The following is a 57022-nucleotide window of genomic DNA, read 5'->3' on the forward strand; positions in this document are numbered from 1 at the left end:
GTCGAAAGCGCGACCCGTTACGGACCGTACTGCCGAGGTTTTGTTTGTCTCAGGCCGGCCGGTCTCCCGTCCGTCGCCCTGGCGACTCGTAGAACATTACAGGGCGGTTGCCGGGGCGCCAAATCGGCCCCCCGCAAGGTTGACCCCGCCCAGACTCGGTACCGAGAATCGCGCCGGAACCCCACCCGGATCGGAGCCCCACACATGCACGCTGACCTGCTGTTCCACGGTGGCCCGACGATCGGCGACCCGGCCGCGACCACGCTTGCCGTATCCGGCGGCCGGATCCTGGCGGTGGGTCGGGACGAGGTCCGCGACCTGGCCGGCCCGCGGACCGAGGTGATCGACCTGCGCGGCCGGCCCCTTCTCCCCGGCTTCCAGGACGCGCACATCCACGCCGTCATGGGCGGTGTCGAGCTTGGCCAGTGCGACCTCACCGGCACCACCGACCTGGACGAGTACCTGCGCCGGATCGCCGGGTACGCCGCCGCCCACCCGGACGCCGAGTGGATCGTCGGCGGCGGCTGGGCCATGGAGGTCTTCCCGGGCGGCGTACCCGACCGGGCCGTCCTCGACCGCGTCGTCCCGGATCGCCCGGTCTATCTGATCAACCGGGACCACCACGCCGCCTGGGTGAACAGCCGTGCCCTCGAACTGGCCGGCATCACCGCGGACACCCCCGACCCGGAGAGCGGCCGGATCGACCGCGCCGCCGACGGCACGCCAGTCGGTGCCCTGCAGGAGGGCGCCATGGATCTCGTGAAGGTCCCGCACACCACCGCCGACGAACGCCTGGCGGGCCTGCTGCGGGCGCAGGAGTTGCTGCACTCGTACGGCATCACGGCCTGGCAGGACGCCATGGTCTGCGCGACCAACGGCTACGACGACATCTCCGACGCCTACCTCCGGGCCGCCCGGGAAAACCTGCTTACCGCGACCGTCGCGGGGGCGCTATGGTGGGACCGCGATCGCGGCGCCGAGCAGATTCCCGATCTGGTCGACAAGCGCCGGGCGCACACCGTGGGGAGACTGCGCTGCAGCACGGTGAAACTGATGCTGGACGGCATCGCCGAAAACTTCACGGCTGCCATGACGCAACCCTATCGGGATGCCTGTGGCCATGTGACGTCCAACCGCGGGCTGTCCTTCATCGATCCGCTCGAACTTCCTGCGTACGTGACCGAACTTGACCTTCTTGGTTTCCAGACGCACTTCCACGCGCTCGGTGATCGGGCGGTGCGCGACGCACTGACGGCGATCGAGGCGGCGCGGAGGGCGAACGGTCACCGGGACACCCGACCGCACCTGGCGCACCTGCAGGTGGTGCACCCTGACGACGTGCCGCGGTTCGCCCGGCTCGGCGCGACGGCGAACATGCAGCCGTACTGGGCCGTGCACGAACCGCAGATGGACGAGTTGACCATCCCGTTCCTGGATCCGGCGCTGGCCGGCTGGCAGTACCCGTTCGGTGATCTGCATCGGGCGGGTGCGCGGTTGGCGGGCGGCAGCGACTGGCCGGTGAGCACACCGGAGCCGCTCCAGGGAATCCACGTGGCGGTCAACCGGGTCCATCATGGCGACCACGCCGCCGGCTTCCTGCCGGCGCAGGCGCTGGATGCGGGTACGGCGATCGCCGCGTACACGGCCGGCTCGGCGTATGTGAACCACCTGGACGACACCGGCTGGTTGCGCCCGGGCTACCGCGCCGATCTGGTCGTGCTGGACCGCGACATCCTCGCGGCCCCGCCCGCCGAGATCGGCGACGCGTCGGTGGCCCTGACCTTCGTGGACGGCAAGCGCGTGCACACCGCCCCGGACGCCTGACGGGCGCAGCCGCTTCACTCGACCTGCTGAGGGCGGCGGGTGGTCAGGGGCGGGACCAGTCGGTGCCGTGCTGGCGCTGGTAGGCGGCCACCGCGTCCTCGATCGTGGGGAAGAAGTGGTCGGGGTTGATGGTGCGGGTCAGGCTGTAGCGGTCGATTTTTTCCAGGACCGGGCTTTTCAGTTCGGCGAAGACCAGAGAAATGCCCTTTTCGTTCAGTTCCAGGTCTAGTTCCTCGAGGACGTCCGCGGCGGTGGTGTCCACGTCGGTGATGGGCTCGGCGGCTATCACTATCCAGGTGGGGGGTGGGTCGGCGGCCGCCAGTTCGCGGATCTGGTCGCGGAAGGCTCGGGCGTTCGCGAAGATCAGCGGGGCGTCGAAGCGGAACAGGATCAGGCCGGGCAGGCGTTCGGCGTCGGGGTACTGGCTGATGTCGTGGTAGCCGCTCACGCCGGACGCCCGGCCCAGCACCGCCATGTACGGCCACCACAGGCGGCGGAAGACGTTCAGCACCGACAGCGCCACCGCCACGCCGATGCCGGGTAGCACGCCGAGCAGCGCCACACCCAGGAAGGCCGCCAGCGCCAGGATGAACTCGATCCGGCGGCGCCGCCACAGGCGGGCCATGCCGGGGATGTCGGCCAGCGACAGCGCGGCCGCGATCACGACCGCGGCCAGAGTGGGCTGGGGCAGGTTGCGCAGCAGGTCGGGCGCGAGGATCAGCAGCAGGCCGATGGCCGCGGCGCCGACGACTCCGGTGAGCTGGGTGCGGGCGCCGGCCTGTTCGGCCACCGCGGTCCGCGAGCCGCTGGTGCTGACCGGGAAGCCCTGGAAGAACGAGGCCGCCACGTTCGCCGCGCCGATGCCGACCATCTCCTGGCTGCCGCGGACCTCCTGGCCGGTGCGCGCCGCGAACGCCGACGAGGTCGAGATCGTGTCGGTGAGCGACACCAGCGTGATGCCGAACGCGCCGACCGCCAGGATGCCCAGCTCCGACCAGGACGCCGAGGGCAGCGTGAACGGCGGGAAACCCTGCGGCAGCGGGCCCACCACCTGAACGCCCCGCTCGGACAGGTCGAAGACCGCCACCGCGGCGATCGACAGGACCACCGCGGTCAGCACCCCGGGCACCTTCGGCGCGAACCTGCGCAGCAGCACTATCACCACCAGGCCGAAGAGTCCGACGGCGACCGCGGCCGGCACCGTGGAGCCCGCCGCCACGCCGCTGAAGAACCCGGCCGTCTCCTCGATCAGGCCGTCGCCCTCGATCGAGAAGCCGAAGAGCTTGGGCAGTTGCGAGACCAGGATCGTCAGCGCCAGCCCGTTCAGGTAGCCCAGCTGGGTGGGCCGCGACAGCAGGTCGGCCAGGAAGCCCAGCTTCGCCACCCCGGCCGCGGCCAGCAGCACCCCGGTCATCAGCGCCAGCATCGACGCCAGGCCGACGCTCTCGGACGGATCGGCGCCCATGCCGACCAGGCCGACCAGGACCGCGGCGATCATCGGTCCGAGGGAGGAGTCGGGGCCGAGGACGAGAATCCGGGACGGGCCGAAGACCGCGTACGCGAGCAGGCACAGGATCGTCGTGTAGAGCCCGGTGATCGGCGGCAGCCCGGCCAGTTCCGCGTACGCCATCCCCTGCGGCACCAGCAGCGTGGTCAGCACGATGCCGGCCACCACGTCGCGCGGCAGCCACGCGGCGCGGTAGTCCCGGACCGCCTGCACACCCGGCACCCACTGCCGGTAGTCGATCGCCACGCCGGAAGGTTAACCGCCGGAGGGCAGCGGGGAAATCGTTCGCAGCGGGTGGTGCTAGGCCCGGCTCAGCGGCATGTCGAGGCGATCAGACAATTCATCAAAATCCATCCCGTACGTGTCCAGCACGCGCACCCCGCCGGGGCCGAGCCGGAACGTCGCCACGTCGGTGTAGACCCGGCTCACGCAGGCGCGCCCGGTCAGCGGGTACGTGCACTCCGGCACCAGCTTCGGCTTACCGTCCTTGGCGAACAGCGTCATCATCACGAAGACCTGCTTCGCGCCGATCGCCAGATCCATGGCGCCGCCCACCGCCGGGATCGCGTCCGGTGCGCCGGTGGACCAGTTCGCCAGGTCGCCGCCCGCCGACACCTGGAACGCGCCCATGATGCAGACGTCCAGGTGACCGCCGCGCATCATCGCGAACGAGTCGGCGTGGTGGAAGTACGACGCACCGGCCAGTTCGGTCACCGGCTGCTTGCCCGCGTTGGTCAGATCCGGGTCGACGTCGTCACCGGTCGCCGGCGGGCCCATGTTCAGCATGCCGTTCTCGGTGTGCAGCACGACGTTCTGCTCGGGCGACAGATAGTCGGCGACCATCGTGGGCTGGCCGATGCCGAGATTCACGTACGCGCCCGGCGGAATGTCGCGGGCCACGATCCGGGCCATCTCCTCGCGGGACAGGCTCATGAGGGCACCTCCACGATCCGGTCGACGTAGATGGCCGGCGTGACCACCGCTTCCGGGTCGAGGTCGCCGGTCTCGACGACGCGGGACACCTGGACCACCGTGACCGCCGCCGCGGTCGCCATCACCGGGCCGAAGTTGCGGGCCGTCTTGCGGTACACCAGGTTGCCCATCCGGTCGGCCAGGTGCGCCCGGATCAGCGCCACGTCACCGCGGATCGGATACTCCAGCAGGTATTCCCGGCCGCCGATCACCCGGGTCTCCTTGCCCTCGGCCAGCGGCGTGCCCACCGCGGTCGGGCTGTAGAACGCGCCGATCCCGGCTCCGGCGGCGCGCATCCGTTCGGCCAGGTTGCCCTGCGGCACCACCTCGAGCTCGATCTTGCCGGCCCGGTACAGGCCGTCGAACACCCACGAGTCGGACTGCCGCGGGAACGAGCACACCACCTTGCGCACCCGGCCCGCGGCCAGCAGTGCGGCCAGGCCGGTGTCGCCGTTGCCGGCGTTGTTGCTCACGATCGTGAGGTCGCCGGCGCCGTGCTCGATCAGCGCGTCGATCAGTTCGACCGGCATGCCGGCCATCCCGAACCCGCCGACCAGCACGGTGTCGCCGTCCTTGACCACCCGCACCGCCTCGGCGGCGGTGCGGACAGCCGCGGTCACCGGTCGCCGTCCAAGACGCGTTGGGCGATCCGGAAGGCGGTGTTCGCGGCCGGCACGCCGCAGTAGACGGCCGTCTGCAACAGCACTTCCTTGATCTCGTCGTCGGTCAGCCCGTTGGTCCGCGCGGCCCGGACGTGCATGGCGAGTTCCTCATGGTGGCCGAGGGCCACCAGCGCGGTCAGGGTGATCATCGATCTGCTGCGGCGGTCCAGGCCGGGGCGGGTCCAGATTTCCCCCCAGGCGTACGCCGTGATGAGCTCCTGGAAATCCCGGGTGAACGGGGTCGTCCCGGCGACCGCCCGGTCCACGTGCGCGTCGCCGAGCACCTGCCGCCGGACCGCCATCCCGGCCTCGCGCACCTGGTCGACCGTCCGCGGCCCGGCGTCGTCCCGGAAGTGCTCGTCGAGCAGCGCGGCCACCTCGTCCGGGCTCTCGGCCGGCGCCAGGTGGGCCACCCCGTCGAGCACCACCAGCCGGCCCTCGCGCACCCCCTCGGCGATCAGCGCCAGGCCGGCCGGCGGGGCGGGTTGATCGGCCGCGCCGGCCACCGCCAGCACCGGCTGGGTGATCTCGCCGAGCCGGTGCCGCACGTCAAACGTGGCCAGCGCCTCGCAGACCAGCGCGTAGCTCTCCGGGTCGGCGGCCCGCAGCGCGGCCAGCAGGGCGGCGGTCACCGCCGGTTCCCGGTCCGGGAAGCCGGGCGCGAACCAGCGCTGGATCGACCCGGCCACCACGGCCTGGGTGCCGTCGGCGCGGACCGTCTCGGCCCGCTGCCGCCAGCCCCCGCTCTCGCCGATCTTGGCACCGGTGCAGAGCAGCACGGCCGAGGTGACCCGGTCCGGCGCGTCCAGCAGCAGTTGCAGGCCGACCGCGCCGCCCACCGAGTCGCCGGCGTAGCGGAACGGCTCGCCCGGCCGGATCCGGTCGGCGAGTTCCAGCACCCCGCGGGCCAGGCCGGGGATGCCGAACGCGGCCGGCGCCGGGCCGCTGCGGCCGTGCCCCGGCAGATCCCAGCCGACCACGTGGTAGCGGCCGCGCAACTTGCCGGCGCAGCGCCGCCAGAGAGCCTCCGCCGAGGTGCCCAGCGACGGCCCGAGCAGCAGCAGCGGCCGGTCCGGCGCGTCGACCAGCGGCACCGCCGTCAGCACGGCTTGCCCGCCCTGGTCAGGGCCGCGTCGATCAACTCTTCGGTGGCACCCAGATAGGGCCCGTCGTCCCCCAGCCGGTGCCGCTCGGCGTCGATCCCGGGGCGGGCCGCGGCCAGGGTCGCGGCCATGCGTTCCGGATCGACCTGGAGGCCGGCGAGGAGTTCGGCGGTCTGCGAGCCGGCCACCACGGTGCGCCGGGCCAGGGTCTGCAGGGTGGGCCACTCGACGTGCCAGGAGCCGTCCGGGCGCTCGTCCACCGCCTCGGCCGCGGCAGCGTGCAGGGTGGCGGCCAGCGGCGGTGCGGCCAGCGCGGCCCGGCGCACCAGGACGGCCAGCACCGGGTTGTGCTTGTTGGGCATGGTGGACGAGCCGCCGCGGCCGTCGGCGGGCGCCTCGGTCAGTTCGCCGATCTCGGGCCGGCTGCCGAGCAGCACGTCGTTTGCGATCTTGCCCCAGGCGTCGGTGCAGCTCACGAACGCGTCGCCGATCCGGGTGAACGGAGCGCGGGCGGTGTGCCACGGCTCGCGGAACGGCAGGTCGAGGGTGCGGGCCGCGGAGCGCACCAGGGACAGGGCCCGGTCCGGTGCGCCGGTCAGCGCGGTGGGTGCGGCCAGGCTGCCGGCCGCGCCGCCGGCCTGGATCGGCAGCGCCGCCGCGGTCTCGAGGAGGTCCCGGGCGTCCAGCACGCCGTGCAGCCAGCCGGCCGCCTTGAGGCCGAACGTGATCGGGATGGCGTGCTGGGTCAGGGTGCGGCCGGCCATCCGGGTGCCGCGATGACGGTCGGCCAGCGCGCTGAGGACGCGTACCTGGTCAGAAAGATCTTTGTGCAGGCGGTCGGCGGTGGCCCGCAGGTTGAGCACCAGAGCGGTGTCCAGGACGTCCTGGCTGGTCAGGCCGGCGTGCAGGGCCTCGGCGGCGCCCGGATCACGGCCGGCCAGCCGGGCCCGCAGCACCGCGAGCAGCGGGATCACCGGGTTGCCGCCGCCCTCCGCGTCCTCGGCCAGCGCCGGCAGGTCACCCGGGTCGACCAGGTCGTCCAGACCGGGCGCGCTCGGCGCCAGGCCGTGCTCGTGCAGCGCGGCCAGCCAGGCGGCCTCGACCCGCACCATGGCCGCCATCAGGCTCGCGTCGGAGAACAGGTCGCCCGCGCGGACGTCGCCCGGCCACAGCAGCATGGTCACGTCCAGATGCCGCGGTGCCGGGGGAAGCTCAGGAACACGGTCTCGGAGTCCCCCTGCAGGTGCACGTCGAAACGGAGGCCCTGCCGGTCGCGGGTGGCGATCAGGGTCTGCCGGCGGTCCGGTGCCAGGCTGTCGAGCAGCGGGTCGGGACCGGGGCCGGGCAGGTACGCGCGGGTGAACAGGCGGTCGAGCAGGCCCCGGGCGAACACCGTGACCGCGAAGAACGCGGGACGTCCCGGCTCGGTCGGCCCGGGCTCCACGGTGGAGAACCAGTAGTGCCCGTCGGCGTCGGTGGGTGCGCGGCCGAACCCGCTGAACGTCCACCCGTCGCGGTGCAGCGAGCCGGGGCCGCGTACGACATTGCCCTCCGCATCGGCCTGCCAGATCTCCAGCATGGCGTCGGGCACCGGCGCCCCGTCGCCGTCAAAGACCCGGCCGTGCAGCCGGATGGCGCCGGCCCGGCCGGGCGGCACCAGGTCGTTGCCGCCCGGGTAGGGCAGCCCGAGGTGGAAGAAGGGCCCGACGGTTTGTCCTGGCGCAACGCTCATGCCGGGTCGACCCCCTGCTCGATCGGCGTCCGGTGGCTGCCGGTGAGCACGATGTCCCAACGGTAGCCGAGGCTGTACTCCGGGGTGGAGAGGTCGTGGTCGTACTGCGCGATCAGCATCTCCCGGGCCTTCGGGTCGGTGATCGACTGGAAGATCGGGTCCAGCGGGAACAGCGGGTCGGCCGGGAAGTACATCTGGGTGACCAGCCGCTGGGTGAAGTCGGTGCCGAACAGCGAGAAGTGGATGTGCGCCGGCCGCCAGGCGTTGACGTGGTTGCGCCACGGGTAGGCGCCCGGCTGGATGGTCAGGAACCGGTAGCCGCCGTTCTCGTCCGTGATGCACCGGCCCAGCCCGGTGAAGTTCGGGTCGAGCGGCGCCGGGTGCTGGTCGCGCAGGTGCGCGTACCGGCCGGCCGCGTTCGCCTGCCAGATCTCGACCAGCTGGCCGGCCACCGGCCGGCCGTCGCCGTCCACCACCCGCCCGGCCACCACGATCCGCGAGCCCTGCGGCTCGCCGGCGTGCTGGATGGTCAGGTCGGCCTCGGCCGCGCCCACCTCGGAGTGCCCGAAGCACGGCGCCCACAGTTCGACCCCCTCCGGGTCGGCCGGCTGCGGGGCCTTGGTGGGGTGGCGCAGCACGCTGCTCCGGTACGCCGGGTAGTCGAGGCGCGGCTGGTGCTCCTGCGGGCCCTCCTGTTGGGCCGCGAGGATCTCACGGTTGATGTCCGCCTGGGTGGTCACCTTTGCGACGCTATGCGGCCGGGCCCCGAACCGCGATACTTGGCTTCCGTTGGACGGAAGGATGACCATGAGCGCCAGCGTCACCTCACGCGCTCTCGACCTGCTCGGGGCGTTCGACCCGGATCACCGCGTGCTCACCCTCAGCGCGCTCGCCCGCCGGGCCGGCATGCCGCTGGCGACCGCGCACCGGCTGGTCGGTGAGCTTAACCGATGGGGCGCGCTGGCCCGGCTGCCGTCCGGCGAGTACGTGATCGGGCGCCGGCTCTGGGACCTCGGGCTGCTCGCGCCGGTGCAGTCCGGGCTGCGCCAGGCCGCGTCACCGTTCCTGCACGACCTCTACGGCGCCACCCTGGCCACCGTGCACCTGGCGGTCCGGGACGGCACCGAGGCGCTGTACATCGACCGGCTCTCCGGGCACATCTCGGTCCCGGTGATCAGCGAGATCGGATCCCGGCTGCCGATGCACGCCACCGGGGTGGGCAAGGTGCTGCTCGCGTACGCACCGGAGAACGTGCGCACCGAGGTGCTCAGCCACCTGACCCGGGTCACCGCGTACACCATCACCCAGCCGGCCCGGCTGCTCGACCAGTTGCGCCGGGTGCGCATCGACGGCTACGCCACCACCGGCGAGGAGATGAGCCTGGGCGCCTGCTCGGTGGCGGTGCCGGTGCGCGGACCCGGCGGCGAGGTGGTCGCGGCGCTCGGCATCGTGGTGCCCGACCTGCGGCGGGAACGGGCCCGGCTGGTCTCGGCGCTGCAGGTCGCGGCCCAGGGCATCAACCGGACGCTCGGCGACTCGCCTTCCGTACAGTGGAAATAGGGTCTTGTCCACCCGCCCGCCGCCCGGTTCCCTGGAGGTATGCGCACCCAGGTCGCCGTCATCGGCGCGGGCCCTGCCGGCCTTCTGCTGTCCCACCTGCTCCGCCGCGGCGGGGTGGACTCGGTGGTCGTCGAGACCCGCTCGCAGGAGTACGTGGCCTCGCGGATCCGGGCCGGGATCCTGGAGCAGTCCAGCGTCGACCTGCTCACCGCGGCCGGCCTGGGCGACCGGCTGCGTGCCGAGGGCCACGAGCACCGCGGCATCTACCTGCAGATGCCCGGCGAGCGGCACCACCTCGACTTCGTCGACCTGATCGGGCGCACCGTCTGGGTCTACGGGCAGACCGAGGTGCAGAAGGACCTGATCGCGGCCGGCACCGCCGAGGTGCACTACGAGGTCACCGGTACCACCCTGCACGACGTCGAAACGGATCGGCCGTACGTGACCTTCGTGGACTCGGGCGGCGCGGCGCGGCGGATCGACGCGGACGTGATCGCGGGCTGCGACGGCTCGTTCGGGCCGAGCCGCCACGCGGTGCCGTCGGAGACCTTCGAGCGCACGTACCCGTACTCCTGGCTGGGCATCCTGGCCGACGTGGCGCCGTCCACCGACGAGCTGATCTACGCCTGGCACCCGAACGGGTTCGCGCTGCACTCGATGCGCTCGGACACGGTCAGCCGGCTCTACCTCCAGGTGCCGAACGGAACCGACCCGGCGAGCTGGCCGGACGACCGGATCTGGCAGGAACTGGCCACCCGGCTGGGGCACGGCGAGCACGGCTGGAAGCTCACCGGAGGGCCGGTCACCGACAAGAGCGTGCTGCCGATGCGCAGCTACGTGCAGACGCCCATGCGGCACGGCCGGCTGTTCCTGGCCGGGGACGCGGCGCACATCGTGCCGCCGACCGGCGCCAAGGGCCTCAACCTGGCGATCGCCGACGTGACGCTGCTCAGCCAGGCGCTGGTGGCGTGGCTGCGGGCGGGCCGGCCGGCGCTGGCCGAGTCGTACTCGGACGACGCCCTGCGCCGGGTCTGGCGGTGCACCCACTTCTCCTGGTGGATGACCACCATGCTGCACACCGGCAGCGACCCGTTCGACGCTCAGTTACAGCTCTCCCAGCTGCGCTGGGTCACGACCTCGAATGCCGGGGCGACCGGGCTGGCGGAGAACTACGCCGGCCTCCCGATCGGCTTTTAGGCGGCCCGGCCACGAGTGCCGCCAGGGCCGTGGTGATCGGCACCGACGCGATCAGGCCGATCGTGCCGACCGCGCTGCGCAGCACCTCCTGGGCCAGCAACTCGCCGGTCACCACCTCGGACATCGGCTGGCTGCCGGTGGCGAGCAGCAGCAGGAGCGGCAGAGCGGCGCCCGCGTACGCGAGCACCAGGGTGTTGACCGCCGAACCCACGTGCGCCCGGCCGATCCGGCTGGCCGAGCGGTAGAGCTCCCACCGGCCGGTGCCACCGCGGGCCAGTTCGGCCACGGTCGTCGCCTGGGTGACGGTGACGTCGTCGAGCACGCCGAGCGCGCCGATCACGATGCCGGCCAGCAGCAGGCCGCGCATGTCGATGCCACCCGAGGCGGCCAGGAAGGCGTCGTCGCCGCTGGCCACCCCGGTGAGGTCGAGGGCCGCGGTGAACCCGGCGCCGAGCAGGCCGGTGAGCACCAGGCTGGCCAGCGTCCCGGCGATCGCCACCGACGTGTGCACGTTGACGCCGTGGGTCAGGTAGAGCGCGGCGAACATGATCGCGGACGCGCCCACGACCGCGACCAGCAGCGGCGGCGAGCCGTCGAGGATGGCCGGGATGATGAAGAACAGCAGGATCGCGAAGCTGACCGCGAGGCCGGCCAGCGAGGTGAGCCCGAGCCGGCGGCCGAACAGCAGCACGGCCAGCACGGTCAGGCCGACGAGCCAGAGCATCGGGCCGGCCCGCTGGTGGTCGACCACGGCGTAGTCCGGGCCGCCGGCGACCGCGCCCGGGAAGTAGAGCAGCACCACGTCGTCGCCGGGTGACAGCCGCGGCGCGCCCGGCCCCTGCGGCACGTCGACCCGCGTCTCGGTGCCGGCGCCCGGGCCGTCGGTGACGCGGACGGTCGCCGAACCGACGGTCATCGCGGTGACCGTGCCCAGCGCGCGCTCCCCGCCGCGGTCCCGGCCGTCGAACTGGACCTTTCCGGGCCAGAGCAGGATCATGGCGAGCACCGTGGCGACGGCCGCGGGCACCAGCACCGCGGCCACCAGCTGCCGGGTCCGCCGGGACGCGGCGCCCTCCGGAACTCCGTGCGTGTGACTCAACGGCGCCTCGATCCACTGGCTCGATCCACTGGGCAAGTTGCGGAAAAGCTAATCAGGCGGGGCCGGTATCTTGGCACGCGGCCCCAGCGAATTGGAGTGAGGCGTGAGTTCGTCCCGCATGAGCGCCGAGGAGATCGACTGGACCTCGCCGCAGCCACCACCGGGTGCGCCGCCCGAGCCACCCGGCCCGCGCCGGGAGCGCCGGATCGGCTCGCTCGAGGTGCTCGCCGCGCTGCTGATCCTGCTCGTGGTGTTCCGCGGACCGCTGGCCGGGCTGGTCTCCGGCGCCCGGCTGCAGACCTGGACCACGGTCTTCGTGTCGGTGCTGGTGCAGGCCGTGCCGTTCCTGGTCTTCGGCGTGGTGCTCTCCGCGATCATCGCGGTCTACGTGCCGCGCTCGTTCTGGGCCCGGGCCCTCCCCAAGAAGCCGGTGCTCGCGGTGCCGGCCGCCAGCATGGCCGGCGTGGTGCTGCCCGGCTGCGAGTGCGGCAGCGTGCCGATCGCCGGGTCGCTGATCCGGCGCGGCGTCGCACCGGCCGCCGCGTTCGCCTTCCTGCTGGCCGCGCCCGCGATCAACCCGATCGTGCTGACCGCCACCGCGGTGGCCTTCCCGGGCCGGCCCGAGATGGTGGTGGCCCGCGGCGTGGCCAGCCTGATCGTCGCCGTGCTCATCGGCTGGCTCTGGCTGCGCCTCGGCAAGACCGAGTGGATCAAGCTGCCGCACCAGCCCGACCTGGAGGGCGCGTCCAAGGCCAAGGCGTTCTGGTCGGCCTGCCTGCACGACATCATGCACGCCGGCGGCTTCCTGGTGGTCGGCGCCGCGGCGGCCGCCACCATCAACGTGATCGTCCCGGAGGAGTGGCTGCAGCGGCTCGCCGAAAACCCGGTGCTCTCCATCATCGCGCTGGCCGTGCTGGCGGTGCTGCTGTCCATCTGCAGCGAGGCGGACGCGTTCGTGGCGGCCTCGCTGTCCCAGTTCTCGCTGACCTCCCGGCTGGTGTTCCTCGTGGTGGGACCGATGATCGACCTGAAACTGATCGCCATGCAGACCGGCATGTTCGGCCGCAGGTTCGTGCTCCGGTTCGCGCCGGTCACGTTCCTGACCTGCGTGCTGGTCGCGACCGGCATCGGGGTGGTGTTCCTGTGAGCCGGCTGACGCAGGCTGTGGTGCTGCTGCTGTTCGGCGGGGCGGTCCTGCGCGCCTCGCTCACCGACCTCTACCTGCGCTACGTCAAGGAGGGCCTGCGCCCGTTCCTGATCGCGGCCGGCGTGCTGATGGTGGCGGCGGCGATCACCACCATCTGGTATTCGCTCCGCTCTTCGGGGAAATCGGACGAGGAGCAGCACGACCACGGGCACGAGGGCCACCACGAGCCGCGGGTGGGCTGGCTGCTGATCCTGCCGGTCCTCGGGCTGCTGCTGGTGGCGCCGCCCGCGCTCGGCTCGTTCGCGGCCGGTCAGTCCGGCAGCGTGACGGCCGCGCCGTCCGACTCCGACTACCCGCCGCTGCCGCCCGGCGACCCGGCTCCGGTGGCGCTGCTCGACTATGCGTCCCGGGCATTGTTCGACGACGGCCGGAGCCTGACCGGGCGCACCCTCAAGCTCACCGGCTTCATCACGCCGGCGCCGGACGGCAAGCCGATGCTGGCCCGGATCGTGCTGTCCTGCTGCGCCGCCGACGGCCGCCCGATCAAGGTGGGGATGACCGGGCAGACCCCGATCGAGGTGCCGGCCGACACCTGGGTGGAGATCACCGGCGTCTACAGCCCGCAGCGGGGCAAGGATCCGGTGAACGACGTCGACGTGGCGTTCGTCGAGGTCAAGTCGTGGCAGGAAGTCGCGCAGCCGAAGAACCCGTACTCGTGAGGCTGCTCCCCGCCGCCAGCCTGGTGGTGGCGCTCGCCGCGGCCGGCGGTCTGCTGGTCGCCGGGCCGGCCGAGATCGCCGGGCCCGAGCAGGCGGCCACCCGGGTGTCCGCGGCCACCGCGTGGCCGTCCGCGAAGCGCGCCGAGTACCGCCCGGCCATGCCGGACGGGCCGCTGTTCACGCCACTGCTCTTCCTCGATCCGGTGACGGCGGTGGGCACCGCGCCGACCCCGGACGCGGAGACCGTACGCCTGCTCGTGCGCGACGCGAGCGGCGGCCAGCGCCTGCTGCGGCGGGTGCCGCTGGAGCGGAACCCGCAGTTCGAGGTGGTCACCGCGACCGCCGACCACCTGCTCTGGACCGAGTCGAGCGACGAGCAGCCCCGGGTGCGGATCTGGATCGCCGACCGGTCCGGCGGCGAGGCCCGGCTGCTGACCGCCGACACCGGCAACACGATCTTCTACGGCACCTCGCACGACCTGGTGGTGTCCGACGGCCGGGTGCACTGGGCCGCCGCGCCCGGCGGCGACCAGACCACCGAGATCCGCTCGGTGCCGCTGACCGGCGGCCAGGTGCAGGTGCGCAGCGAGCCGGGCAAGTGGGCGATGTCGGCCTGGCCGTGGCTGGTCGACGAGCGCGAGGGCCGGCTGCGCAACCTGGCCACCGGCCGGGACACCACGGTGGCGACGTCCGGACCCGAGACGGTGAGCTGCGGCCCGGCCTGGTGCCGGGTCCTGGTGATCACCACCGACACGCTGGCCCGGATCGACCTGATGCGCCCGGACGGCTCGGCCCGGCGGCGGATCGCCGGCGGCGACGTGCAGGCCGCGGTGGCCGACGTCGCGGTGCTGGACCGCTTCGAGATCCTCGCCGAGCCCGGCCCGGACGCCGACGTGACCGGCACCGCGGCCCTGGTGGTCTACGACGTCGCGTCCGGCCGAACGGTCGAGGTCGCGCCGGCCGTGGACGGGGCGTTCACCCAGGGCGGGATGCTCTGGTGGTCGACCGGGGACGACGAGACCATCACCTGGCACACGCTCGATCTGCGGACGGCTTGACTCCTCCCCGCGCCAAACCGGAACGCCGCCGCGGAGCGTGACTCCCCGCGACGACGTTCCGGTACCCAGCCCAGTAAAGGTCAGGCGGTGGTGCAGGCCGTGCCGTTGAGCGTGTAGTTGCTCGGCGCGGCGCTGTTACCGGTGTGCGTGGCCTGGAAACCGATCGTCACCGAACTTCCGGCGGCGATCGCCTGGTTGTACTGCACGTTGCGGGCGGTGACCGCGGTCCCGGACTGGCTGTAACCGGCGCTCCAGCCGCCGGACACGGTCTGCCCGGCCGGGACGGTGAAGCCCAGCGTCCAGCCGTTGATCGCGCTGGTCCCGGTGTTGGTGATCGTGATGTTCGCCGTCAGCCCGGTGTTCCACGCGCTGACCTGAGCCGAGGCCCGGCAGAGCCCGGTAGCGGGAGGACTCGTGGGCGGCGTCGTGGGTGCAGTGGTCGGCGGCGTCGTCGGCGTGGTCGTCGGCGTGGTCGTCGGCGGCGTGGTCGTCGGCGTGCCGTCCAGGCCGAAGAACGCGATCACCATCCGGGCCATCCCGGACAGCGGAAGCGAGTGACCGACGCCCGCCACGCTGATCCCCTCGACCGGGGCCTGCACCGTGTTGGTGCCGTACCGGGTGCGGGTCCAGTTGGCCTGCGGCGTGTCGGTGAACACCGGCGTCTGGCTGATGCCGTGCACGTTGGTCCACTGCTTGATCGACTCGCCGAAGTTCGGGTACTGGAGGGTCGTGTCGGTGACGCCGTGGAAGACCTGCATCCGCGGGCGCCGCCCGGTGTAGCCCGGGTACGCCGCCCGGACCAGGTTGCCCCACTCCGCCGGGGTCCTGCTGACCTGGCCGTTGGCGCAGGCGCTGTTCCAGCCGGCCTGGTTGGCCGGGTTGGTGGGGTCGCCGGCGCTGGCCGCGAAGCAGCCGAACGGCACGCCCATGAACGCGGCACCGGCCGCGAACACGTCCGGGTAGTCGCCGAGCAGGACGTTGGTCATCATGCCGCCGGACGAGGCGCCGGTGACGAAGGTGCGGTTCACGTCGGTGCCGTAGCGCTGCTGCACGTACCGGACCATCGAGACGATGCCGGCCGGGTCGCTGTTGCCGCTGTGGCTCAGCGCGCCCGCGCTGGAGTTGTCGAAGCAGTTGCCGGACCGGGTCGCCGACGGGTAGACGACGATGAAGCCGTACTGGTCGGCGAACGACTTGAACTCGGTGTTCTGGTAGAACGCCGGGCCGGTTCCGGTGCAGTAGTGCACGGCCACCAGCAGCGCCGGATTGGCCGCGACCCGGTCCGGCACGTACAGGTGCATCTTGAGGTTGGTGGGGTTGGTGCCGAAGCCGGTGACCTCGACCAGGGTGGCCGCCGACGCGGTGCCGGCCGGCAGGACGATGCCGGCGGTGATCGCCGCGGCCGCAGCGGCACCGGCGAGCAGGGCACGCCAGGGTTTCCTCATCGCTTGTTCCTTCGGGGAGTGGGAGAGGGGAATGGTGCGGCCGGCGGGAGACCGGACGGGGGTCTCCCGCCGGCCGCACCTCTCAGCGAGCGGTGCAGGTCGGCGTCGCGGACGGGCCGACGCCGGTGCCCTGGAATCCGAACTCGGTGGCCCCGCCGGCCGCGACCGAGCCGTTGTAGCCGACGTTGCTGAAGCTCACCGAGCCGCTCGATCCGGTGGCCGTGGTGTTCCAGCTGTTGGTGACGGCGGCGCCGGACGGCAGCGTGACGCCCACGGTCCAGCCGCTCAGCGGTGCCGAGCCGGCGGTCACCCGGACGGTGGCCACGAAGCCGCCGCCCCACTGGTTGAGCGTGACCCGCGCGGAGCAGCCCGCCCCGCTCGGCGGCGTCGTCGGCCCGGTGGTGGGCGGCGTGGTGGGCTGGGTGGTCGGCGGCGTCGTCGGCCCAGTGGTGGGCGGCGTGGTCGGCTGGGTCGTCGGGTTGGTGGTCCCGCCGGCGTTCAGCGCCTCCAGGGTGGAGGTGTACGCGGCCTTCTTGTTACCGGAGCCGTCGAACAGCAGCGGCGTGCCGCTGGCCCGCCACGAGTCGGTGTCCCGGATGCCCCACACCGTGATGCCGGTGCAGCGGGCCACCGCGAGGCAGTCGGCCACCACGCTGCGGTAGGTGTTGGCCTGGGTGGTGCCGGAGCCCTCGATGTCCAGCTCGGTGATCTGCACGTCGACGCCGAGCGCGGCGAAGCTGGACAGCGTGGTGCGGTAGTTGCTCGGGTATGGCGAGCCGCTGTTGAAGTGCGACTGGAGGCCGACGCAGTCGATCGGGACGCCGCGGGTCTTGAAGTCGCGGACCATGTTGTAGACGGCCTGCGTCTTGTCCCAGGTCCAGTTGTCGGTGTTGTAGTCGTTGTAGCAGAGCTTGGCGCCCGGGTCGGCGGCGCGCGCCGCGCGGAACGCGGCCTCGATCCAGTCGTTGCCGGTGCGCTGCAGGTTGGAGTCGCGGCGGGCACCGCCGTTGCCGTCGGCGAACGCCTCGTTCACCACGTCCCAGGAGTGGATCTTGCCGCGGTAGTACGTGGCGACCTGGGTGACGTGGTTGAGCATGGCGCTGCGCAGCGCGGTGCCGCTCATGCTCTGCATCCAGCCGGGCTGCTGCGAGTGCCAGGCCAGGGTGTGGCCGCGGACGATCATGCCCTGGGCGCGGGCGTGGTTCACGATCCGGTCGGCATTCGTGTACGAGAAGACGCCCTGCTGCGGCTCGGTGGCGTCGATCTTCATCTCGTTCTCGGGGGTCACCTGGTTGAACTCGCGGTTCAGGATGCCCACGTAGGTGGTGTCGGTCAGCTTGTAGTTCGCGACCGCGGCACCGAAGTACCGGCCCTTCTCGGCGGCGGAGGCGCCGAGCGTGGTGGCGGCCTGCGCCGTGTGCGTGACGGTGATGACCGCCGCGGCCATGGTCAGCCCGGCGGTTGCGGAGAACACGGCGGCGAGGACGCGCCGCCTGGAGGAACGGTTCATTGCCGATGCCTTCCAGCTGTGATCAGGGGAACGGTGGCTCAGCCTCGGGGCAGGCATAGCCGCGACCCGGACCACACAAAGAGATCCGGATCGATCGAAACATTAACGGCACGTTCCGGTAATCACAACGCCCAGCTTGTGCACGATGCGGACCGGTCACGGCCCGCACCCTGCGACACCCCCGATTTTTCCAGCTAAATACGCCCAGCTCCGACCTCACCAGGTTCCGGAAGTTTCGGAAAATGTTTCATCCTCGCCGCAGGCGTGACACGGCCGGCACGGTCCGTGGCGACCAGGCCGCCGACCGGGCCAGCGGCGCCGTCGACGCCAGGATCAGCAGCGACGCGACCGGCAGCAGATCGAGGTTGACGCTGATCGCCGCGTACCCCGCGAAGAGCAGCACCGGGCTCCACACCGGCGCCCGGCCGGCCGCCACCTGGAGGCCGAGCAGCACCACCATGCCGAGCACGAACGCCAGCGGACCGGCGACCTGCAAGGCGTCCGGCAGCGGCCAGCGCCGGGCGAACTCCTCGGACAGGTCACCGAGGATGACCCAGACGAAGCAGCCCACCCCGGCAACCGCGCCCGCGGCCGCCACCCGGGCCAGCCGCCGCCCGGTCACCGCCCGCCCGGCCAGCAGCACGGCGAGCGCGCCGAACAGCACCATGGCGACGAGGAAACTGACGTGGCCGACGTCCCAGGCGAGCCCGTCCTTGCGGTGCCCGTCGAGTCCGTCGATCCACCGGAGAATGCCGTACGCCAGCAGGAAAAGCGGCGCGGCGATCGATAGCGGTCTCATGCGGTGAGCCTAGGAACGCGCCGGTCCCGGCCGGTATCGGTGAAGCCCCGGTGACCACCCCTAAGGCGTGGCCAGTCCGGCGAAGGCGCGGGCCGCCGGGGTCAGGGTGCGCCGGCTGACCATCGCGACCCGCAGGTGCGTGACCGGGTGGATCGGCACGACTTCGGCGCCGGCCCGGCGGGCCAGCTCCGACCATCCCGCGGGCAGGATGGCGTCGCCCACCCCGGCCAGAACCAGAGGAAGGAGGGACGTACGGTGGGCAACCTCGGCGACCAGCCGGGCCCCCGCGGTCTCGGCCAGTTGCCGCATCAGCGAACCGCGCTGCGACACGATCAGCCGGTGCCCGCCGAGGTCGGCGACCGTGACCCGGTCCCGGCCGGCGAACCGCCCGCCGGGCGCGGTGACCAGCATCAGCGGCTGGTCCGCGAGGGGCACCACGCCGAGGCCGGCGGCCTGGATCAGGTCCGGGCCGCCGAGCAGGCCGATCTCGGCCGCGCCGGTGCGCACCGCGTCCACCACCTCGTCCGGTACGAAGGCGGCCGCCACGCTGACCGCCACGTCCGGGTGGGCCGCGGTGAACCGCCGCATCAGGGTGGCCAGCGGCTCCACGGCCGGCGACGGCATCGCGACGATCTCGACCCGGCCGCTGCCGACGCCCTTGATCGCGTCGACGGTGGCCTGCGCGGTGGCCAGGTCGCGGATCACCTGGCGGGCCGGGCCGACCAGTTGCCGGCCGGCGTCGCTGAGGACCACGCCGCGGCCGACCCGGTGGAACAGCACGACGCCGAGTTCCCGTTCCAGGCCGGCGATCGCCTGGGACAGCGACGGCTGCGCGATGAACAGCTGCTCGGCCGCCTTGCCGACGCCCTCGGCGTCGACCACGGCGAGGAAGTAGCGCAGCTGGCGGGCGTCCACCGGACCTAGTGTCGCAGCTCCCCGATGATCGCCGCGGTCATCTCGGCGGTGGTCGCGGTGCCGCCCACGTCGCCGGTCAGCACGCCCGAGGCGGTGGCCGCGGCGATCGCGTCCTCCAGCCGCCGGGCCTCGCCGGCCAGGCCGAGGTGCGCCAGCATCAGCGCGCCGCTGGCGATCGCGCCGATCGGGTTGCTCACCCCGCGCCCGGCGATGTCCGGCGCCGAGCCGTGCACCGGCTCGAACATGCTCGGGAAGCGGCGCTCCGGGTTCAGGTTGGCGCTGGCGGCCAGGCCGAGGCTGCCGGCCAGCGCCGAGCCCAGGTCGGACAGGATGTCGGCGTGCAGGTTGGAGGCGACCACGACGGACAGGTCCTCGGGCTTGAGCACGAACTTGGCGCTCATCGCGTCGACCAGCACGCTCTCGGTGGCGACGTCCGGGTAGTCGAGCGCGACCCGGCGGAACACCTCGTCCCACAACACCATGCCGTGCTGCTGGGCATTCGACTTGGTCACGCTGGAGACCTTTTTGACCGTACGGGTCCGGGCCAGCTCGAACGCGAAGCGGATGATCCGCTCACAGCCCTTCTCGCTGAACAGGGCCGTCTGCAGCGCGATCTCGTTGCCCGGCCCGCGCCCGGACAGGTTGCGGCCGCCGTAGCCGGCGTACTCCCCCTCGCTGTTCTCCCGGACCACCACCCAGTCCAGCTCGACCTCGCCGGCCTTGCGCAGCGGGCTGACCACGCCCGGCAGGAACTTCACCGGCCGCACGTTGGCCCACTGGTCGAAGTTCTGCGCGATGTTCAGCCGCAGCCCCCACAGGCTGATGTGGTCGGGCACGTTGCCCCAGCCCACCGCGCCGAAATAGACGGCGTCGAACTCCTGGAGCGTCGCCAGCCCGTCCGGGTCCATCATCCGGCCGGTCTTCTCGTAGTACTCACAGCCCCACGGGAACTCCTCCCAGTCGAACGCGAACTTCCCGCCCGACTGCGCGGCCATCGCGTCGAGCACCTCGCGCCCGGCCGCCACCACCTCTTTGCCCACACCGTCTGCCGGAACCGCCGCGATCTTGAAAGTCTGCTCAGCCATACCTCCATGCAAGCAAGACCGTCATCGATAGGTCCAAGACGAATTTCCGATCCGGCTCATAGGGACTGCCTATCAATAAACGTCGCGGGCGTAGCGCTTCTGGGCGCTCAGCTGCTTCACGTATTCGTCCGGGTCGACGCGGCCGTGGGTGGCTGCTATGTCGCGGAGGGCCTGGTCGACGTCCTTGGCCATCCGGCTCGCGTCGCCGCAGACGTAGAGGTGGGCGCCGTCGTTCAGCCACTGCCACAGTTGGGCGCCGTGTTCGCGCATCCGGTCCTGGACGTACACCTTGCTTCGCTGGTCGCGGGAGAAGGCCAGGTCCAGCCTGGTCAGGATGCCCTGGGTGCGCAGCTCCTCGAGCTCGGTGGCGTAGTAGAAGTCGGTCGCGCGGCGTTGCTCGCCGAAGAACAGCCAGTTCGGGCCGGTGGCGCCGCGGGCCTGACGCTCGCGCAGGAAGCCCAGAAAGGGGGCGACTCCGGTGCCTGGGCCGACCATGATCATCGGGGTGGACGGGTCGGTGGGCGGGCGGAAGTGCGGCGAGCGCTGGACGAAGACCGGGACCTCGCCGGCGGTGTCGGCCAGGAACGTCGAGCAGACGCCCTTGCGGGGCCGGCCGTTGAGGTTGTCGAAGCGCACCACCGAGACCGTCAGGCTCACCCGGTCCGGCTCGGTCAGCGGGGTCGACGAGATCGAGTAGAGCCTCGGCTGCAGGCGCTTGAGCACGTCGGCCCACTCCTGCGCGGCCGCCCGGACCGGGTACTCGGCAATCAGGTCGGCGGCCTGCCGGCCCCACGCCCACTTGGCCAGCTCACCCTTGTTGTCCGGGCGGAGCAGGGTTTTCAGGTACGCGTCGCCGCTGCGCTCGGCGAGGAAGCGGAGCAGGTCGGGGGTGATCCGGGTGATGTCCAGGTCGCGGCGCAGCGCCTCGGCCAGCGGTCGTTCGCCCGGCTGGCCGAGGTCCACGGTCTGGTCGGCGCGCAGGCCGGTCACGTCCAGCCATTCCTGCACCAGGTCGGGGCAGTTGCTCGGCCAGATGCCCAGCGCGTCGCCGGCCGCGTACTCCAGGCCGCCGCCGGTGTCGAACGTGAACCGCCGCACCTCCTTGGCCGAGCCCGGGCCGCTGAGCAGTTCGTTGCCGCACAGCGCGGCGGTCAGCGGCGCGGCCCGGGTGGGCTGCGGCACCGGCTCGGCGACCGGTGCGGTCAGCGCCACCACCACCTGGTCTAGCCATCCGTTCGCGTCGTCCTCGAAGTCGGGTTCGCAGTCCACCCGCGGGGCGATCCGGACCGCGCCCAGTTCGGCGAGCCGGTCGTCGAGGCGGCGGCCGTGCCCGCAGAAGTCGTCATAGGTGGAGTCGCCGAAGGCCAGCACCGCGTACCGGCGGCCGTCCAGCCGGGGCGCGTCCGGGCCGGTCAGCGACTCCCAGAAGCCGGTGCCGTTGTCGGGTGCCTCGCCGTCGCCGAACGTGCTGGTCACGATCAGCAGGTCGGCGTCGCTCTCCAGCAGGTCGGCGGCCGGCCCGTCCATGCCGCGCAGGCTGGCCGGGCGCCCGGCGTCGGCCAGCCGCCGGCCGACCGCCTGGGCGAAGTCCTCGGCGTTGCCGGTCTGCGAGGCCCAGAGCACCTGGAGGCGCCGGGTCGCGGCCGATGCCGGCGCGGCGGCCGGCACCGCGGTGCGGCCGAACGTAGCGGCCAGCATCCCGTTGAGCCAGGCCGCCGTGCCGGCGTCGAACGGCGCGTTGGCCGGCAGCAGCGGCGGCAGCACCGGATCGGCGGTGAGCGCGCCCATCGCCGTCATGAACCCGGACAGGTACTGGCGCTGGTTGTCGTCGAGGGCCGGCGGGGTGAGTGCGAGCCCGAGCATGGCGTGCAGCGGCTCGGCCGGACGGCTGTCGACCACCGGCACCGGCGTCAACGCCACCGCGCAGACCTTGAGCTCCGGCTGGAACGAGAGCGGGTCGACGGCGTCGCTGGTCACCGCGTTGACGCTCACGTACTCGCCGAACAGGTCGTTCCAGTGGAACGGGGCGAAGCAGTTGCCGGGCTGCACGCGCTCGGTCAGTTCGGCCGGCAGCACCGCCCGGCCCCGCCGCGAGGTGATCTCCACGGGGGCGCCGGCCGCGATACCGAGCCGCGCCGCGTCCGAGGGATGAATCTCGACGTACGGGCCCGGATTGAGCTTGTTGAGCTTGGCGACCTTGCCGGTCTTGGTGAGCGTGTGCCACTGGTGCTGGAGCCGGCCGGTGTTGAGCACGAACGGGTAGTCGTCGTCGGGCAGTTCGGCGGCCGGCAGATGCGGCCGTGGGTGGAACACGGCTCGTCCGTTCGCGGTCGCGAAGGTCAGTCCGGACCCGCCGTCGCGGTAGCGGATCGGGTTTCGCGTACCGGAACCCGGCGGAGCCGGCCATTGCACGGGCCCGGCGGCAAGCCGCTCGTAGCTCACCCCCCGCAGGTCATAGCCGGTCTGCGGGTTCCAGAACTGCTTGATCTCCTCGAGGATCTCGGCGGCGCTGCGATAGTCGAACGCGTCCGCGAAACCCATCTCGGCGGCGACCCGCGCGATCAGCTGCCAGTCCGGCAGCGCCTGCCCCGGCGGGTCGACCGCCTGCGGCACCAGCGTCAGGTTGCGCTCGGAGTTGATCATGATGCCGTCCGCCTCCGACCACATGGCGGCGGGCAGGGCGATGTCGGCGTACGCGTTGGTCTCGGTCTCGGCGAACGCGTCCTGGGTGACCACGAACTCGGCGGCCTCCAGACCCGCGATGACGGTGCGGCGGTTGCCCACCGAGGCGACCGGGTTGGTGCAGATGATCCAGCAGGCCTTGATGTGTCCCTCGGCCATCCGCTCGAACATCTCGACGGTGCCCTTGCCCACCTCGGTGCGCAGCGTGCCGGCCGGCAGGGCCCAGGCGTTCTCGACGAACTCGCGGTCGGCCGGCACCAGCACGGACCGCTGCCCCGGCAGGCCCGGCCCCATGTAGCCCATCTCCCGGCCGCCCATCGCGTTCGGCTGCCCGGTCAGCGAGAACGGCCCGCTGCCGGTCCGGCAGATGGCGCCGGTCGCCAGGTGCAGGTTGCAGATCGCGTTGGTGTTCCAGGTGCCGTGGGTGCTCTGGTTGAGCCCCATCGTCCACAGGGTGACCCAGTTGCCGGCCGCGCCGATCCACTCGGCCGCCTGCCGGATGCTCTCCTCGCTCAGACCCGTTTCCTGGGAGACGTACGACGGGGAGTAGCCGGCGAGAAAATCCGGCATCCCCGCCCATCCGTCGGTGTACGCCGCGATGAAGTCCTCGTCGATGTCGCCGTTCGCGACCAGCAGGTGCAGCAGCCCGTTGAGCAGGGCGAGATCCGTCCCGGGCCGGATCGGGAGGAACAGGTCGGCCTTGTCGGCGGTGGCGCTGCGCCGGGGGTCGACGACGATCAGCCGGGCACCCGCCTTGAGCCGGTCGAGCATCCGCAGGAAGAGAATCGGGTGACAGTCCGCCATGTTCGACCCGATCACCAGGAACAGGTCGGCGTGATCCAGGTCGTCGTACGACCCCGGCGGCCCGTCCGCGCCCAGCGACAGCTTGTAGCCGGTGCCGGCGCTGGCCATGCACAGCCGCGAGTTCGACTCGATCTGGTTGGTCCGCAGGAAGCCCTTGGCCAGCTTGTTCGCCAGGTACTGCGCCTCCAGGGTCATCTGCCCTGAGACGTAGAGCGCCACCGCGTCCGGGCCGTGCTCGTCGACGATCGCCCGCAGCCGGCGCGCGGTCGCACTGATCGCGGCGTCCACGTCCCGCCGGGCGGGCGCCTCGTCCCGCGCGCCGCGGACCAGGGCGGTGTCCAGCCGCCCCGGCGCCGCCAGCATGTCCGCGCTGGTGGCTCCCTTGGTGCACAGCCGTCCCGCGTTCGCCGGGTGATCCCGGTCACCGCGAGCCTTGACCGCCAGCCGCCGTCCGTCCGGCCCGCGCGCGACGTCGAGCACCATCCCGCAGCCCACGCCGCAATACCCGCAGACCGTCCTGACCTGCGTGCCCACATGTTTCCTCTCGACCGGCGACCACCTGCACCCACACGCTAGATGCAGGCCGTTTCCGGCCGGTCAATCGTTTGTGCGAGCCCGGTTACTCACCCCTCACCGAGCAGCCCCGGGCGTTGTGACCATCGGTCATGCTGGAGTGGTGCGGCTGATCCTCAACATCCTGTGGTTCATCTTCGGCAGCGGCTTCCTGCTCGGCATCGCGTACGGCATTGCCGCCCTGATCTGCTTCGTCCTGATCGTCACCATCCCGTTCGGCGTGGCCTCGCTGCGTCTCGCGGTCTACTCGCTGTGGCCGTTCGGCCGCACCGTGGTGAGCCGCCCGTCCGCGGGCGTGGCGTCCGGCATCGCGAACATCCTGTGGGTGGTGCTGGCGGGCTGGTGGCTGGCGCTGACCCACCTGGTCACCGGCGTGGCGCAGTGCATCACCATCATCGGCATCCCGTTCGGCATCGCGAACTTCAAGCTGGTGCCGGTGGCCTTCTGGCCGCTGGGCCGCGAGATCGTCGACCTGTAGGCGCTGGTCAGCGCGCGGCGGCCAGAGCGGCGTCCAGGGCCGGCGCCAGCCAGGTGGTCAGGGCGGGCGGCTGCACCGCGGCGCCGGGCGCGCCGTCGTGGCCGGGCACGGACTGCAGGCCCAGCCAGCCGGTGTCGGTGGCCAGCCATTCGACGGTGCCGTAGGTGGTGCCGTCCGCACTGGTCACGGTGGCCGCCAAGGAGCCCTGGGCGCCGCCCGGCAGCGGCGGCCGCGGACGGCGGCCCGCGGTGCCGGCCGGCGAGGCGTAGGCCGGGACGACGTCCGGGAAATCGGCCCGGTGAGGCGCCGGGACGGCTCCGGCCAGCTCGGTGCCGAGCTCCCACGCCGGGAACAGGGCCAGCTCCAGGTCGCCGTCGTCCAGCTGGCGCAGCGAGGCGGCCAGGCCGCCGGACACGGCGAACAGCGCAGTGCTGGCCTGATGCGGCAGGGTCACCTCGATGTGCACGGTCGCATCCGGCCTGGCCAGCACGGTCAGGGTGGCGGCCACCGCCGGGACCGGGGTGTCGTCGCCGTCGACCAGGCCGCGGCGGCGCAGGACCGCGTCGGCGGTGGCCGGCCAGGCGTCCGGGTCGGCGGCCGGCTCCGGGAGCACCATGCCGGGTGGCAGCGCGACGCCGGCCTGGGTGGCCAGGAGCGACAACTCGGCGGCGGAGAGGGTGACGCGGTGCATCCGGTGCGGCCACTCCTGTCGCGCGAATCGGTCACTGGGCGGGGCACAGTCTAAACCGGAACACGGTCGCGCCGAGGCCCCGGGGAACAGCACTGGGGAGTTACCGCCGGATAACCAGCGGTGATTGGCACAACGATTGGCGTCGCTCTGTCGTTGCACCCTCATGGTGCGCAAACACAGTGATGTGCAAAGCTGCGCGCTACATCTGCACGACTGATTGCCCGGAGGCCCTGCATGGCTTCGTTCCTCTTCTTTGTTGCCGGGGTCGTGATCGGCCTGCTCGGCGGCTGGGTGCTGTGGGGGCGCCGCGCCGCCGACAAGCCGTCCGCCTCGACGCCGGCCAAGTCCGCCACGACGCCCACCTCGACGGTCACCGCTCCGAAGGACGTGACCACCGCGCAGATCCCGTCGGCGAAGTCCACCGACGACACACCGGCCGCCGACCGCGAGCCGGCTACGAACACCAAGGCCGTGACCGTTCCGGCGGCGACCGCGACGGCGCTGGGCCCGGCGGCCGAGCCCGACCTCAAGCCGGCCCCCGTCGCCCAGCCCATCGCCCAGCCCGTCGCCGAGCCCGTCGCCGAGCCCGAGCCAGCCGCGACGACCCCGGTCGCGGAACCGGTCGCGGAACCGGTGGCCGAGCCCGACCCGGTCGTCGTGCCGAAACAGGCCACCGAGCCCATCGCCGCGGTGGCCGACCTGCCGGAGCCGGTCGCGGCCGAGCCCGCGGTCACCGAGCCGCTCGTCACACCAGCCGAGCCGGTCGTCACTCCGGCCGAGCCGGTCGTCACTCCGGCCGAGCCGGAGAAGCCGGCCCCGGTGGCGGTCGCGGTGGCCGACGACCTCACCCGGATCGCCGGCATCGGCCCGAAGATCGCCACGGCGCTGGCCGCCGCCGGCATCACCACCTACCAGCAGGTGGCCGACGCCGACGTGGCCACCCTGCGCGCCGCGATCACGGCCGCCGGCCTGCGCTCGGCACCGAGCCTGGCCACCTGGCCGGAGCGCGCCAAGCTGCTGGCCGACCAGTCCTGACATCCGGTTCCGGCGCGGATCGGCCGGACGGAAGGCGGCCCGGCGCGATCCATGGGGCCGGACGGGACCCAGCGGATCGCGACCCGACCCGAAAATGAATGCCCGGCGGACGGTAAATCCGCCGGGCATTTGCCTGTCCCAGGACGGCCACGCAGCCGAGCCGCAGGCCAACGCCGGTGCGCGGGCGGCAGTCAGGGTCCGGCCCGGGCGCCGCGGACTATCCGGGTCCCGTTAATGCACGAATGCAATTCCCTGAATCCGTTCAGCCGCTGTCCACCATTCGTTAATCGGGTGGTTGGTTCATCCGCCGGGAAGGAGGTGTCCGGCGGTCGTCGTCCCGAAAACTTGCCGGCATGACGATCGAAGCCGAGACCGACCTTTCGGCGTACGTGCTCCACCTGCTCGACGCCCACCTGGCGGCCATGCACGATATCCGCGAGCGGATGCGGCTCGGCGGCACCATCAGTCCCGGCGCCCGGCGCACCGCCGCGCTGGACAGCATCGTGGCGGCCCGGCGATATGCGGACCGGCTCACCGGCGCGCTGGGCGATCCGCAGTCCGATCGGTGAGGATCCAGCCCAGCGTGCGTGCCAGCGAGCGATAGAGCGGGTATCCGCAGAGCACCCCGAGCGCGATCGCGATCATCGACCAGACCGTGCCGAACAGGTCCTCGGCGGCCGCTGCCGGGTCGCGGTCCAGATACTCGGTGACCCCGATGAGGCCCAGCGCGCCCGGCACCAGCAGCCAGAACGCCGGCAGGAAGGACACCAGCGCGGGCGGGCCGGACGGCCGGCGCTCCACCGCGTACGCCACCGGGGTCATGGCCAGCGCGCCGAAGAAGCCGCTCAGGTAGCTCCCGAAGATCAGGTTGCCGAGGAACTGGCCGAGCCAGGCGACCGTGAGCACCAGCAGCAGCCAGGGCAGCGAGCGGGGCGGCGCCGAGTGGAACCAGTACGTGCCGAGGCCCACCACCAGCACCCCGAGCCACGGCGCCCACCAGCCGATCAGGTTCTGCGGGCTGTCGATCAGCTCGTCCGCCGCGGGCAGCGTCACCACCTGGGTGGCGGCGGTGATGCCGAAAGCGAGCAGCATCAGCTGGAGTCCGCCGGAGACCAGCCGGCTGGCTCCGGTGATCATCTCGCCGGCGGACAGTTCGACCACCGCCATGGTGAGCGCGGCGCCGGGCAGGAAAGTGACCAGCGGCGCGATCATGGCGCGCAGGTCGGCGTCCGCCCAGCCCTCCCCCGCGAGAAGGAACGTACAGCTCGCGACCAGGAACGCCACCGTCACCGGCATGATCATCTGGAGGCTGGACCAGCGCGCGCCGACCAGCTTGAGCAGGGCGACCAGCACCCCGAAGATCGCCGACAGCACCAGGTCGCCCCAGGTCGGCTGGAGCACCAGGCAGATGCCCGTGGTCAGCACCGCGTGACCGATGATGGTCATCCCGGGGCCGAACCGCGGCCGCATGTCGACGATCTCCAGCACCTGGCGGCTGCCGTCGGCCGGCGCCAGGCCGCCGCGCCGCGCGGCGCGCAGCACCTGGTACAACGCGGCGGCCTGGTCCAGCCGCAGAATCCCGCGGAGCTGGCGGGTGGGTTCGAGAGTTGCCGCGCGTCCGGGTTCGAGGGCGATTTCCACGTACGTCGGAAAGACCGCGACCCGGGCATGCGGCGCACCGTAGGCGGCGGCCACCTCGATCAGGTGGTCCTGGGTCTGGTTGACCGCCTCCCCCGCCGCCGTCAGGCCGCTGCCCAGATAGAGCAGGAACCGGAGCAGTTCCTGCTCGTCATCGGGCTGACGCATAGTTCCGCAGGAACAGCGCCTCCACCAACGCCATGTTCTCGATCTCGGACGGGTCGACGCTCTCGTTCGGCGCGTGGATCAGGCAGCGTGGCTCCTCCACCCCGATCAGCATGATCTCGGCGTCCGGGAAGGTGTCCTGGAAGACGTTGCACAGCGGGATCGAGCCGCCCTGCCCCTCGATCATCGCGGGCCGCCCGTACACCTGCTGCATGGCGCCGGTGAGCGTGTCGAACGCCGGCCCGCTGGTGGCGCCCTGGAACGGCTCGCCGTCCGCCTCGCGGGTGATGTCCACCCGGACGTTCCACGGCGCGGCCTGCCGCAGATGCTCGATCAGCGCGTCCTGCGCGGTGCGGGCGTTCATACCGGGCGGCACCCGCAGGTTGATCCGGGCCCGGGCGCGCGGCTGGATGGCCGCCGACGAACCGACTACCGGCGGGCAGTCGATGCCCAGCACGGTGACCGCGGGCCGGGCCCAGACCAGGTCCGCCACCCGGCCGTCGCCGAGCAGGTCGACGCCGTCGAGCAGGCCGGCGTCGGCCCGGAACTGGTCGGCCGGGTAGTCGGCGCCGGGCCAGACCTGAGTGGTGTCGAGGCCGTGGACCGTGGTGTTGCCGCGCTCGTCGCGCAGCGTGGCCAGCATGTGGATGAGCGCCGCAAGCGCGTCCGGGGCCGCGCCGCCGAACATGCCGGAGTGCATCGGCCCGGCCAGCGTCTCGACCGAGACCACCACGTTGGCCAGACCGCGCAGGCTGCTGGTCACGGCCGGCACGCCCACCGCGAAGTTGCCGGCGTCGCAGACCAGGATCGCGTCGGCCTGCAGCAGCCCGGCGTTGGCGGGCACGAACGCCTCGAGCCCGCCGGTGCCCTGCTCCTCCGAGCCCTCCCCCACGATCTTGACGGTGACCGGCAGGTGGTCGCGGACCGCCCGCAGCGCGGTGAGGTGGGTGGCGATGTTGCCCTTGCAGTCGGCGGCGCCCCGGCCGTACCAGCGGCCGCCCCGGTCGGTCAGCTGCCACACCGGGCTGTCCCAGGCCGCGACGTCGAGCGGCGGCTGCACGTCGTGGTGGAAGTAGAGCAGCACGGTCGGCGCGCCGGGCGGGCCGGCCAGCGAGCCGCAGACCGCCTTGCTGCCGTCCGGCGTCGGGTATGCGGCCACGTCGTCGAAGCCCAGGCCGCGGAACGTGCGCAGCAGCCAGTCGACCATCCCGTCGCATTCGGACACCGGGAACTGGGCCGGGTCGTGCACCGATTTGAAGGCCACCATTTCCGCCAGGTCGTCGCGGGCCTGCGGCATGAGCGCCTTGACCCGGCCACGGAGTTCGTCGAGCACAGCACCTCTCCTTTACGGTCGTTACGCGTGCGGCTTCGGCCAGAGCTGCCGTACGGCGAGCAGGGCGGCCAGCACGATCAGGCCGGTGATCACCAGCGTCCCGCCGGTGCTGAAGCCCTCGGACAGGCCGCTGAGCACGGCCACGCCGAGCGCGCCGCCGACCATGCTGGACATCTTGAAGAAGCCGGCCGCCGCACCGGACAGTTCGGGCGGCACCTCGCCGACCGCGGTGTCCGAGATCGGGGTGGACAGCAGGCCGAGTCCCACGCCGATGACCAGCAGGCCGGCCGCGAGCAGCCAGAGCGAGACGTCGTCGGTCAGGAACCCGAGCACGAACAGCCCGCCGGCCAGCAGGACCAGGCCGAGCAGCACCGGCATCCGGCCGCCGCGCCGCGCCGACATCCGGGAGCCGCGCGGGATGAACACGAAGATGCCCACGGTGGCCGGCAGCAGGAGCAGGCCGGCCTGGACGGCGTCGTACCCGCGGACGTTCTGCAGCCAGAGCACGAGCAGATAGCTGAGGCCGGCGAAGGCCAGGTTCATCACCAGGTTGGCGGTGAGCGCGGCGTCGTACGGGCGCAGCCGGAACAGGTCCAGCCGGACCAGCGGCTCGGCGGCCCGCCGCTCGATCGCGTACCAGGAAAATGCCAGCAGGACCGAGACGACCAGCAGGACCACCACCAGCGGATCGGACCAGCCCACGCCAGGCCCGGCGGTGAGGCCGAAGAGCAGGGCGAAGATGGCCAGCCCGATGGTGACCAGGCCGAGCCAGTCGATGCGGCGGGAGGCGTGCGGGTCGAGCGACTCCGGGGTGGACACGCGCAGCGCCAGGTAGGTCAGCGCCGCCACCGGCAGGTTGATCCAGAACAGCCAGGGCCAGCCGAGGGTGTCGGTGAGCAGGCCGCCGACCGCCGGGCCGATCGCCTGCCCGCCCCAGGCCACCGCCTGCCAGACCCCGAACGCGGTGAGCTCGGCCGGCCCGCTGAACTCGGCCGGGATCAGCGCCAGCGTGGCCGGCAGGATCAGCGCCGCCCCGATGCCCATCAAGGCGCGCCCGGCGATCAGCGTGCCGACGTTCGGGGCGAGCGCCGCGACCAGCGAGAAGGCGGCGAACAGCACGATGCCGATCGACAGCATGCGCCGCCGCCCGAAGATGTCGCCGAACTTGCCGGCCGCGATCACCAGCGCGCCGGTGACCAGGCTGAACGCGTTGTTCGCCCACTGCAGGGCGGCCATCTCGGCGTCCAGGTCGTCGGCGATCGCCGGCACCGCCACGCCCAGGTCGGCGAAGGCCAGCCAGACCATGCCGGCCGCGGCGCAGATCGCGGTCAGCGAGAGGCCGCGACGGGTCGTCGGGCCGGTGGTGGTGGCATCGGTCACCGCGTCAGTCTCGGAATCCGGACCGGGTCCCGGCATCATCCGCCCCGGGCGATGTCCGGCCCCGCCACCCCGCCCGAGACTGACCGGCGTGACGAACACTTCGACGAACCGCACCGCCGGCCTGGGCGTACTGCTGGCCGCGTGCATCTCCACATTCGTGGTGAACGCGAACACGTCGGCGGTCACCATCCTGCTGCCCGCGATCAGCGAGGACACCGGCGCGCCGGTCGCCACCCTGCAGTGGGCGGTGACCGGCTACATGCTGGTCGGCGCCGCGGTGATCGTGACCTCCGGCGCGCTGGGTGACGTGTTCGGCCGCCGCAAGGTCTTCCTCGGCGGCCTGCTGCTGTTCGTCGCCTCGTGCGCGCTGATCGCCCTGTCCACCAGCGCCACCGGCGTGATCGCCGGCCGCATGATCCAGGGCGCGGCCGGCTCGACCATCCTGGCCTGCGGCATGAGCCTGCTCTCGGTGGACTCGGCCGGCCAGGGCCAGATGAAGGCCATCACGCTCTGGGGCGCGGCGTCCGCGGCCGGCGGCGCGGCCGGCCCGCTGGTCGGCGGCCTGCTGGTCGGCATCACCGGCTGGCAGGGCCTGTTCTGGATCGACCTGCTGATCGCCGCCGCCTGCATCCCGGTCACCCTGTTCATGGTCCGCGAGTCCCGCGACGAGTCCCGCTCGCACGTGATCGACTGGGCCGGCACCGTGCTGATAGCGGTGATCCTGGTGCCGTTGGTCCTCGCGCTGAGCGAGGGCGGCGACTGGGGCTGGCTGTCCGTCGCGACCATCGGCTGCCTGGTGCTGGCGGCGCTGGGCGTGGTGGCTTTCGTGGCCGCCGAGCGCCGGGTCTCGGCCCCTCTGGTCGACCTGAACCTGTTCCGCAACCGCGTGCTGGTCGGCGCCACCCTGGCGATCCTGCTGGTGGCCGGAACCATCAACGGTCTCATGTACGTCCTGAGCCTCTACTTCCAGGATCCGGCGTCCTTCGGCATGACCGCCCTGCAGGCCGGCCTGGCCACACTGCCCGCGGTGGCCGTGATGATCGCGATAACCCCCCTGATAACCCCGATTGCCGTACGCATCGGCTCGCGCCGGGCGGTGGCACTGGGCTTCCTGCTGTCCACGGCCGGCTTCGCGGTCCTGGGCTTCGCGTCGTCGTCCTGGAAGTACACGGCGTTCGTGATCCCGCTGGTGGTGATGGCCGTCGGCCTCGGCCTGGCGAACGGCCCCGCATCCTCGGCGTCGACCTCGTCGGTGGACCCCGAGGAGGTGGGCGCGGCCGCCGGCATCTCCAACATGGCCAGGTACGTGGGCGGCTCACTGGCCACCGCGGCGACCGCCACCGTGTACGCGGCCGCCATCGAGACCCAGAAACAGGCCGGCGCGTCCCCCGCCGAGGCCCTGGCCACCGGCCTGTCCCGGGCCGCCATCCTGATGGCGGTGCTGGCCGCCCTGGGCGTAGCCCTGGCCGTCCTGATGGGCCGCCACCGCGAGGCCCGCACCACAGCCGTCCACCGAGCAGCCGGCGCCGCCGCGTTCGGCCACACCATCCCCACCGCTACGACCACCACCCGGTGAACGTCAAGCAATGCCTTCGGTCTGGGGTGAATGCGGGATCCGGCAATTCTATTCAGGGGTGGGTGAAAGGTCTGGAGCGGCCCGGGCCGGGGTCCGGAGGATGAGGCCTTGAGCGCGGCGATCGTCGCGGGTGTGGGTGCCCGCAGCGCCGGCGCACGGGGAGCATCGAATGAGACGACTGTTGCGGGCCGCGGTGGTGGCGGTGCTGGTCGGTGGTGGCGTGGTGAGCGTGCCGGGAGCGGCGGTGGCGGCCACCACCTGCAGCCGCAGCTGGCACTTCATCACGCACGGCGAGACCGGCCTCAACGTCCGGCCGGATCCGTTGATGTACCAGGGGAACACCACCCTCTACGCGGACGGCGTACCGGGGGACGACACCTGGAACCAGCAGTTCATGTTCTGCCGTGACCCCGGGTGGGGCACGGACCACTACGCCATCTACTCCAACCTCACCGGCCGCTACTGGTCGTACGGCACCAACGGCGTCCTGTACGCCGGCGCCGAGGGAATTCACGGCACGCAGCAGCTTTTCCAGGTCTGGAAGTACGACAGCACCTGGTGGGTGATCCGGGCGGTGGGCTTCCCGTTCTATGCCCGGTACGCCCACCCCAACCCCACCCGCGGCTGGAGCAACCAGATGGAGGCGGTGGCCGGTCCGCTGAACGGCACCATGCTGTTCCGGATCACCCCGTCCGACCTGATGAGCTAGACAGCTCCGGGGAGGAGTTCGACGTAGCCGCCGGAGCCGTGGACCCGGATGCGTTGGCCGTCCTGGATCAGGTGGGTGGCCCGGTGTACGCCGACGACCGCCGGCAGGCCGTATTCGCGGGCTATCACGGCGCCGTGGGTCATCAGGCCGCCCACCTCGGTCACCAGGCCGGCCACGGTGACCAGGACGGGCGTCCAGCTCGGGTCGGTGTACGCGGTGACCAGGATGTCGCCCGGCTGCAGGTCGGCCTGGGCCATGTCGAGGACCACCCGGGCCCGTCCCTCCACGGTGCCGGCCGAGACCGGGAGGCCGGCCAGGGCGCCGTCGGGCACGTCGTCCCGGTGGTGGGCGCCGGTTACGGCCTCGCCGTCCGAGGTGAGCACCGGGGGCGGGGTCAGGGCCCGGTACGACCGGAAGTCCTCCCGGCGCCGGGAGATCAGGGCGCCGTCGGCCTTCTTCGTGCGTACGGCCTCCTGAAGCTCTTGGAAGGTCAGGTAGAAGGCGTCCTCGATGGACCGGAGCACACCGGCGCCGACCAGGTTTTCGGCCTCGCGCAGCAGGGCCTCCTTGTAGACGTAGTAGCGGCTCACGATGGCGTATTTCGGGTATTCGCGGTAGCCGATGAAGGTCCGCAGCCGGTCGATCATGCGTTCGGTCTCGAGGGCGCGGGATTCGCCGTCCGGCAGGGCGCTGAGGCGTACCAGAACCTCTTGTGCCTTTTGCTCTGCTGCCTGCCGGCCCTGCTCGAAGCGCCGGTGGGCAGCGCCGGGCTCGAAGTTGCGGACGTTGTCGAGGATCACCGGCAGCAGGGTGGTGGGGCGCTCGATCCAGCGTGGGCGGGTGATGTCGATCTCACCCACGCAGCGCACGCCGTAGCGGTCCAGGTAGGACTCCAGGGCGTCGCGGGCCGCGGTGCCACCCGGCACCTGCGGCAGGTCGTCGAGGAAGTCCTCGTCCCGCACCTCCTCGAGGAACGCCACCACGTCGGGATGAGGGCGGATCGCGTCGGCGACGTCCAGCAGCCCCAGGCCCATCTCCGAGGTGATGTTGCCGGGGGCGGAGAGCGTGAGGGTGTCGGCGGCGTTCCGCTCCCCCAGCCACTCCTCCAGGTGGTCGTTGAGCCACCAGGTGGCCTCCATCCCGGCCATGATCGCCTGGAAGCTCAGCGGGTCGCCGAGGGCCCGCTTGTGCTCCTCGAAGGCCGCCGGCAGGAAGTCGAACAGCGCTGGTCCGGACCTCTTCGCGACCTCCCGCCGCAGCTCGGCGACGGATGCCTCGCTGCGCTCGATCAGCTCCGTGACGATCGCCGGATCGGTCGCGACCGGCTCCGGCGCGGCCGGCCGGGTGGCGGGCGGCGGCGGGTCCGGCAGCGGCGCGACGAAGTCGACGACGGTCTCCAGCGCGGCCCTGATCGACGGGTCGCCCCGGCCCATCACCGCCAGCAGGGCGGACCGGCTCGCCGGTGCGCCCAGACGCTGGGTGACGTCGACGAACAGCCGGCCGCCGGCCTCGTGCATCGGCGCCAGGGCGGTGAGCTGCCACATCGAGTAGCCGAGGGGCTTCATCGGGTCGGTCATCATCTGCTGGTGGCCGACCGAGACGTAGACCCGGTTCTCGCCGTCGGCGGCCGCCGGCACCGGGAACAGCGTCGTGATCGGCCGGCTCTGCACGATCAGGAAGCCGTCGCCGGCCAGGCACCACTCGATGTCCTGCGGGCGGCCGAAGTGTGCCTCGATCCGCCGGCCGAGAGCGGCGAGCCGGACGACCTGCTCGTCGGTCAGGGCCGGCTGGTCCCGCCGGGCCGGCTCGATCGCCCGCTCCTCGGTGCCACCGGCCGGCCGGGCATGGAGGGCAAGCTGCTTGGTGGCTATCGTCCGGGTGACGATCTCGCCGTCGCGCACCTTGAACACGTCCGGGTTCACCAGGCCGGACACCAGCGCCTCGCCCAGGCCGAAGCCGGCGTCCACCGAGGTGACCCGGCGGTTGCCGGTGACCGGGTCGGCGGTGAACAGGATGCCGGACGCGTCCGGGACGACCATCTGCTGGACGACCACGGCCATCTGGACCTCGCGGTCGTCGATGCCGTGGCGCCGGCGGTAGGCGACCGCCCGATCGGTGAACAGCGACGCCCAGCACCGGCGGACGTGGTCGAGGACCGCGGCCGGGCCGATCACGTTCAGGTAGGTGTCCTGCTGACCGGCGAACGAGGCGGTCGGCAGGTCCTCGGCCGTCGCGCTGGACCGGACCGCGTACGCGACCTGGTCGTCGACGGCGCCGAGGATCGCCGCCGCGAGATCGTCCGGTACCGGCGCGGTCTCGACGGCCCGGCGGAGCCCGGCGCTGTCCGTGCCGCCCCGGTCGAGTGGCACCGAGGTCATGATCTGCCGGAACGCGTCCGTCGTCACGCAGAAGCCGGGCGGCACCCGGACGCCGTCGATGCGCATCAGCGTCCCGAGGTGTGCACCCTTGCCGCCGACGACCGAAATTTCCCCGCCGGCCTCGGACAGATTCAGCACGTACCGCATTCCCGGTCCTTCCTGACTTTCTATTGCCCGACCTTAAGCAAACCGGCGCTGCCGGCCACGGCGCCGTGGTTCATTTCTCCCATGCGTCTTTCCACGGTCGTGACCGCGTTGATTCTCGGCGCCGGCGCCGTCGCAGCACCGGCGACAGCCGCCCCGGACACCCTCTCACCCGAGCTGCAGCGCCTGGTCGACCAGGTCGGGCGGCACGTCTCGCTGGCCGCACTCGCCGCCGACGGAACGCTGGCCGGCCTGGAGCGGGCCACCCGGCCGGTGGAACCCGCGCCGTTCGACATCACGGCCGAGGACAACCCGCGCACCGGCGGGCCGGGCGGGCTGGGCACCTCCGGCAAGACGTTCGACATGGACCTCTTCGAGCGGAACCTGCGCGCCACGCTGGCCGGCAGGACGGTCGGCTTCGCCTATTCGATCGGCAAGGCCGGGAAGCTGGAGCGGCAGGCCGGCGTCGGTTCCGCCCGGGTGGCGCCGGACCCCGCGGTCACGCCGCAGTCGGCCACCAAGGTGATGACGGTGGCGAGCATCAGCAAGCCGGTGACCGCCGCCGCGACGCTGCGCCTCCTCGAGCAGAAGGGCATCGCGGTCGACAGCCCGATCGGGCCGTGGCTGCCGGAGGCGTGGAAGCGCGGCACCGGGGTCGACAGCATCACGTTCCGCGAGCTGATGACGCACCGCAGCGGCCTGCTCCAGAACTATCAGACCGCCACCGGCACCACCGCGGGCACCTCCACCGGTTCCTGGGACAACATCCGGATCGCGGTCGGCCAGAACCTGGGATCCAAGAGTTACAAGTACGCCAACATGAACTTCAGCATCTTCCGGATCATGGTCCCGAAGATCGCGTACGGCCTCGACTTCAGCAAGCTCTACGACGCGCCGCCGCCGAACGTCACCCCCGCCCAGCTCGACTATCTGACCGGTGTCGTGTTCCTGGGTTACCTCAAGCCCGTCCTCGCGCTCGCCAACACCACCGTGAGCTGCAGCAATTCCGACCCCAACCCCACCAAGCTGTACGCCTACCCGACCGGCGGACAGGCCGGCTGGGGCCCGGCCGACTACGTCTCCAGCTGCGGCGGATTCGGATACAACCTGTCGGCGAACGGGATCGCGTCGTTCATCTCGCACGTGCGCTACACCACCAAGCTGGTCTCGGCGGCCGCCCGCTCGCACATGGTCGACGGGCAGCTCGGCCTCAAGGCGTACAACGGCAAGTACGGCACCTACCACGGGCACGGCGCGGTGTGGGCGCAGTCCGGCGGCCGGGGCATGCGCGGCTGCGTCATGTCGTTCCACATCCAGGTCGACGTGGCCCTGCTGGTGAACAGCCGCGGCGACTACCCGCACGGGTGCACGGTGGTCCTCGAGGCGTTCGACAACGCCTGGCGCTGAAATAGTCTCCGGCTGCCGGCCCTGTTCCAGGAGATCGTCGCCGAACGGAAGCCGGTGTACTGGCGGCGGCTGGCCGGCGTCGGGGTGGCCGCGGCGGTGGTGTTCGGTGTCGTCGCCGCGCTGCCCGCCGAGGTCGGCACACCGCCGGTGCAGGCGCGGGCCGTGCAGTTCACCGAGAGCGGCGGCTTCCTGGAGATCCGGATCAAGGACCCGGCCGCCGACCCGGAACGGTACCGGCGGGAGATCGCCGAACGCGGCCTCGACATCACGTTGAAGCTCGCGCCGGCCCCGGCCGAGCAGGTCGGGCGGGTGATCTTCACCGAGGAGAGCGTGCCGGGCGTCCGGGCGCTCGAGACGCCCGGCCACTGCACGGCGAACGGCAACTGCTCGGTCGGCATACGGGTGCCGCTGACGTACCGGGGCACCGCCGTGATCGTCTTCGGCCGGCAGGCCGGGCCGGGCGAAGAGGTCGAGGGCGGCGATACCGGGCTGGCCCGGCGCATGATCGGGAAGACCGTGGGAGAGGTCCGGGCGGGCGGCAAGTCGCTGGCGTACCGGTCGGTGCCCGGTGCGGCGGACCTGCCGGCCGCTGCGGTCCCGGACGACTGGTTCGTCCTGGACGCCGCGACCGGCACCGGTGGCCTCCTGATCATCTGGGTCTCGGCCGACCGCGACTACACCGCGCCGCCGCGGACCCGCTGAAAGAACGCGCGCACGTCGTCGGCGTACAGCTTCGGTTGCTCCGCGGAGAGGAAGTTGCCACCGGCCGGAAGTTCCGTCCAATGCGCAACCGGCGTCTCCCGCTCCGCGAAGCGGCGGACCGTGATGTCGGTGACCGCGAGCGCGACGCCGAGCGGGACCGTCGACTTCTCCTTGGGTGCCCACGCCGACGGGTCATGCGCCATCTCCCAGTACAGGTTGGCCGACGAGCCCGCGGTGCCGGTGAACCAGTACAGGCTCACGTTGGTCAGCAGCAGATCGCGGTCGATCGCGTCCTCGGGCAGGTCGGCCGACGGGTCGGTCCACTCCTTGAACTTCTCGACGATCCAGGCGAGCTGGCCGGCGGGTGAGTCGTGCAGGCCGAACGCGAGCGTCTGCGGCCGGGTCGACTGGATCGCGTTGAAGCCCATCTTGTCGTCGCGGAAGTCCTGCAGGCGCTGGAGCCGGGCCTGCTCGGCCTCGGTCAGACCGTCGAAGTCGTCGGGGGCGCCGGACGGGAAGGTCAGGTGCCCGTTGACGTGCACGCCGATCACCCGTTCGGGCGCCTGCCGGCCCATCTCGACCGCGATGGCGGCGCCACCGCCGTTGCCCTGTACGCCGTACCGGTCGTACTCCAGCCTGGCCATGATCTCGTTGAGCGCGGCGGCGCTGCGCGCGGTGTTCCAGCCGGCCGAGGTGAGCGGGCCGGAGAAGCCGACGCCCGGGTTGCTGGCCAGCACCAGGTGGAAGTCGGCCCGGAGCGCCTCGACCACCGGCAGGTAGAGCGCGAACGAGGCCGGCCAGTCGTGGCTGATCAGCAGCGGCACCGCGGCCGGGTTGTCCGAGCGGACGTGCGCGAAGTGCAGGATCTGGCCGTCCACCTCGGTCCGGAACTGGGGCAGTTCGTTGAGCCGGCGCTCGGCGGCCCGCCAGTCGAACTCGTCGGCCCAGTAGGCGGCCAGCTCGCGCAGGTAGCCGACCGGGACGCCCCGGCTCCAGCCCTGGCCGGGGATCTCGCTGCCCCACCGGGTGCGGCGCAGGCGGTCGCGGAGGTCGTCGACGTCGGCCTGCGAAATCTCGATGCGGAACGGCTGCATGATGGTCTCCCGTAGGTTGGAACGGAATGCTTCGTTCCGCTTCAGCCTAGCAGAGCGGAACGATCCGTTCCACTGTTAATCTGAGGCAATGACGACGGCCGGACGGACCCAGCAGGCAGCGCGCAACAACGAGGCGATCCTCACCGCGGCGCGGGAGGTGTTCCTGGCCGACCACCGGGCGCCGATCTCGGCGGTCGCCGAGCGGGCGGGCGTGGGCATCAGCGCGCTCTACCGGCGCTACCCCAGCAAGGAGGACATGCTGCGCACGCTGTGCCACGACGGCTTGCGCCGCTTCATTTCCGAGGCCGAACGCGCGGCGGCGGAGCCGGACGACTGGGCCGCCTTCGAGTCGTTCCTGCGCGCCGTGGTCGACGCCGACGTGCACTCGCTGACCGTGCACCTGGCCGGCACGTTCCAGCCCACCCCGGTGATGTTCTCCGACACCGAGCGGGCCGATGCGCTGGCCCGGGCCCTGTTCGAGCGGGCCCGGCCGCAACTGCGGCCGGGCGTCGACCCGGCCGACATCACGATGCTGCTGGAGATGTGCGCGGCGGTCCGGGTGCCGGACGCCGAGCGCACCGGGCAGCTGCGGCGGCGCTATCTGGCGGTGCTGCTGGACGGATTGCGCACCGGAGGCGAGACGCCGGGGCCGGCGCCGACCGATGCGGAACTGGGCTGGCGCTGGCGCCGGTGACGCCGTCAGATCCCGCGGCCGCGCTGGGCGACGCCCTGCGGTCCGTACGGATACTCGCCGGTCACCGGGGTGCTGGCCTCGGTGAGCAGCTCGGTTTCCTTGTCCGACAGGTGCAGGCCCGCGGCGCCGAGGTTGTCGTCGAGCTGCTCGAGGGTGCGGGCGCCGAGAATCACCGAGGTGACGGCCGGCCGGCCGGCGAGCCAGGCGAGCGACACCTGCGACATCGACACGCCGCGTTCCTCGGCGACGCGGCGGACGGCCTCGAGAATGTGCCAGGTGCGGGAGTCGGCATTGCGGGGGCCGTACGCCTCCATGCCGCGACCCGGGTCCTCGCCGAGCCGGGTGTCGCCGGTGGGCACGTCGTCGCGTACGTATTTGCCGGTGAGCCAGCCGCCGCCCAGCGGTGACCAGGGCAGAATGCCGATGTTCTCATTGCGGCACACGTCCACCAGCTCGAACTCGATCTCGCGTGCCAGCAGGTTGTACTGCGGCTGCAGGGTGACGATCGGGGCGAGGCCGCGGAACCGGGTGAGCAGCGCCGCCTTCTGCAACTGCCAGCCGAGGAAGTTGCTGACCCCCACATAGCGGATCTTGCCGGCCCGGACCGCGTCGTCGAAGAAGCCGAGGGTCTCCTCGATCGGGGTCAGCGGGTCCCAGGCGTGCGCCTGGTAGAGGTCGATCGTCTCCACGCCGAGGCGGCGCAGGCTGGCGTCGAGCGCACGGGACAGGTGCACCCGGGTCAGCCCGCCCGCGTTCGGGTCATCGCCCATCGGAAAGCGGCCCTTGGTGGCGATGACGAGCTGATCCCGTACGCCCGCCCGGGCCGCCAGCCAGCGCCCGATGACCTCCTCGGAGCCGCCGCGCGAATAGACGTCGGCGGTGTCGACGAAGTTGCCGCCGGCCTCGACGAACCGGTCGAGCTGGGCGTGCGACACCTCCTCGCTGCTCTCCTTGCCGAACGTCATCGTGCCCAGGCACAGCGCCGACACGACCGTGCCGGTGCCACCCAGAGTGCGGTACTCCATAGTCGGCTCCTCAATCCCGGATGACTCCGGTATCCCTCCGGCCGGCGCGGTCAAACCACCCTGTCATGCCCCATTCGGCTCAGGGGCGGCGGCAGATGCTGCGACCCCCCGGGTCAGCGCCGCCCGCACGATGCGGATGGCCTCGTCGGTGTCGATGCCGACGCTGGCGATCACGGCGGCGTAGTCGGCGGCGGCGCGGCCGGCACGTTCGCGTCCCTGTTCGCCGGCCGCGGACACGAACGAGCCGGCCGATCCGCGGGTCTCGATCAACCCCGCGTCCTCCAGCTCCCGGTAGGCCCGGCCGACGGTGTTGACGGCCAGGCCGAGGTCCGCGGCCAGCCGGCGGATCGTCGGCAGCCGGGCGCCCACGGCCAGCGTGCGGTCCTGGATCTGCCTGGCGAGCTGGGCCCGGAGCTGCTCGAACGGCGGGACGGGGGAGGTTGCGTCGATGACGATCATCCGGTTCACGGTGCGCTCACGACCTGCCGCGCCACCGTGGCGGTCCGGGCGGTTCGGGTGTCGATCAGGGCCTGCGCGATGACGCTCAGCAGGATGAAGACGAGCCAGGAGGCGTTCCACCACCCGAAGCCGGTGCTGAACATCGACACGACCGGCAGGGACCACACCGACCACACCGCGGTCGGCATGGCGCCGACCCGGGCGTCCTCGACCCGCATGATGACGTCGGCGGTCAGCGACACCTCGTCGTCCGCCACGACCGGGTGCGTCAGGATATGGCGCAGCTCGACGGCAACGCCGGCCGCGAGCCCGAACAGCCCGATGAGCAGAATGACCGCCGCGTACCTGACGGTGGCGTCCGGCAGTGCCAGGGCGCCGACCGCCAGCACCGCGGCCCCCGCGAACGTGGTCACCGTGAAGGCGGCACGCGGCCAGCCGAGCACGGTACGCCAGCCGAGCCGGACCGCGTACGCCGCCCGCCGCGGCAGCGTCGCACCGGCGCGCCGGTCGACCCGCCGGACCCACCAGTCCAGCAGCGCCTGGGCCACCACCAACCCGACCACCAGGGCGACCACCAGCAGTAGCGACCAGCTCCGGTACGACCCGGCCTCGTCGGGCAGGCCCCCGGTGTAGACGAGGGCAGTCGCGATGAGGAACACGGCCAGCAGAATCGCAGCGGCCAGGCGGGCACGCCGCCGCACCGCCAGGCGCGCCGCCAGCAACGGCGTCGGCCGGGCGTCGGCCAGGCCGTGCCCGGCCAGCCACACACCGGCCTGCTCCAGGTCCGCCGGACGCACCGGCGGGTCGACATCCGGCAAGGTCCCGTTCGGCATGTCGCCTCCCATGTCTCAAGTCTTGTCTCAACATGATGCGTCAAGACTTGCGACAAGTCAATCACTCATATTGGCGCCGATCGATGTACGGTGGGAACGCTCCCAGATTGCGCCCCCCTTCTGCTGAAGGAGCTGAACATGTCGCGACGGCGTCGCCGCCCGGCCGCCATGCTGGCCGGCCTGCTCGTTCTGGTCCTGTCCGCGCTCCTGTTGCCCGCGGCATCGGCGGCCGGCACCGCCGCTGACGGCGCATCCCGCCTCCCCGCGGTGCCACTGGCAGAGCTGACCGTGGTATCCGAACGGGTGGCCACCGGCCTGCGTCGCCCGATCGCGATCACCGGACTACCGGACGGCCGGATGCTGATCGCGGAGAAGAGCGGCACGGTCCGCGCCTACCATCCCGACACCGGGCTGGCGGTCGAGCCGGTGCTCGACCTGACCGCCCGGATCGACGAGTCGGGCAACGAGCGCGGCCTGCTCGGCATCACGCCGGCGCCGAACTTCGCGCGGACCGGGATCCTCTACGTGGCCTACACGGCACTGCCGGCCGGCACGCTGACCCTGGCCCGGGTCTCCCTCGCCGCCCCGGAGCAGGTGCAGGTGCTGCTCACCCAGGAGCACGCCGAGTACAGCAACCACAACGGCGGACAGGTGGCATTCGGCCGCGACGGCTACCTCTACTGGTCCCTCGGCGACGGCGGCCACGCGAACGACCCGTTCAAATCCGGTCAGAATCTCGGCACCCTGCTCGGCAAGATCCTGCGGATCGACGTCAACCGCACCTGCGGGGACAAGGCATACTGCGTGCCCCGCAGCAACCCGTTCGTCCGCACGGCGGGCGCGCGACCGGAGATCTGGCTCTACGGACTGCGCAACCCGTGGCGGTTCTCCTTCGACCCGGTCGACGGCTCGATGTGGATCGGTGACGTCGGCCAGGGTCTGGTCGAGGAGATCAACCACATCCGCCCGTGGCAGGGTGGCGCGAACCTCGGCTGGTCCTGCCGGGAGGGCACCCCGGTGTTCGACCAGGAGCAGTGCCGGTCGGACGTGCGGTACACCGACCCGGTCTACGAGTACGACCACTTCAACTTCAACTGCTCGGTGACCGGCGGCGTGGTGTACCGAGGGTCCCAGACCCCCGAGGCATGGGGCACATACGTCGCGAGCGACTATTGCTCGACCCGCGTGTTCGCCGTACGTCCCAAGCCCGGCGGCGGCTACGAGACCGCCATCATCGGCAACTTCCCCACCCAGCCGTCCGCCATGGACGTCGACGTCCACGGCGAGCTGTACGTGCTCAGCGACCTCCCGGGATACCTGAACCGGGTGCGTTTCGAGCGGATTCAGCCCGCCCCCAGCAGCTCAGTGGCCAACCCCTGAGGGTCAGCCGGCGGAGGTCGCGACGTAGACAGTGTTGGCGGAACTGCCCCCGGTCAGCGGGTTGGGGAACGTCACCACATGGGCGGTTGCCGTGACGAAACACTGCCGCAGGACGGTGAGGAATGCCTCGTCGGGTGCGTCGTCGGACCACAGTCCGAACGCCCCACCCGGGCGCAGGCGGCTGCCGAGCCGGCGTAGTCCGGTGGTGGTGTAGAGGTCGGCGTGGGTGGGGTCCAGAACGTTGACGGGCGAGTGGTCGATGTCGACCAGGATGGCGTCGAAGCGGCGGTCCGGTGCGGCCGGGTCGAACCCCGTGCCATCGCGCAGCATGGCGAAGAAGTCGCCTTCCACCAGGGTGGTGCGGGGATCGGCGGTGAGCGTGCGGGCCTGAGGGAGCAGGTCACGGCGATGCCAGTCGATCACCGGCGCCAACGCCTCGACCACGATCACCGACCGGACCCGGTCGTCGGCGAGGGCGGTGCGGGCGGTGTAGCCGAGGCCGAGACCCCCGACGACGACGTCCAGCGGTGCGTCCGGCAGGGCCGCGAGGGTGAGCCGGGCCAGTTCCTGCTCCGCGACCGTGAACAGGCTGGACATCAGATACTCGTCGCCGAGTTTGACCTCGTACACCTCAGTCTGGGTGGTGGGCTCGAGGCGCCGGCGCAGGCTGACCTCGCCGATGCGGGTGGGGACCCAGTCCAGTTCGGCGAATCGCGGGTGCATTGGCGCTGTCCTTTCGGCGCTGTGGATTGCGCCGGCGGGAGCGCGAGAGGCTAGTTTACGCGGATGAGTCTGCTTGATGACGTGGCGACCCGTGACGCCTGGCGGTGCTGGGTGTGCGACGAGCCGGTCGACCCCGACATGCCGGTGAACGATCCGCGCGGTCCCAGCGTCGACAGCCGCACCGCCGACCGGAAGGCCAAGGTTGCCGAGCGGCTCGCGCACCGTGCCTGCAACACCCGCAAGGGCGCGGTGAAGGTGGTCATCGGCTGGCCGGACCGTCTGCATGTGGTGGAGCCGGCGCCGCTGATCGCGGTTGCCGAGCGCCTCGAACGTAAGGGCGGCCGCGAGTTGGTCGCCCGCTGTCCGAGCCGGAAGGACGCCCAGGACGCGGCGGACTGGCTGGCCGACCGGTTCACCCGGCTGGTGCCCGGACTGCCGGTAACCGCGAGCGTCGATGCAGGCGGCGGCCAGTTCCTCGTCACCCTGACCGCGGGCCGTCGCTGACCGGTGACCCCGGAGCGAGGGGACCCCGGAGCGAGGGGACCCCGGAGCGAGGGGACCCGCGCGTCAGGATCGCTTGGTGCAGACCAGCTTCGACGTGTTGACGTTGTCGGACCCGTAGGCCGCTCCGATCGTGAAGCAGTAGTCCACCGAGGCGCTGAGCCCAAAGACGGTGTAGCTGGTCTCGGCCGCCGTCAGCTGCTGAAAGACTTTGGGAGAGTCACCCGAACGGCTGCCGGAGATGAGTTGGACGTCAGGTTGGGGCGTTGGGGCGTCCCAGCTGAGCGTCACCTGTTCACCCTGATCGGTGATGCGAACACGAGTCGGTGAATTGGCCATCGGGTGCGTGCTTGAGGCTGGCGGGTTCCGCGTCGATCCGCTGGCCACGGGCACGGATGTCGGCTTTGACGCCACGGGGGCCGCGTCGAAAGTTTGCGATATCTGCCACGGCCAAGTCAGCCCTGCCCAAGTGCTGACGCTGGCGAGCGCGGCGACCACGACGAGTGCGAGGTGACGCCGCGTGATTTGTCCCGTTGTGGTGGTCTCGCCGGGAAGTGACGGCGACGCAGTTGCGGACCGGACTTTCGGGCGGGTTGCCGGAATCCGTTCGCGGCCCGTGCCCATGGCTACGCCACGGTCGGCTGCCAGCAGCATGTCGAGTAGCTCGGGTGCTGCGGGACGCTGAGACGGATCCTTGGCCAGAGCCCGTTCGACGGTGCTGCGGAGCGGGCCGGTGAGACCGTCGAGTTCCGGCTCGGCGGTGAGGATCCGCACGGCGGTGACCGCGGGCGTGTCGCCGCGAAATGGCGTGTGCCCGGTGGCGGCGTAGGCCACTACCGCTCCCCAGGCGAACACGTCGACGGCCGGCGTCACCGACCGCCCAGCCGAACCGTCGAGCCGCTCGGGGGCCATGTAGGAAACCGTGCCCACCATCTGGCCGGTCCGGGTGTGGGCGCTGGTCGCCTCCAGCGCACGGGCGATGCCGAAGTCGATCACCTTGGGAGAGCCCAGCGCGAAGAGAACGTTGTGCGGCTTCAGGTCACGGTGGATGACACCGGCGCCGTGAATCGCCACCAACGCGGTCGCTACTCCGACCGCCAGGCCGTGCAGAGCGCCGCCGGTGAGCGGCCCGCCGCGGGCGACGATCTCGGCGAGATCCGGCCCGTCGATATACTCGACAACCAGGTACGGAGTGGCGTGATCCGGGTCAGCGTCGAGGACAGTCGCGGTGCAAAATGGAGGGACCTGGAGGGCCCGGTCGACCTCGCTGCGGAACCGGGCCCGAAACTCGTCCATCGCCGCGAACTCCGGCTTGACCACCTTTACCGCGACGATCCGGCCGTCGGAATCCCGGGCCTGGTAAACCACGCCCATGCCTCCTTCCCCGATCACGCCGAGCAGTTCCCACTTGCCCAGCCTGCGGGGATCATGCAGCCGTAGCGCCTTCACCGACATTTCGCAGCAGCACTCCTGAAGAACCGTCATCGTGCCGGGAGCAACGTAGCAGCACTCGTCGAGTCGAGCCCTGAAGCTGCGACGCTGCGACGGCGTGCCTGCCCCTCTGGGCCGCCGGCGCGGTGACCGACTCCTCGACGAGGAGCGCCTTTGATGCCGGGTGATAGCTTGCGGAGGAAGATGGTTGCGCATCCGCCGCGGTGGGCCGCCAGATTGCCAGCCTTACCGCGTTCTGGGAGATGCGATGACGAGCAACAACACGCCTCGAGGCACCGCAGATCTCGGAATCTGGGCAAATCTCGGTGTCTGGATCGCATTTGGCGCTTGCTTCGGCCTTCTCTTCGGCGTCATCGTCGGGGGTTTCTCCGACAGCGTCACCTTCGGAGTCGGGCTAGGTCTGCCCCTGGGCACGGGCCTGGGTGTGGTCGCCGGCTCCGTCTTCATCGCGCGAAGCAAGGCCGGCGGCGAATCCTGAGTGTCGCGCCCGAGTATGGGCTCCGGATGGTCTGCCCCTCGCTCTTTCTCGCCGGTGAGCTGAAGCCCGAGTTTCCGGGGCGAAGCGGCCGGCCCGCGCCCACGGGGCATCGGGATTGCAGCCGAGATGCTGGCGCCCTCCGGTCCGTCGTGCCCACCGAAGCCGAACTGGTCACCGAGCCCCACCGGCCAGTGGATGATCAAGCGGCTGGCCGCTCTGCCCGGCGACCCGGTCCCTGCGGACCTGGCCATCGTCCCGGAGCCACTGACCGGGCCGGTGCCCGCAGGCTGCCGCGGTCGATACGGCGAGCGCGAACGACTCGCGGCTATGAGAGGGGCGTCCGCTCATGCCCGATAGCCAACGGCTTGGTGCCGACATGACACGTTTTGTCCTAGGCTAAGGCATGCTCGAAGCAGGCAGCCGGCAGCGTAATCAGCCGGCACCACCCCATGTCGTCTTCGAGGTGCTGACCGACCCCGACCGGGATCCGGCTCGACCGTGGTTGTTGCTCTTGGACGATGAGCAGCCGCCGCAGCTGATCGATGCCCGGGAGCCGGATTTCGTTGTTTGGTCCTCTCTGTGGAAAAGGCGGCCCGACGCCCGAGTTCGATTCGACCTGGCGTCCGACGGCACGGCAGGAACTGACCTGCGGTGGACCCTGCTCGTGGAGGAGCCGCTGCCGGATCCGGCGCTGCTCGGACACCTGCGCAAGCGGCTCAACGAGCTGATCAACGCGAACCTGCGGTACACATTCGGGCAGTAGCCGGGCCGACCATCGGACGGCACGCCTTGTTCGCGGCAGACGGGGATGCCGGCCATGGTCACGTGGTGGGTTCTGATTGCCTGACGCGTCGACCAACCCCCACGATATGAGAGCGGGCATCCGACGCTGCGTGCTCTCGTCGCTGCAACAGAGCAGAGTGACCGTTCGCGGCGGCGATGAGCGGCGGGGCGTGCGGCGCATCATCAGAAGGGTGCGGGTCCGCGGCCTGCCAGTGACATCAGCACCTGCGTGGCGAGTAGCTTGCGCATGCCGGTGACGGCGACTGCCCCCACCCGATCGTAGGGCAGTTCCAGTTGGATCTCCTCGACGGCGTTGCGCAGCTCCGTCGTGACCTCGTCCGGACGGAACGTGCCGCCCCAGCCGTTCAGTCCTCCGCGGTGGTTGGTGCTGAGGGAGGCCATGCCGGAAACGGATGCGCCGTCCACCAGGATCAGCCGCGCAGGGCCAGAGTAGGTCGTCGCCATTGTCATGTCCTTCGTGGTGTCGCGCCGTGTACCCGCGGTTGCGGATCGAGAGCTTTCACGATGCCGTGGCAAGCGCGTGAAACGCCGAACGGCGACCCGCTGAACCAGTGGGCCGCCGTTCGCAAGGCGTGGGTCAGAGCGGGCGGATGTTCTCCGCCTGCGGGCCCTTGTTGCCCTGGGCGATGTCGAACTCCACCTTCTGGTTCTCGTCGAGGCTGCGGTAGCCGCTCGTCGAGATCTGGGAGAAGTGGGCGAAGACGTCAGCGCCGCCGTCGTCCGGGGTGATGAAGCCGAAGCCCTTGTCGGCGTTGAACCACTTCACGGTACCTGTAGTCATGTCTACTCCTTCGCAGGCTGCTTAGCGACCGCACTGCGCGGACTCTAACGCTGCCGCGTTGATAACCCGCGTCGAAACGACACGAAAAACGGAAAAGCGCCTAGATGGGTTCAGATACCCCATCAGGCGCCGGAAACGTCTACGGAAATCAAAACTGCAACCGGGCCAGCCTAGCACGGGCCTTCCCCTCATCGCCAATCGGGTGCGCTCACATCGGCAACTGCGCGCGCCGTTTGGCGGCCTGCTGCCGCCGCGCCTCCCAGCCAGGGCCTGGTTGGTGGGTGGGCGGTCAAGTGGGCCGGCGAGAGGGCTTCCGGTCGGCGATGCCAAGAGCTCTGTGCACGACACGGTTCGCGTCCCGACCGAATCCTGAGGTTCCCAAGCCAGAGCACGAGCTCGCCCCCGCCGATTCGGCATGTGACGACGATCTTCCTGAGGTGCCGAGCTTCCTGAGGTGCCGAGCTTCCTGAGGTGCCGAGGCCGGTGCCGCATGTTCCCGGTGCCCCGCCGACTCCTGTACCCCCACCCACACGGCTGAATGGACCGTTCAGGCGACGAAAACGCAGAACGGATGACCGTCCGGATCCGCGTACACCCGCAGCGGCTCATCCGGATCCGCGCTCCGGTCGTACAGCAGCGACGCGCCCAACCCCAACGCCCTCTCGTGCTGCGCATCCAGCTCCTGCACCGACTCGACCGTGGTGTCCAGGTGGGCCTGCTGCGGCACCCCGCGCTCCGGCCACGTCGCCTTCGGCAGCTCCTCCACCTGCTGGAACGCCAGCTGGATGCCACCGTGCGGGTTTTGCAGGACCAGCCAGTCCTGGCCCCGCTCGTCCGGGGCGCCGGCCGCCGGTGGCTCGTCGCCGGGACGGTACTGCAGGCCGAACAGCCGGCGGTAGAACTCCGCCAGCGTGCGCACATTTGTGCTGTCCAGGACCATCTGGCGCAACGCCGGGTAGACCGTCATGTCCCTCAGGAAACCACGACCCGGTTCCGCCCGCTCTCCTTGGCGCGGTACAGCCCGTGGTCGGCGCGGGCCAGCAGCTGGTCCAGGGCGTCGTCGGACGGGTCCAGGTGGGTGAGGCCCACGCTGACGGTCACCGGCAGCGGGCCGGCCGAGGTCGCCACCGGCTCGTCCGCCACCGCCCGGCGCATCCGTTCGGCCAGCTCGGCGGCACCGCCCTCGTGGTCGGGCAGGACCAGGGCGAACTCCTCGCCGCCGTAGCGGCCCAGCACGTCGGAGTGGCGGATGCTGGCGCGCACCCGGGCCGCCACCGTGCGGATCACCTCGTCGCCTACGCCGTGCCCGTAAGTGTCATTGATGCTCTTGAACTTGTCGATGTCCAGCATGACCGCGGCCAGATCGCGTGAGCCGCGGCCGGCCGCGTCGACCAGGGCGCCGGCGATCGCGTAGAAGTGCCGGCGGTTGTGCTGTCCGGTCAGCTCGTCGGTGGTGGCCAGCTCCTGCACCCGGCTGAACAGGCGGGCGTTCAGGTAGGCGCTCATGCCCTGGGTGGACAGTGCCGCCGCGACGTGGACGTCGCCGTCGTCGAAGTTGTCCGCGCCGAACAGTGCGAGCCCGGCCCGGCCGTCCCGGTGCTGCAACGGTACGGCCAGCACGGCCGTGGCCCCGCCCAGCAGCGCCGACAGCTCCGGGCCGGCGTGGACCACCTCGGGCACCTGCCCGGCCGGCACCAGGTCGGCCGGTGCCGCACCCAGCGCCACCGGGTCGGCCTTGCCGGTCACGTCGACGACCACCGAGCCGTCCGCGCTCAGCAGGCAGCCCGCGGTCGCACCGACCTGGCCGCCGAGCATCCCGAACAGGGCGCTGAGCAGCTGCTTCGGGTCGTGGATGGCGCTCATTTCGGCCAGGCTGGCGCGCAGCATCTCGGCGAACGCGTGCTGCTGCTGCGCCGACCGCACGGCCAGGTGCAGCTGCGCGGCCCGGGCGGTCTCCAGCGACACCGCCACGTGGCTGGTCACGCCGATCAGCACCTCGACGTCGTCGTCGGTGAAGATGCCGCGGGCCAGCCGGCTGTCCAGGTAGATCACGCCGAGCGTGGTGCCCTTGAACTGCACCGGCACCACCAGGATGCTGCGCAGGCCGTGCACCACGGCGCTGCGCGAACCGAGCGCGGCGCCCTGCTCGGTGCCGGTCAGCACCAGCGCCTCGCCGGTGTCGGCGACCCGGCGCACGAGCGTGGCGCCATACGCGGTGGTCTCGGACAGGTTGGTGCCGTCGGCGTTGCGGCCGGCGTACAGGGCCGGTTCGCCGGTCTCGTCGAGCAGGAACATCATCGCCCGCTCGGCACCCAGGATGCGCAGCATCTCGTCCAGCGCCACCCGGGCCAGCTGTTGCGGGTCGAGCACGGTCGCCGCCGCGGCACCCACCTGCTGCAGCGCCTCCAGCCGGCGGCTGCGGCCGCCCTCGCCGCGCCGGTCCACCGCGGTGCGCCGGTTGGTGGCGCCGTCGTCCGCGCCGAACTCGGTGCGCGCCTGCCGCCGCCGCGACTCCCAGCCGTGCTGCGAGGCCAGCGCCAGCGCGATCCGGGCCTGCCGGTCCGACTCGTTGAGCAGGCCGAGCTGGCGGAACGAGCGGGCCCGGAACCGGGCCACCTCGAAGTGCACCAGCGGGGCGTCGAACATCCGGGCGATCTGCTCGGCCTTGTCGCTCCACTCGATCGACTTGCGCGCGTCGCCCTGCAACTGGGCCAGCGCCGCCTCGCCGATCAGGTACGCGGCGTTCAGCAGCGGCGAGCTCTTGCGCACCCGGCGCAGGTCGGCGACCGCGGCCTTGGCGTCGGCCAGCCGGGCCGGGCGCTCCTCCTCGGTGGCCATCCGCAGCCGGGCCATCCGGCAGTGCGACTGGAACGCGTAGAACCACTTGTGCTGGGTCATCAGCTCGCGCGGCTTGAGGCCGAGCGCGTTGAACTCGGCGACCAGGGCCTCGAACGGCTCGCCGAACTCGCCCTGCTCGATCGCCGCGCAGGCGGCCGCGACCAGCACGTTGGCCCGCTGCATCTTGGTGCCGGTGCCGTCCGGGAAGGCGGCCCGCAGCTCGGCCAGCGCCGCGGCGGCGTCGCCGTGCCGGCCGTGGATCGCCGGGATCATCACCGAGAGCATGGCGAACGAGGTGCCCCGCGCGTTGCCGAAGTCGGTGACCCGGCGCATCGCCCGGTCGTACTCCACCTGGCTCTCGGCGACGTAGCCGCGCAGCAGCAGCCGGATGCCGACGATCGCGGCGCCCGGGATGAGCTGGGCCGGGCCGAACCAGCGGGCGTGCTTGGTGACGGTCTCCTCCCAGGCGGTGCCGTCGTCGTGGCCGCCGAACAGGCCGGCACAGCCGCGCAGCCACTCGACGTACACCTCGAGGGCCGGGTCGCCCAGGTCGGCGGCGGTGCGCGCGGCCCGGTCCAGGCAGCGCTGGGAGGTCTTGCGCAGCTTGACCACCGCGGCGACGTAGCCGATCAGCGCGTACACCCGGACGTACTCGGGGCACGGGCCCAGGCGGTTCACCGCGTACATCGCCCGCATCGCGAAGATGCCGGCCTCGCGCAGGCGCATGCCGATACCGGCGGCATAGCCACCGGCGTCCAGGGTGGCGGCGAGCGCGGCGAGATCCTCGCGCTTGCTGCCCTCCGCGGTGCCAAAACCGATGCGGGTACGCCGGACAAGTCCACCGGCGGCGGCGATGCCGAGCGAGGACAGCAGCAGGCCGAGGCCGCCACCGGGCAGCGGCCGGCGCAGCTCGGCCAGGGCCGCGGCGGTGGCCTCCAGCGCCCGCGCGTCGTCCCACAGGGTGTGGTGCAGCTCGATCCGGGTGGTCAGCAGCCGGCCGCGGACCTGCTGGTCCGGCTCGGTCGCCAGGGCCTGGTCGAGGGTGGCGCCGGCGTCGGCGAACTGGCCGGCCCGCAGGTAGGCCAGCGCGAGTGGGTGCAGCAGCGCCGAACCCGGTGCCGGGTCGTCGGCGAGCGCGTCCTCCAGGTAGTCGATCGCGTCGGCCGGGGCCTGGTCGTCGAGGGCGCGCAGGCCGGCCGCGAGGGCACTGCGCCGGCGGGCCGCCGGCTCGACCGCGGCGCCGGCCCGGCGGTGGTGCCGGGCCACGGCGTACACGTGGTCGGCGTCGTGCAGCGCCTCGGGCAGGCTCTCCAGCGCGTCGGCGACCGACGCGTGCAGCCGGCACAGCCGCTCCTCGCCGACCCCGTCGAGCAGGGTCTCGCGCAGCAGCGGGTGCATGAAGACGAACCAGCCGCCGGCCCGGGCCTCGACCACCCGCCGGTCGACCGCGGCGCCCAGCGCGGCCACCACCCGGTCCTCGTCGCCGCCGGCCGCCACCAGCAGTTCGGTGCGGAACCGTGCGCCGGCCACCGCGGCGTTGACCAGGAAGTCCCGGTCGCCGGCGGACAGCGACGCCAGCCGCGACGCGAGCAGCGCGCGCACGTCCTCGGCCGCGGGCAGCGCGTCCGCGCCGGCCACGTCGAAGTGCCAGCTCCCCCACTGCGGGGTGAGCAGGCCGGCGTCGAGCACCCGCAGCAGGTACGCGACCACGGCCAGCGGCGTGCCGTCGGTGCGGGCCGCCACGTGTGCGACCAGGTCGGCCGACAGGGCGGCGCCGGGCAGCCGGGAGGCCACCAGCTCCGCGACGCCGGCCGGGTCTAGCGGCGCGCAGGTCAGCTCGAGGTCGGCCGGCAGCCCGGTCGGGTCGCCGGCGTCGTCCCGCTCGGTGAGCAGCAGCAGGGCCGGCAGCCCGGCCAGGTCCGGCACCAGCCGGTCGAGCACCTCGCGGCTGCCCGGGTCGAGCCACTGCGCGTCGTCGCAGAGCAGCAGCAGGCCGTCGTGGCGCCGGGCCAGGTCGGCCAGGAACGCGGCCGCGGCCGTGAACACGTGGTCCTCGCGGGCCTCGGCGCCGGTGCGGGCGGCGGCGCCGAGCAGCTCCTCGAGCCGCAGCGACAACCGGGCCACCAGGCCCGGGCCGGCCGCCGTGGCGGCGTCCCGGATCCGCTGCTCGGCCGCCACCCGAAGCGGCTCGGGCAGGTGTGCCACGTCCTGGAGGTAGCCGTCGACCGCGGCCCGCAGCGCGGCCAGCGGCAGCACCTCGTCCTCGTCGCATGCGGCGCGCAGCACCGGGCCTTCGCCGGCCCCGTCGGTGGCCCAGCCGACCGCCTCATCGGCGAGCCGGGTGCGCCCGGTGCCGGCCGCACCGCGGATCACCGCGACGCCGCCGTTGCCGCCGCGGGCCCGCTCCCAGCACTCGGCCAGCTGGGCGACCTCGGCGTCCCGGCCGCGCAGCGGCCAGCGGACCGCGGCCGGCTCGGCGGCGGCCTCGCCGCCCGGGCAGGCGCGCAGGTCGAGGAGCAGGGCGGCGGCGTCCGGGTAGCGGTCGTCCGGGTCCTTGGCGAGCAGCCGGGTCACCACCGTGACCAGGGTCGGGTGCAGGCCGGGGCAGAGCGCCGCGAGGTCCGGTACCGGGGCGGCCAGGTGCAGCCGGAGCAGCTCGCCGATGTCGTCGGCCGCGAACGGCACGTCGCCGGTAAGGCACTCGAACAGCACGACGCCGAGCGAGTACAGGTCGGACCGGCCGTCGATCGGGCGCTTGAGCATGCCGGACTGCTCCGGCGACGCGTACAGGAAGGTGCCGACCGCGCGGTCCTGCTCGGCGGCCACCTCGACGCCGAGCTGGGCCAGGCCGAAGTCGATCAGCTTGGCCGGCCGGCCCGGCGACATCATGATGTTGCCGGGCTTGACGTCCCGGTGCACCAGACCCACCCGGTGCGCGGCGGCCAGCGCGCGGGCCAGCTGGGCGGCGAGCGCGACCACCCGCTCCGGGGCCAGCGGGCCCTGGGCGAGCTGGTCGGCGAGCGAGCCGCCGGGGATGTGCTCGAGCACCAGCGCGGGCGCGCCGGCGAAGTGGCCGGCCGCGTGGATGGTCGGCACGCCGGGATCGTTGACGCAGGCGAGCAGCGCCGCCTCGCGCCGGAACGCGGCCAGCAGACCGGGCTCGGCCGCCTGGTCCGCGTTCGGGCGCTTCAGCGCATAGGTCTCGCCGCCACGCCGGACCCGGTGCACCGTGGTGAAGGCACCCCGCCCGAGTTCGGCCTCGACTTCCAGCCCGGTCAGATCGCTCACGGGTGTTCCGATCGGCAGGCCGGGCGCCGACCTGACCGGAAACGGCACCCGGCTGAGACCCGTTCAGCACTCCACGACGGTGACCGCGAGGCCGCCGCGCGAGGTCTCCTTGTATTTACTCGACATGTCCCGGCCGGTGTCGCGCATGGTGCGGATCGCGGCGTCCAGGCTGACCCGGTGGCTGCCGTCGCCGCGCAGCGCCAGCCGGGCCGCGTTGATCGCCTTGACCCCGGCGATCGCGTTGCGCTCAATGCACGGCACCTGCACCAGGCCACCGACCGGGTCGCAGGTCAGCCCGAGGCTGTGCTCGAGCGCGATCTCGGCGGCGTTCTCGGCCTGCTCGGGCGTACCGCCAAGAATCTCGGCAAGGCCTGCCGCGGCCATCGCGGCGGCCGAGCCCACCTCGCCCTGGCAGCCCACCTCGGCACCGGAGATCGACGCGCCGCCCTTGATCAGGATGCCGATCGCGGCCGCGGTCAGCAGGAACCGGACCACCCCGTCGTCGTCCGCCCCCGGCACGAACCGGCGGTAGTAGTGCAGCACCGCCGGGATGATCCCGGCCGCGCCGTTGGTGGGCGCGGTGACCACCCGCCCGCCGGCCGCATTTTCCTCGTTGACCGCCAGCGCGAACAGGTTGACCCAGTCGATCACGTGCAGCGGGTCGGTGTCGGTGCGGCCGCGCAACTCGCGCCACAGCCCCGGCGCCCGCCGCCGCACCCGCAGCCCGCCCGGCAGCACCCCCTCGGCGTGCAGGCCCCGCTCGATGCAGGCGCCCATCTCACGCCAGATGCGCAGCAGCCCGTCGCGGACCTGGTCACCGCTCCGCCAGGCCCGCTCGTTGGCGAGCATGAGCTGCGAGATCGGCAGCCCGGTGCGGCGGCACCGGTCGAGCAGGTCGGCGCCCGAGGTGAAGGGGTGCGGCAGCGCCGTCGTGTCCGGCACGGGTTCGTCACCCTCCTCGACCACGAACCCGCCGCCCACGGAGTAGTAGGTGCGCTCGGTGCTCCCGGCCAAAAAGCGCAGACCGTTGGGGTGGTACGGGAGTTTCCGGCGCCCGCTCCAGACGAGCTCGACGGGCACCGGCCGCTCGTTGTTGAGCAGCACGACACCGGTGGCCTGGATAGCGGCGACCCGCCGGGCCAGCCCACGGGTCTCAACGGTGGCCGGGTCCTCACCTTCCAGCCCGAGCAGCACCGCGGCGTCGGTGAGATGACCACGCCCGGTGGCACCGAGCGAGCCGAACAGCTCGCACCGCACCCACTCGGCTTTCGGCACCACGGCCGCGAACCGGCGGGCGGCGCGCATCGGCCCGACCGTGTGCGAGGACGACGGCCCGATCCCGATCGAATAGAGGTCGAAGGCACTGACCGGCATGAGGGGGCTCCCCTGCTCCCGAGGGTGGCCTCCCCGCTCTGTCATGGGTACCTGAGAGCTTCACCGCCGGCCGGCGGTTTGCACCGTGGGTGCGGGACCACGTCGTCCCGGCTTTCCAGAGTCGCCTGACCATCGGCGGTATCGGGGGCCTGAGAGCTTCCCGGGGAGGGTTTGCTCCTTCGGCGCCCCGGTGGCGGCCGGGGGCTCTCCCGCCGCGGCTCATGCGGCGCGATCTTCGATTGTGGTGCACCGAGAGTGACGCGTTTCCGCGGCACCGTCAAGCCGCGGCGGTTGCCGCGAGGCGCAGGTCGATCGCCAGGCCGGGGTCGGCCAGCAGGTTTTTCAGCGCCGCGCCCAGGGCCGGCCGCAGGGCCGGACGGCGGCGCAGCCACGCCACGGCCCGTTCCAGGTCGGCGGGATCGCCCTGCGGGTCACCGACGATGGCCAGGAAGACCTCGGCGGCGGCCGGCCGCGCGCCGATGCCGACCTCGGCCAGCGCGCCGGCGAGCTGACAGCGGTCGTCGCCGGTCGCGTCCGGAGCGGCGATCCGGCGGCGGAGCTCGGCGACCACCGCGTCGCGGTGCCCGGCGGAGCGGCGGGCGAGCAGCCTGGCGGCCTCGGCGGCGTCGGTGGCCGAGCAGTCCGGTCCGGTCAGCAGGTCGTGCAGGACCTCGACCGCTCCGGCCCGGCGGTCCGGCAGCTTGGCCAGCCACTCCGCGGCCCGGATCCGGTCGGCGGGGGCGGCGGTGGGCTCGGTGAGCAGGCCGTGCACCGCCGCGACGGCGTCCGGACGGTCGGCCGCGCTGAGCTCGGCCAGGCAGTCGGCCACGTCGATTCGCTCCGGGCCGCGCAACGGCCCGGTCGCGAGCAGGTCCCGGAGGCCGGTGATCGCGACGGTGCGGTGCGCCGGGAAGTCGGCCAGCCACCGTGCCGCCTGGATCCGGGTCGCGACCTCCACGGACGGGTCGGCCAGCAGGGCACCGTTGATCTCCGCCGCGGCGGTGTGGCCGGCCCGGTCGAGGGTGCCGAGCACGGCCGCGAGCTCGCAGCGGTCCGCACTGCTGCCCGACGCGATCCGCGCCTGCACCGCCGCCCGGGCGGCGGACCGGTGGTCCCCGCCGGCCAGCACGAGCTTGCGGGCCACCTCGGCGAGCGTCCAGCCGGTGACGGCCGGATCCGCCAGCGCCGCGGGCAACCGGGCCAGCGCCGCCTCTCGGTCGATGCCGAGGGCGAGCAGTTGCTCCGCGGCCTGGATCAACTGGTTCGGCC

49 protein-coding genes and 1 riboswitch (1 of these 50 cut by a window edge) are annotated in these 57022 nt (G+C 72.1%); of the genes, 18 read left to right on the forward strand and 31 right to left on the reverse strand.

All coding sequences use genetic code 11. The annotated features are described in order from the left end of the window. Window positions 1–204 precede the first annotated feature (204 nt). Complete coding sequence (locus Ari01nite_RS22775) at window positions 205–1824, forward strand: amidohydrolase (RefSeq protein ID WP_203783694.1); 1620 nt, start codon at window positions 205–207, stop codon at window positions 1822–1824. Between the two features lie 43 nt (window positions 1825–1867). Here Ari01nite_RS22775 and Ari01nite_RS22780 read toward each other — a convergent pair whose 3' ends face one another. From Ari01nite_RS22780 to pcaH, 7 genes are read right to left on the reverse strand one after another with little or no spacing between them, the layout of a single operon-like run. Beyond that, entirely contained in the window at window positions 1868–3577 is a 1710-nt protein-coding gene (locus tag Ari01nite_RS22780) for a SulP family inorganic anion transporter (protein WP_239162929.1), read from the reverse strand. A 54-nt stretch (window positions 3578–3631) separates the two neighbouring features. Further along, complete coding sequence (locus tag Ari01nite_RS22785; RefSeq protein WP_203783696.1) at window positions 3632–4264, reverse strand: 3-oxoacid CoA-transferase subunit B; 633 nt, start codon at window positions 4262–4264, stop codon at window positions 3632–3634. After that, window positions 4261–4923 carry a 3-oxoacid CoA-transferase subunit A gene (locus Ari01nite_RS22790; RefSeq protein WP_203783699.1) on the reverse strand — a complete coding sequence of 221 codons (663 nt, stop codon included), beginning with the start codon at window positions 4921–4923 and terminating at the stop codon, window positions 4261–4263. The genes Ari01nite_RS22785 and Ari01nite_RS22790 overlap by 4 nt, the downstream gene beginning before the upstream one ends. Next, window positions 4920–6071 (reverse strand): bifunctional 3-oxoadipate enol-lactonase/4-carboxymuconolactone decarboxylase PcaDC, encoded by a 1152-nt coding sequence (gene pcaDC / locus Ari01nite_RS51695; protein ID WP_203783702.1) that lies wholly within the window; start codon window positions 6069–6071, stop codon window positions 4920–4922. The genes Ari01nite_RS22790 and pcaDC overlap by 4 nt, the downstream gene beginning before the upstream one ends. Then, window positions 6065–7246: a lyase family protein gene (locus tag Ari01nite_RS22800; RefSeq protein ID WP_239162958.1), complete on the reverse strand. Its 1182-nt coding sequence runs from the start codon at window positions 7244–7246 to the stop codon at window positions 6065–6067. Before Ari01nite_RS22800 ends, pcaDC begins: the two co-directional genes overlap by 7 nt. Before the next feature lie 2 nt (window positions 7247–7248). Continuing rightward, complete coding sequence (gene pcaG, locus Ari01nite_RS22805; protein WP_203783706.1) at window positions 7249–7800, reverse strand: protocatechuate 3,4-dioxygenase subunit alpha; 552 nt, start codon at window positions 7798–7800, stop codon at window positions 7249–7251. Continuing rightward, entirely contained in the window at window positions 7797–8540 is a 744-nt protein-coding gene (gene pcaH, locus Ari01nite_RS22810; protein WP_203783709.1) for a protocatechuate 3,4-dioxygenase subunit beta, read from the reverse strand. The genes pcaG and pcaH overlap by 4 nt, the downstream gene beginning before the upstream one ends. 67 nt (window positions 8541–8607) lie before the next feature. Between pcaH and Ari01nite_RS22815 the strand changes: the two genes are divergently transcribed. Next, window positions 8608–9360 carry an IclR family transcriptional regulator gene (locus Ari01nite_RS22815; protein WP_203783710.1) on the forward strand — a complete coding sequence of 251 codons (753 nt, stop codon included), beginning with the start codon at window positions 8608–8610 and terminating at the stop codon, window positions 9358–9360. Between the two features lie 39 nt (window positions 9361–9399). After that, a complete protein-coding gene (locus tag Ari01nite_RS22820; protein ID WP_203783712.1) occupies window positions 9400–10557 on the forward strand; it encodes a 4-hydroxybenzoate 3-monooxygenase in 1158 nt (385 codons plus the stop codon). On the opposite strand, the gene Ari01nite_RS22825 is transcribed toward Ari01nite_RS22820, so the two are convergent. Next, a complete protein-coding gene (locus Ari01nite_RS22825; RefSeq protein ID WP_203783713.1) occupies window positions 10490–11656 on the reverse strand; it encodes a YibE/F family protein in 1167 nt (388 codons plus the stop codon). The two genes, Ari01nite_RS22820 and Ari01nite_RS22825, sit on opposite strands and share 68 nt — an antisense overlap. 118 nt (window positions 11657–11774) lie before the next feature. Here Ari01nite_RS22825 and Ari01nite_RS22830 point away from each other — a divergent pair, with 118 nt between their 5' ends. The 3 genes from Ari01nite_RS22830 to Ari01nite_RS22840 are packed head-to-tail and all read left to right on the forward strand — an operon-like array spanning window position 11775 to window position 14580. Next, entirely contained in the window at window positions 11775–12803 is a 1029-nt protein-coding gene (locus tag Ari01nite_RS22830; protein WP_203784086.1) for a permease, read from the forward strand. Next, window positions 12800–13522 (forward strand): TIGR03943 family putative permease subunit, encoded by a 723-nt coding sequence (locus Ari01nite_RS22835; RefSeq protein WP_203783714.1) that lies wholly within the window; start codon window positions 12800–12802, stop codon window positions 13520–13522. Before Ari01nite_RS22830 ends, Ari01nite_RS22835 begins: the two co-directional genes overlap by 4 nt. Continuing rightward, window positions 13519–14580: a hypothetical protein gene (locus tag Ari01nite_RS22840; RefSeq protein WP_203783715.1), complete on the forward strand. Its 1062-nt coding sequence runs from the start codon at window positions 13519–13521 to the stop codon at window positions 14578–14580. Before Ari01nite_RS22835 ends, Ari01nite_RS22840 begins: the two co-directional genes overlap by 4 nt. A gap of 80 nt (window positions 14581–14660) precedes the next feature. Here the strand turns inward: Ari01nite_RS22840 and Ari01nite_RS22845 are convergent, their stop codons facing one another. From Ari01nite_RS22845 to Ari01nite_RS22870, 6 genes are all read right to left on the reverse strand, one after another. Further along, on the reverse strand, window positions 14661–16025 hold the full coding sequence (locus tag Ari01nite_RS22845; RefSeq protein ID WP_203783718.1) for an extracellular catalytic domain type 1 short-chain-length polyhydroxyalkanoate depolymerase: 1365 nt from the start codon (window positions 16023–16025) through the stop codon (window positions 14661–14663). A gap of 82 nt (window positions 16026–16107) precedes the next feature. Then, the gene (locus tag Ari01nite_RS22850) at window positions 16108–17535 is read right to left on the reverse strand and encodes a glycoside hydrolase family 10 protein (protein WP_203783720.1); all 1428 of its coding nucleotides are present in this window, start codon (window positions 17533–17535) and stop codon (window positions 16108–16110) included. A gap of 247 nt (window positions 17536–17782) precedes the next feature. Continuing rightward, on the reverse strand, window positions 17783–18334 hold the full coding sequence (locus Ari01nite_RS22855; RefSeq protein ID WP_203783722.1) for a hypothetical protein: 552 nt from the start codon (window positions 18332–18334) through the stop codon (window positions 17783–17785). A gap of 60 nt (window positions 18335–18394) precedes the next feature. Continuing rightward, window positions 18395–19249 carry a LysR family transcriptional regulator gene (locus Ari01nite_RS22860; protein ID WP_203783724.1) on the reverse strand — a complete coding sequence of 285 codons (855 nt, stop codon included), beginning with the start codon at window positions 19247–19249 and terminating at the stop codon, window positions 18395–18397. 5 nt (window positions 19250–19254) lie between these two features. After that, complete coding sequence (locus tag Ari01nite_RS22865; RefSeq protein ID WP_203783726.1) at window positions 19255–20334, reverse strand: tartrate dehydrogenase; 1080 nt, start codon at window positions 20332–20334, stop codon at window positions 19255–19257. 72 nt (window positions 20335–20406) lie between these two features. Further along, window positions 20407–24354 (reverse strand): bifunctional nitrate reductase/sulfite reductase flavoprotein subunit alpha, encoded by a 3948-nt coding sequence (locus Ari01nite_RS22870; protein ID WP_239162931.1) that lies wholly within the window; start codon window positions 24352–24354, stop codon window positions 20407–20409. Between the two features lie 139 nt (window positions 24355–24493). Here Ari01nite_RS22870 and Ari01nite_RS22875 point away from each other — a divergent pair, with 139 nt between their 5' ends. Next, a complete protein-coding gene (locus Ari01nite_RS22875) occupies window positions 24494–24871 on the forward strand; it encodes a YccF domain-containing protein (protein ID WP_203784090.1) in 378 nt (125 codons plus the stop codon). Window positions 24872–24878: 7 nt separating this feature from the next. Here the strand turns inward: Ari01nite_RS22875 and Ari01nite_RS22880 are convergent, their stop codons facing one another. Next, a complete protein-coding gene (locus tag Ari01nite_RS22880; protein ID WP_203783728.1) occupies window positions 24879–25562 on the reverse strand; it encodes a hypothetical protein in 684 nt (227 codons plus the stop codon). Window positions 25563–25796: 234 nt separating this feature from the next. Here Ari01nite_RS22880 and Ari01nite_RS22885 point away from each other — a divergent pair, with 234 nt between their 5' ends. Together Ari01nite_RS22885 and Ari01nite_RS22890 are read left to right on the forward strand one after the other, a co-directional pair. Beyond that, the gene (locus Ari01nite_RS22885) at window positions 25797–26597 is read left to right on the forward strand and encodes a helix-hairpin-helix domain-containing protein (RefSeq protein ID WP_203783731.1); all 801 of its coding nucleotides are present in this window, start codon (window positions 25797–25799) and stop codon (window positions 26595–26597) included. Window positions 26598–26950: 353 nt separating this feature from the next. After that, window positions 26951–27166, forward strand: coding sequence for a hypothetical protein (locus tag Ari01nite_RS22890; protein ID WP_203783732.1), 216 nt, complete (start codon window positions 26951–26953; stop codon window positions 27164–27166). Here the strand turns inward: Ari01nite_RS22890 and Ari01nite_RS22895 are convergent. From Ari01nite_RS22895 to Ari01nite_RS22905, 3 genes are read right to left on the reverse strand one after another with little or no spacing between them, the layout of a single operon-like run. Further along, window positions 27129–28403 carry a threonine/serine exporter family protein gene (locus Ari01nite_RS22895; protein WP_203783735.1) on the reverse strand — a complete coding sequence of 425 codons (1275 nt, stop codon included), beginning with the start codon at window positions 28401–28403 and terminating at the stop codon, window positions 27129–27131. The genes Ari01nite_RS22890 and Ari01nite_RS22895 overlap by 38 nt on opposite strands. Then, window positions 28387–29733, reverse strand: coding sequence for a dipeptidase (locus tag Ari01nite_RS22900; protein WP_239162932.1), 1347 nt, complete (start codon window positions 29731–29733; stop codon window positions 28387–28389). The genes Ari01nite_RS22895 and Ari01nite_RS22900 overlap by 17 nt, the downstream gene beginning before the upstream one ends. A gap of 21 nt (window positions 29734–29754) precedes the next feature. Continuing rightward, window positions 29755–31113, reverse strand: a complete 1359-nt coding sequence (locus Ari01nite_RS22905) for an MFS transporter (RefSeq protein ID WP_239162933.1) — start codon at window positions 31111–31113, stop codon at window positions 29755–29757. 88 nt (window positions 31114–31201) lie between these two features. Between Ari01nite_RS22905 and Ari01nite_RS22910 the strand changes: the two genes are divergently transcribed. Both Ari01nite_RS22910 and Ari01nite_RS22915 read left to right on the forward strand, forming a co-directional pair. Next, entirely contained in the window at window positions 31202–32689 is a 1488-nt protein-coding gene (locus Ari01nite_RS22910) for an MFS transporter (RefSeq protein WP_239162934.1), read from the forward strand. Window positions 32690–32858: 169 nt separating this feature from the next. Continuing rightward, window positions 32859–33398 carry a hypothetical protein gene (locus Ari01nite_RS22915; RefSeq protein WP_203783739.1) on the forward strand — a complete coding sequence of 180 codons (540 nt, stop codon included), beginning with the start codon at window positions 32859–32861 and terminating at the stop codon, window positions 33396–33398. Here the strand turns inward: Ari01nite_RS22915 and rph are convergent. Then, window positions 33395–35923 carry a rifamycin-inactivating phosphotransferase gene (gene rph, locus Ari01nite_RS22920; RefSeq protein WP_203783747.1) on the reverse strand — a complete coding sequence of 843 codons (2529 nt, stop codon included), beginning with the start codon at window positions 35921–35923 and terminating at the stop codon, window positions 33395–33397. The two genes, Ari01nite_RS22915 and rph, sit on opposite strands and share 4 nt — an antisense overlap. Window positions 35924–36004: 81 nt before the next feature. Between rph and Ari01nite_RS22925 the strand changes: the two genes are divergently transcribed. Continuing rightward, complete coding sequence (locus tag Ari01nite_RS22925) at window positions 36005–37327, forward strand: serine hydrolase domain-containing protein (RefSeq protein WP_203783748.1); 1323 nt, start codon at window positions 36005–36007, stop codon at window positions 37325–37327. 54 nt (window positions 37328–37381) lie between these two features. Then, window positions 37382–38029, forward strand: a complete 648-nt coding sequence (locus Ari01nite_RS22930; protein WP_203783749.1) for a hypothetical protein — start codon at window positions 37382–37384, stop codon at window positions 38027–38029. Here Ari01nite_RS22930 and Ari01nite_RS22935 read toward each other — a convergent pair. Continuing rightward, window positions 38002–39123 carry an epoxide hydrolase family protein gene (locus tag Ari01nite_RS22935; protein ID WP_203783751.1) on the reverse strand — a complete coding sequence of 374 codons (1122 nt, stop codon included), beginning with the start codon at window positions 39121–39123 and terminating at the stop codon, window positions 38002–38004. The two genes, Ari01nite_RS22930 and Ari01nite_RS22935, sit on opposite strands and share 28 nt — an antisense overlap. A gap of 88 nt (window positions 39124–39211) precedes the next feature. Between Ari01nite_RS22935 and Ari01nite_RS22940 the strand changes: the two genes are divergently transcribed. After that, entirely contained in the window at window positions 39212–39817 is a 606-nt protein-coding gene (locus tag Ari01nite_RS22940; protein ID WP_203783753.1) for a TetR/AcrR family transcriptional regulator, read from the forward strand. Window positions 39818–39822: 5 nt separating this feature from the next. On the opposite strand, the gene Ari01nite_RS22945 is transcribed toward Ari01nite_RS22940, so the two are convergent. The 3 genes from Ari01nite_RS22945 to Ari01nite_RS22955 form a co-directional block, all read right to left on the reverse strand. Next, window positions 39823–40842, reverse strand: a complete 1020-nt coding sequence (locus Ari01nite_RS22945; RefSeq protein WP_203783756.1) for an aldo/keto reductase — start codon at window positions 40840–40842, stop codon at window positions 39823–39825. A gap of 63 nt (window positions 40843–40905) precedes the next feature. Next, complete coding sequence (locus Ari01nite_RS22950; protein WP_203783759.1) at window positions 40906–41301, reverse strand: GntR family transcriptional regulator; 396 nt, start codon at window positions 41299–41301, stop codon at window positions 40906–40908. Between the two features lie 5 nt (window positions 41302–41306). Then, a complete protein-coding gene (locus Ari01nite_RS22955) occupies window positions 41307–42134 on the reverse strand; it encodes a hypothetical protein (RefSeq protein ID WP_239162935.1) in 828 nt (275 codons plus the stop codon). 138 nt (window positions 42135–42272) lie between these two features. On the opposite strand from Ari01nite_RS22955, the gene Ari01nite_RS22960 reads away from it, so the two are divergent. After that, the gene (locus Ari01nite_RS22960; RefSeq protein WP_203783762.1) at window positions 42273–43514 is read left to right on the forward strand and encodes a PQQ-dependent sugar dehydrogenase; all 1242 of its coding nucleotides are present in this window, start codon (window positions 42273–42275) and stop codon (window positions 43512–43514) included. A 3-nt stretch (window positions 43515–43517) separates the two neighbouring features. On the opposite strand, the gene Ari01nite_RS22965 is transcribed toward Ari01nite_RS22960, so the two are convergent. After that, window positions 43518–44237, reverse strand: coding sequence for a polyamine aminopropyltransferase (locus tag Ari01nite_RS22965; protein WP_203783764.1), 720 nt, complete (start codon window positions 44235–44237; stop codon window positions 43518–43520). A 63-nt stretch (window positions 44238–44300) separates the two neighbouring features. Here Ari01nite_RS22965 and Ari01nite_RS22970 point away from each other — a divergent pair, with 63 nt between their 5' ends. Then, a complete protein-coding gene (locus Ari01nite_RS22970; RefSeq protein ID WP_203783766.1) occupies window positions 44301–44741 on the forward strand; it encodes a hypothetical protein in 441 nt (146 codons plus the stop codon). A gap of 63 nt (window positions 44742–44804) precedes the next feature. Here Ari01nite_RS22970 and Ari01nite_RS22975 read toward each other — a convergent pair whose 3' ends face one another. Next, window positions 44805–46193: a protein kinase domain-containing protein gene (locus Ari01nite_RS22975; RefSeq protein WP_203783776.1), complete on the reverse strand. Its 1389-nt coding sequence runs from the start codon at window positions 46191–46193 to the stop codon at window positions 44805–44807. Between the two features lie 244 nt (window positions 46194–46437). Here Ari01nite_RS22975 and Ari01nite_RS22980 point away from each other — a divergent pair, with 244 nt between their 5' ends. Then, on the forward strand, window positions 46438–46668 hold the full coding sequence (locus tag Ari01nite_RS22980) for a hypothetical protein (RefSeq protein ID WP_203783787.1): 231 nt from the start codon (window positions 46438–46440) through the stop codon (window positions 46666–46668). A gap of 463 nt (window positions 46669–47131) precedes the next feature. Then, a complete protein-coding gene (locus Ari01nite_RS22985; RefSeq protein ID WP_239162936.1) occupies window positions 47132–47431 on the forward strand; it encodes a hypothetical protein in 300 nt (99 codons plus the stop codon). Window positions 47432–47634: 203 nt separating this feature from the next. On the opposite strand, the gene Ari01nite_RS22990 is transcribed toward Ari01nite_RS22985, so the two are convergent. The 6 genes from Ari01nite_RS22990 to Ari01nite_RS23015 all read right to left on the reverse strand — a co-directional run. After that, on the reverse strand, window positions 47635–47916 hold the full coding sequence (locus Ari01nite_RS22990) for a hypothetical protein (RefSeq protein WP_203783791.1): 282 nt from the start codon (window positions 47914–47916) through the stop codon (window positions 47635–47637). Between the two features lie 133 nt (window positions 47917–48049). Continuing rightward, window positions 48050–48253 (reverse strand): cold-shock protein, encoded by a 204-nt coding sequence (locus Ari01nite_RS22995; RefSeq protein ID WP_203783793.1) that lies wholly within the window; start codon window positions 48251–48253, stop codon window positions 48050–48052. 547 nt (window positions 48254–48800) lie between these two features. Next, window positions 48801–49220, reverse strand: coding sequence for a VOC family protein (locus Ari01nite_RS23000; protein WP_203783795.1), 420 nt, complete (start codon window positions 49218–49220; stop codon window positions 48801–48803). Window positions 49221–49225: 5 nt separating this feature from the next. Continuing rightward, window positions 49226–54379, reverse strand: a complete 5154-nt coding sequence (locus Ari01nite_RS23005) for a diguanylate cyclase (RefSeq protein WP_239162937.1) — start codon at window positions 54377–54379, stop codon at window positions 49226–49228. A gap of 63 nt (window positions 54380–54442) precedes the next feature. Continuing rightward, entirely contained in the window at window positions 54443–55753 is a 1311-nt protein-coding gene (locus Ari01nite_RS23010) for an L-serine ammonia-lyase (RefSeq protein WP_203783808.1), read from the reverse strand. A 126-nt stretch (window positions 55754–55879) separates the two neighbouring features. Then, a riboswitch (glycine riboswitch) is annotated at window positions 55880–55975 on the reverse strand. A 55-nt stretch (window positions 55976–56030) separates the two neighbouring features. Beyond that, window positions 56031–57022 carry the end of a P-loop NTPase family protein gene (locus Ari01nite_RS23015; RefSeq protein ID WP_203783810.1) on the reverse strand. It continues 3631 nt past the right edge of the window, so the window shows 992 of its 4623 coding nt (coding positions 3632–4623); its start codon lies off the right edge, out of view; the stop codon is at window positions 56031–56033.

This window comes from Paractinoplanes rishiriensis (genome assembly GCF_016862375.1).
Lineage (GTDB): Bacteria > Actinomycetota > Actinomycetes > Mycobacteriales > Micromonosporaceae > Actinoplanes > Actinoplanes rishiriensis.

Bases quoted from the DNA above. Each gene is read 5' to 3' on its own strand.
- Ari01nite_RS22880 (WP_203783728.1), bottom strand. From the start codon at position 25,562: ATGCACCGCGTCACCCTCTCCGCCGCCGAGTTGTCGCTCCTGGCCACC.
- Ari01nite_RS22915 (WP_203783739.1), top strand. From the start codon at position 32,859: ATGAGACGACTGTTGCGGGCCGCGGTGGTGGCGGTGCTGGTCGGTGGT.
- Ari01nite_RS22955 (WP_239162935.1), bottom strand. From the start codon at position 42,134: ATGCCGAACGGGACCTTGCCGGATGTCGACCCGCCGGTGCGTCCGGCG.
- Ari01nite_RS22960 (WP_203783762.1), top strand. From the start codon at position 42,273: ATGTCGCGACGGCGTCGCCGCCCGGCCGCCATGCTGGCCGGCCTGCTC.
- Ari01nite_RS22830 (WP_203784086.1), top strand. From the start codon at position 11,775: ATGAGCGCCGAGGAGATCGACTGGACCTCGCCGCAGCCACCACCGGGT.
- pcaG (WP_203783706.1), bottom strand. From the start codon at position 7,800: ATGAGCGTTGCGCCAGGACAAACCGTCGGGCCCTTCTTCCACCTCGGG.
- Ari01nite_RS22890 (WP_203783732.1), top strand. From the start codon at position 26,951: ATGACGATCGAAGCCGAGACCGACCTTTCGGCGTACGTGCTCCACCTG.
- Ari01nite_RS22940 (WP_203783753.1), top strand. From the start codon at position 39,212: ATGACGACGGCCGGACGGACCCAGCAGGCAGCGCGCAACAACGAGGCG.
- Ari01nite_RS22785 (WP_203783696.1), bottom strand. From the start codon at position 4,264: ATGAGCCTGTCCCGCGAGGAGATGGCCCGGATCGTGGCCCGCGACATT.
- Ari01nite_RS22865 (WP_203783726.1), bottom strand. From the start codon at position 20,334: ATGGCTGAGCAGACTTTCAAGATCGCGGCGGTTCCGGCAGACGGTGTG.
- Ari01nite_RS23000 (WP_203783795.1), bottom strand. From the start codon at position 49,220: ATGACGGTCTACCCGGCGTTGCGCCAGATGGTCCTGGACAGCACAAAT.
- Ari01nite_RS23010 (WP_203783808.1), bottom strand. From the start codon at position 55,753: ATGCCGGTCAGTGCCTTCGACCTCTATTCGATCGGGATCGGGCCGTCG.
- Ari01nite_RS22885 (WP_203783731.1), top strand. From the start codon at position 25,797: ATGGCTTCGTTCCTCTTCTTTGTTGCCGGGGTCGTGATCGGCCTGCTC.
- Ari01nite_RS22980 (WP_203783787.1), top strand. From the start codon at position 46,438: ATGACGAGCAACAACACGCCTCGAGGCACCGCAGATCTCGGAATCTGG.
- Ari01nite_RS22855 (WP_203783722.1), bottom strand. From the start codon at position 18,334: ATGAGACCGCTATCGATCGCCGCGCCGCTTTTCCTGCTGGCGTACGGC.
- Ari01nite_RS22845 (WP_203783718.1), bottom strand. From the start codon at position 16,025: ATGAGGAAACCCTGGCGTGCCCTGCTCGCCGGTGCCGCTGCGGCCGCG.
- Ari01nite_RS22935 (WP_203783751.1), bottom strand. From the start codon at position 39,123: ATGCAGCCGTTCCGCATCGAGATTTCGCAGGCCGACGTCGACGACCTC.
- Ari01nite_RS22945 (WP_203783756.1), bottom strand. From the start codon at position 40,842: ATGGAGTACCGCACTCTGGGTGGCACCGGCACGGTCGTGTCGGCGCTG.
- Ari01nite_RS22820 (WP_203783712.1), top strand. From the start codon at position 9,400: ATGCGCACCCAGGTCGCCGTCATCGGCGCGGGCCCTGCCGGCCTTCTG.
- Ari01nite_RS22815 (WP_203783710.1), top strand. From the start codon at position 8,608: ATGAGCGCCAGCGTCACCTCACGCGCTCTCGACCTGCTCGGGGCGTTC.
- Ari01nite_RS22850 (WP_203783720.1), bottom strand. From the start codon at position 17,535: ATGAACCGTTCCTCCAGGCGGCGCGTCCTCGCCGCCGTGTTCTCCGCA.
- Ari01nite_RS22990 (WP_203783791.1), bottom strand. From the start codon at position 47,916: ATGGCGACGACCTACTCTGGCCCTGCGCGGCTGATCCTGGTGGACGGC.
- Ari01nite_RS22925 (WP_203783748.1), top strand. From the start codon at position 36,005: ATGCGTCTTTCCACGGTCGTGACCGCGTTGATTCTCGGCGCCGGCGCC.
- rph (WP_203783747.1), bottom strand. From the start codon at position 35,923: ATGCGGTACGTGCTGAATCTGTCCGAGGCCGGCGGGGAAATTTCGGTC.
- Ari01nite_RS22895 (WP_203783735.1), bottom strand. From the start codon at position 28,403: ATGCGTCAGCCCGATGACGAGCAGGAACTGCTCCGGTTCCTGCTCTAT.
- Ari01nite_RS22975 (WP_203783776.1), bottom strand. From the start codon at position 46,193: ATGTCGGTGAAGGCGCTACGGCTGCATGATCCCCGCAGGCTGGGCAAG.
- Ari01nite_RS22970 (WP_203783766.1), top strand. From the start codon at position 44,301: ATGAGTCTGCTTGATGACGTGGCGACCCGTGACGCCTGGCGGTGCTGG.
- Ari01nite_RS22950 (WP_203783759.1), bottom strand. From the start codon at position 41,301: ATGATCGTCATCGACGCAACCTCCCCCGTCCCGCCGTTCGAGCAGCTC.
- Ari01nite_RS22965 (WP_203783764.1), bottom strand. From the start codon at position 44,237: ATGCACCCGCGATTCGCCGAACTGGACTGGGTCCCCACCCGCATCGGC.
- Ari01nite_RS22800 (WP_239162958.1), bottom strand. From the start codon at position 7,246: ATGCTGCTGTGGCCGGGCGACGTCCGCGCGGGCGACCTGTTCTCCGAC.
- Ari01nite_RS22775 (WP_203783694.1), top strand. From the start codon at position 205: ATGCACGCTGACCTGCTGTTCCACGGTGGCCCGACGATCGGCGACCCG.
- Ari01nite_RS22995 (WP_203783793.1), bottom strand. From the start codon at position 48,253: ATGACTACAGGTACCGTGAAGTGGTTCAACGCCGACAAGGGCTTCGGC.